Here is a 57,671-nt window from a genome sequence, read left to right on the forward strand (position 1 = left end):
CCCACTGTTCGTCCACCTGGCCGTCGTCGCCATTCCGGTGGCGGCCATTGTCTTCATCGTCTCCATCTTCCGTCCGGCCACGATGACCTGGTGGTGGACCAATGTCAGCCTCGCGGTAGTTTCCTTCTTTGCTCTCATCCTCGCCCGCTCTACCGGTGAGGGGCTGTTGTCCGCCCAGGGATTTAGTGAGGAGGACCCGGGTCCCATCGCCGACCACGCCATGTATGCGAACTACATGACTGGAGCCGTCATTGTCCTGGTTGCCTGTGTTCTGGTGGCAGCATTCCTGCCGCGTTTCTGGAAGAACGAGTCGGGCGCCGCCACCGTCGTTCGTGTGCTTCATGTCGTAGGTGCCATCGCCGCGGTGGCTGTGGTGATTACTGCCGTCATGACCGGCCACGAAGGAGCAGTTCAAGTCTGGAGCAACTAGCTTGACCTAGCGTAGTCCCAGCCTTCCGGCCGCCCTCACCGAGGAGGGAGGCTGGAATTCTGCCTTTTGGGAGGGAAAGGGCAGTGCCGTGGAGCGGAGCGGGGTGCAAAAGAGGACGGTTCAGTCTCCCAGGGGAGCGCATACTATCGCGACCCGTGGAAAGAGGGGCTGACTGCCACCCTAAATGGTGTGATAGTGGTGGGTGGATGTGGTTTTCCCCCTCCACTCGCCGTTGGTGTTCTAAGTTTTAAACATGCGCTAAAGTGACCTGCGCGACACATTGAAAAAGGCGACAGGCGTGGTCTCCGGGAACGTCTCGCGGCTGACCATGAGCAAAGAAATGACACCACTTCACACAGCAAAGGGGCTATGACGGTGAGCAATGCAGATCAGGTTCGGGAAGACATTCGTCTATTGGGCCGGGTGCTGGGCAAGGTCATCGCCCAGCAAGAAGGCGAAGATGTCTTTGACCTGGTGGAGTCCACCCGTCGAATGGCCTTCGACATCGCCCACGGCGACGCCCGCCCGCAGGACCTCATGGACATCTTCCGCGACCTTGATATCACCAAGACCAACCTGGTCGCACGTTCCTTTTGCTACTTCGCGCTGATCGCCAATCTCGCCGAGGACCTCGATGATGAATCGGTAGAGGCGCCGGTGAGCCTGCGCAAGACCTTCGCCAAGCTCAAGGATGCCGGGGTGACCGGTGCCCAGGCCGCGGCGGTGATCCGAGGCGCCCAGGTGGCGCCGGTGTTGACCGCGCACCCCACCGAAACCCGGCGTCGCACGGTGTTCGACACCCAAAACCGCATCAAGGAGTTGTTGAAGGAGGCGCACCGCGGCGGGGACATGGAGCGCATCGAAAAGGAGATGTACCTGCGCATTACCTTGCTGTGGCAGACCGCGCTCATCCGCATCGCCCGCCCCACCTTGGAAGACGAGGTCGACGTGGGACTGCGCTACTACAAGCTCTCCCTTCTCGACCAGGTGCCAGCCTTAAACCGGGCGATCCGCCACAATATGCGCGACACCTTCGGCATGCAGCTTGCCGACGTCCCCGTGGTGCGCCCCGGCTCGTGGATCGGCGGTGACCATGACGGTAACCCCTACGTCAACGCCGATACCGTCACCTACGCCACCCGCAAGGCGGCAAAGACCGTCCTGCGCTTCTACGAGGATGAGCTTGGCGAGCTCGAGCGGGAGCTGAGCCTGTCCGATCGCTACTCCTCCTGCTCCAAGGAGCTGTTGGAGCTGGCCGAGGCCGCCCACAACGACTGGGAATCGCGGGTGGACGAGCCCTATCGCCGCGCGATCTACGGCATCCGGAATCGCATCCGGGCCACCCTGGCGCAGCTGGAGAAAAGCCCCTCGCGCAAGCTGCCTAAGCATGCGGTTTCTGCCTATGATTCGCCGAAGGAGTTTCGCCATGATCTCGACATCATCGACCGCTCCCTGCGCCAGTTCAATGACGACGTCATCGCCGACGATCGCTTGGCGCGCATCCGCTCGGCGGTGACCACCTTCGGCTTCCACCTCTACACCCTCGATCTGCGCCAGAACTCCGAGTCCTTCGAAAATGTGCTCACCGAGATCTTCGCCGTTGCCGGCAAGGTCGACGATTACCGCGGCTTGGGCGAGGACGCCAAGGTGTCCTTGCTTGTCGACGAGCTGCGCACCCCACGCCCCCTGCTATTCCCGGACGCGGAACCGATGAGCGCGGATACGGAAAAGGAGCTCGGCATCTTCCGTGCGGCGGCGCGCGCCGTGAAGCTATTCGGCCCGCAGTCGGTGTCCCACTGCATTATCTCGATGACCGGCACGGTCTCCGACATCTTGGAGCCGATGGTGTTGCTCAAGGAGGTAGGCCTAGGCAAGGTCGATGTGGTGCCGCTGTTTGAGACCATCGATGATCTCAAGGCGGGCGCCGGAATCCTCGAGAAGCTGTGGGCGGTGCCCTTCTACCGCGAGCATCTGCGCCGACGCGGGGATGTCCAAGAGGTCATGCTCGGCTACTCCGACTCCAACAAGGACGGTGGCTACCTGCAGGCAAACTGGGCGCTCTACGACGCCGAGCTGGCCCTAGTGGAGGTGTGCAAGAAGCACGGCATCGAGCTGCGGCTGGCACATGGCCGCGGTGGCGCCGTCGGCCGCGGCGGCGGTCCCACCTATGACGCCATCCTGGCCCAGCCCAAGGGGGCGGTATCGGGTTCGGTGCGCATCACCGAGCAAGGCGAGGTCATCTCCGCCAAGTATGGCGCCCCGGAGACCGCCCGTCGGCACCTAGAAGCCTTCGTCTCCGGCGCGCTGGTGGCATCGCTAACAGACACCGAGCCGATCGCCGACCCGGATGCCGCCTACGCCATCATGCGTGAGCTGTCCGATCTTTCCGGGGCGAAGTATAAGCAGCTCATCGGCGACCCCGGCTTCATTGAATACTTCACCCAGTCCACCCCGCTGCACGAGATCGGGGAGCTCAACCTTGGCTCGCGCCCAGCGGCGCGCAAGCAGACGACCGCGATCTCGGACCTGCGCGCCATCCCGTGGGTGCTGTCCTGGTCGCAGTCGCGCACCAACGTCCCCGGATGGTTCGGGGTGGGATCGGCCGTTACTGCCTGGGCCGGCGATGACGAGGAACGCTTAGAGCAGCTGCGTGGCCTATATAAGACGTGGCCGTTTTTCCGCTCGGTGATCTCCAACATGGCCCAGGTGATGGCTAAGGCGGAGATCGGGCTCGCGCGCCTGTACGCGAACCTGGTCGATGACAAGGAGATCGCCGATCGCATCTACACCCTCATCGCCGAAGAGTTCGAACTGACCCAGAAGGTGTACACGCTGATCACCGGAAACGAGGAGCTCACTGCGGAAAACCAGCGTCAGGCCCGCTCGCTCAAGCGTCGTTACCCCTACCTCCTGCCGTTGAATGCCATCCAGCTGGAGCTGCTGCGCCGCTACCGCGCGGGTGATGATTCCTTCCTCGTGTCCAAGACGATCCAGGTCACCATGAACGGTCTTGCCACCGCGTTGCGCAACGCGGGCTAATCATCCGGTTATAATGACGTGTTTTGATTTGACCGATCCGGCGTGGGCAGGGCAGTATGTCCGCCCCGCGCCTTCTTACGGGAGGCACGCTCTCATGGCACCACGCAGCGAAAGACTCGCCCGGCTTTTCCTTCTTCTCGGCGACGACGGGCTAGACCGGCTCGCCGATTCCACAGTCATGGTGATTGGCCTGGGCGGGGTGGGCTCAGCGTGCGCGGAGGCACTCGCACGCGGCGGCGTGGGTTCGCTGATCCTGCTGGACGGCGACGTCGTCGAGGAATCCAACATGAATCGCCAGGCGCTGGCCTTTACCGCCACCCTCGGCATGAAAAAGACCGAGGCCATGACCACGATGGTCCACGAGATCAACCCGGATTGCACGGTCACCGCCCGCTTCGGCTTCCTGACCCCGGACAACGTCGAGGAGGTCTTGAAGTCCTTCCCGCAGCCCGACTACGTCCTCGACTGCATCGACACCGTCACCCAGAAGCTGGCGATCGCGAAGTGGTGTGCTGACAATGGGGTACGCCACCTCAGCTCCATGGGGGCTGCCAATCGCCTCGATCCGACCCAGCTTGAGTTTGCCAACATCCGCAAGACCAAGATCTGCCCGATGGCCAGGGTCGTGCGCCTGGAATGCAAGGCCCAACGGATCAAGGGCGTGGAGGTCTTATACTCCACCGAGATCCCGCAGAAGCCGGGCAAGCCGGGCGCGCGCACGAAAGGGGAGTCCTTGGGGTCGATGAGCTACATGCCGCCGATAATGGGCCAAATGCTGGCTGGGAAGGTTATCCGCCGCCTGTCCGGCCTGGAGCCGCTGCCGCGCCCGCCGCGCCGCTTCCGCACCCGCGAGCAGGCACTCGCGCTTGAGGCGAGCAATGCGCAGCTTGCTTGATACCCATTTTCACCTCGACTTCGTCGACGATCCCGCGCGTTTGATTGCCTTGCTTTCCGACGCCAAGGTGGCGATCATCGCGCAAACACTGCTGCCCTCGGCCTACCAAGCGCAAAGGGACGGGTATGACGATCGGAACGACACCCGCCTTGCGCTGGGTTTTCACCCGTGGGAAATCGTCGATGACGATCAGGTGGCCCGCGAGCTTGAGGTCTTCGACACGCAGGTAGCTACCACCTCATTCATCGGGGAGGTAGGCCTTGATTTCGCCCCCAGACACCTCGAAAACAAGAAGCGACAGGTCCAGGTCTTTACCCATATCCTTGGCCGTGCCACAGCAGGCCACGTACTGTCCATCCACGCCGTACGATCCGCAGGGGCCGTGGTGGATCTCATCGAAGAAACCGCGACGCAGGCCACCGCCGTTATCCACTGGTTTTCCGGCACGAGCGACGAGCTTACCCGCCTCATGCGCGCCGGGGGATACATCTCCGTGAACCCGCGCATGCTGGAGACCAAGCGGGGGCGCGCCTTCATCCGCCAGGTGCCTGCCGAACGGCTCCTGCTGGAGACGGATTTCCCCGCCACCCGGGGCGCGGATGCCGCAGACACCGCCGCCGCTACCATCGGGGCGCTTAATGGGCTCTACCAGGCCATTACGCAGCTGCGTGGCGAGGACATCGGGGAGATCCTCACCGCTACCCAGCACAGGCTTTTCGGGATCTAGGCGGGACTACGTTTTCCGGCCACGTGCCTTCGCAGTCCCGACCCCTCGCCACGTAGCTGTATCCCGGTAAAGCATCCGCGCCATTTTCGACGTCTGTGTCCACGTCCTGGATCACCGCCGCCTCATCACACGTTCTCGCGGGTTACCGGGTCAGACGAGGACCCCTCCAAACCCGCAGCGCCAAAAGCGGTGGCTTCCTCGGCCGTGCGGAAGCGGGTGAGTACTTCCTTCGCTAGGGCGTGGATGTTGGAGACGTAGTTGTCGCGCTGGTTGAGCTGGGTGCCGCGCACCCCGTCGGCGGAGGTAAGCGCTGCGATGGGGGAGTGGACGTCTTGTGCGGTGGCGGGCATGGAGTGCATCTGCGGGACGAAGCCGATGAGGTAATCATCGAGCTCGTAGCCCAGGCTGCGCCCGATTCGGGCGGCCTCATCCGCAAACCGCCCCCGGAAGCGTTCGAAGGCGCCGATGAGCTGCTCTTGGCCGTTGGCCTTGCGCTTGACGTACTCCAGGTTGGTATACCCCAGGTAGCGCAGCGCCCGCCCATCGCGTCCCGGCAGGCGCAGCGGCGCGAGCTTGCTTTCCATATCGAAGGCGTGGGCGCTCCACGCGGCGATGCAGCGCTCGGCTATCTCGCTGTACTCGGTCACCCACGCATCAAACCAGCGCGAGAGGTTGCCGAAGGCGTGGAAGGAAAACAGGTCCGTCGCCGTCGGGGTGACGAAGGCGTCACAGCCCAACAACACCGTGCGGTTAAAGGGGCCGAGGCTGGGGCCGACGTCGAAGAAGATGACGTCGTAAAGGTCGCGCTGCTCGACGGCGTGCGCGAGCTGCCCGGCCCAATGGATGCGCCGGAAGTCGCCGGTCTTGCCGCCCTTGGCCGCCGACCACGCATCGCTCATCACGTCTTCGATCTGGGACAAAGCCGGGTGCCCGGGCACCACGTCGAGCTGGAAGCGCTCCGAGCGCACCGGGTAAAAGTCGGCGTCGATACTCGGTTCGCCCTCCATGAGCGGCAGGAAAAGCGACACCACGGTCTGACGCAGGGAACGTCGGAAAGCACTGTCGTCGGAAACCGAATCCTGCTCGTGGTAGCCATAAATGTTGGCTGTCTGCTCCTCGCTGAGCATGAGCTGGGTGGCGTTGCACTGCGGATCGCAATCGACGTACAACACGCGCAGGCCCGACAGTGCAAAGTAGTGCGCAACGTTGGTAGACAGTGTGGTCTTGCCGACACCGCCCTTGTTATTAAAGAAGCTGATGGTATGAACGCGATGAGTCATGGAGGGTTCTTTTTCTTCTGTTCAGGAATCGTTGAAGGACAAGTCGAGGACTGACCTAAAACTCGTCGAGGGAAACTTGTAACAACATACTGTCGAAAGCATCCATCGCGCACGAGGCGGGTGGGGACCGGGTGGGGGAGAACAGGAGAAGAAGAAAGTGAAGACGAAAAGGAATAGCGACAAGGAAGAATCCTAGGCTCCTAGGTCGCCGACTGCTTGAGGACATGCCCCATGGCAACCGCCTCGACTCCGCGAATATCGAAGCCGGACAAGCTGTCGTAGAAGGCAGGCAAGTCGCTTGCATCGCTTAAGACTACGTTGGCATAGATCTGGGTGCTGCCGCTGGTAGCCGCGACAAACTTCGTCGCGTTAAGCGCACGCAGATGCTCGCCCAGTGCCACGACATGCCCCGGGGACACGCATAACCAGAGGCTGAAATCCCCGGTGCTTCCTAGTGCGGTGGGGGCGTAGACCGCCTCGTAGTACACAATGCCGGATCGAAGAAGCCGATTGCGATGCCGGGAGATGGTGGCTGCATCCACGCCGAGCCGCCGTGCGGCATCCACCGCGCTGATGCGTCCATCGTGAGCCAGGAGGGCGATGAGCCCCTCGTCGATGGCATCCAGAAACTCCGCGCCCTCGGTGGCACTTCCCGGCTGGCCCCACACCGACACCAACTGAGATACCTGGACGTCGCGCGCCGGGATTTGGGAATAGAGAAGGCCTAACACCTCGTGGTATTCCTCTGCGGCGGCCACCAGGCCGCAGTAGATCTCGGCGCGGTCGCGGGAAAGACGCACCCAGCGCGCGGAAGGTAGCTCAGCAAGCCTCACCCCGAGCGGGCCGAGCCTGGCCGGTGCGCCGACGGCGCGGGCGATGAAGGCGGTGCGGCCGCCGAAGCCGGGCTGGGTGCGCCCGACCACCCTCACGATTCCCGCCTGCGTGAGGGTTGCGTACCGTCGGGCGATGGTGCGTGGGCTTTGCCCGGTCATCGCCGCCCACTGGGCAAAGGTGGCGCCCGGATCCTTGACGATGGCATCGATGAGCGCGCGGTCGGCCGCCTCCAAGGGTCGTGCCTGATGCGAGCGAGGATTCCTGGGATTCATGCTTCTATCCTCCCAAAAGGCGCTGCAATTTTGCCGGTTTCATGCAACTTGGTATCTTTCCGTGCACTCGCCTGCCTAAGGTGGCTGTCATTCACGCCACCCGCGCAGTGCACGAGAGCACAGATGAGTGCGGGGAAAAAGGACCATGGATGAGGAGAAACCAGCTTATGAGCACCGGTGAAACCACACGACAACACGCTCCTATCGACCCACCGGCCACGGCCGAAACGACCGGGCCGAGCGCCAACCCGCACGACACCTTGATGATCGCCACCGCGGCGTTTTCCTTCCTAGTGGTCACACTCTTGCAGTCCCTGGTGGTCCCGGCGATTCCGCTTTTCCCGCTGATTCTTGCCACCAGCCCGACCGCGGTGTCCTAGCTTGTCACCACCACGCCGGTCTTTGGTCGCCTCGGTGACCTTCTGCCGCGGCGTCGGATGATGATGGCGGGCGACAATGGGACTCGTCTTTGTAAGCTCGGTCATCGCGCCGCTGGGCGGGATTACCACCGTTATCGTAAGCCGCGGGCTTCAGGGGATGGGCACCGCCTTGATTCCTATCGCCATGGCGCAGATGCGCCACAGCCTGCCCCACCGGCGCCTGCCGGGGGCTCTGGCGTTGCTGAGCGCCATGCTGGGCATCGGCGGGGGATTGGGCATCCCCGTCGGCGGAGTGCTTTTGTCCTGGCTTGGGTGGGAATCGATGTTCTGGTTCGCGGCCGTCATGTCCTTGATGGCGATCGCGGCGATCTGGGCTTCTATCCCGGCCGCGCCCGCGTCCGCACGCGGGCAGTTTGACGTCCCTGGGGCGCTGTTGCTCTCCTTGGGTCTCACAGCGTTGCTCACGGCGATCTCTCAAGGTGGCGCGTGGGGATGGGCGAGCCCTCTGACGCTGGGTTGCCTTGTTGCCGGGCTGACCGTGTTCGTGGCCTGGGTGAAGGTGGAGGCCACCTGCGCATCGCCGCTGGTGAACCTGCGCACCTCGGCCACGCGCCCGATCCTATTGACCAATCTGGCATCGATTCTTTTGGGTTTGTTGATGTTTAGCAACCTGCTGTTGACCACCCTTGAGCTGCAGAATCCGATCGTGCAAGGTGGCTTTGCGTGGGCTTCGCGCGATGCCGGACTTGCCGTGCTGCCGTCGGCGGCGTCGATGTTTGCGGTTGCCCCGATAAGCGCCCGCCTGGCCTCGCGTTATGGTGCCCGCACGGTGGTGGCCACAGGTGCCGCGATTACCACGGCTGGTTACGTCGGGCGGTTGCTCGCGGCCGGCAACGGCGGGTTGGTCATCTTCTGGGCGACGGTCGTGGCCATAGGCGTGGGCATCGGCTACGCCGGTTTGCCGATGATGATCGTGGCGCATTCCCCCGCGGCCGAAACAGGCTCCGCCAATGTCGTCAATGCGTTGATGCGCTCGATCGGCATGGCCGCTTCCTCGGCGATGGTCGCTGCGATCACCGGCTCGTTAGCGGTGTCGGTGGGGGACAAAACCGTTCCGTCTGCGACGGCGCTGATCGTCGTCGCGGTGATCGGGGTGGTACTCGGGCTCGTCGCAACACTGCTTTCGCTGGCAGCGCGTTCCTCCAAGCGGCCAGGAGTCATCGCTCAATCTCAGGGCTAGCCAGGTCAAACCCAAGGCAACCTAGCCCAGGCGCGAGACTCGCTGCCCAATGCCCATTCACGTAAGTCTTATCGCAGAGATAAGGAAGCACGTATGATGACCCAGCCTGACACACAACGGACACAGACACTAGGCGCCCCGGCCATTGACACCCACGCCCATTTCTTCCCGGAGACTTACCTGGACTTCCTGCGCGATCATGGCCGCCCGGAGTCGGAGATCGCCATCGCGCGCGGGCTCGGCGCGGGAACGAGTAGGAGCGAGATCGCCGCGCGCCTGGAGTGGATGGATCGCGCGGGCGTGGCCTCCCAGGTCATCGCCGCAACCCCGCAGGTACCCAGCTTGCCGGATCCCACGCATGCGCTTCACGCATCGCGTTTGGTCAACGACGAATACGCGCGCATCATCGACACCTACCCAGGCCGGTTCAATGGCTATGGTGCGTTGCCGTCGCCGCACGTGGACGAAGCGCTGAAGGAGATCCCACGCATCTTCGACGAACTGGGCTTTGTTGGTGTTTCTCTCCCGACGATGACGATAGCGAGTAAGCAGGCCGGGCCGCAGTTTCTCGACGAGCCCGCGCTCGACCCCGTTTGGGAGGCACTCAATGACTATCACGCGATCGTGAATATCCACCCCACCGGGTACGCGGCCTGCTCGCCGATGCTATCCGGCTCTGGTCTGACCTGGGTCAATGGTGCCCCGGTCGAGGATGCCACGGCCGTCTTGCAGCTGCTGAAGGCCGATGTTGTACGGCGCTTCCCGCAGGTGCGATTCCATGTGGCTCATTTGGGTGGTGACGTGCCCTTTATCGCGCAGCGCATAGAGGACAACTTCGAGGATTGGCAGGCATTCGCGCACTCACCGCTGGAGCAATTGCGCACGATGTATTTCGGTGCGGCCAACTTTCACGAGCCCTCACTCATCCTCGCGGCGAAGACCTTCGGCGCCACGCAGCTGCTTGCGGGTTCTGATTTCCCCTATTTTCAGCGCGAGAAATACCTCCGCGCCTTCGATTACATTCGTGGCTCGCGCCTGTCCCCGGAAGACATAGAGGTGGTGCTTTCGGGCAATGCCGCACGCTTGTACGGGTACTAGGTTTTTGCTTTCCGACGTCCCCAGTCCGCACGAAAAACCCTACTCCGGGCGTTGCGGCACCTGCGACCCCGCGTTGTTTTCCAGCTTTGATCGCAGGTGTGGCCACGGGAATTTCCCGCCAGTGCCCGGAGCTGGTGTTGAATTTTGGGGTCTTACCAGAGTAGTTTCAACAGCACCCAGGGAACAGAGAAAATAAGAAAACAGGCCAGCGGTACTCGTTCAAAAAGTACCTCTGACCTGCCCTTTTGTGGAGCCGCCGGGAATTGAACCCGGGTCCTACGTCACCTTGCCAGGGCTTCTCCGTGCGCAGTTCGCGCGGAATCTCTGCTCGACCCTCCGGATGGGGCAAACACCTCCGGATGATGGGCCCAGTCAGCAGTGAAAGTCCCCTTTGACCCTGATGACTCAATCAAAGAGCAAGTTCCTTAGTCGATGCCAGGATCTAGGCCAGGAACGAAGCCTAGGCTGACAGACACGCGTCGCTGAAATTAGGCAGCGAGGGCGTAGTCACGCTGAGAGTTGTTCTCTGCGTTTATTAGTTGCTGCGACGCTCATACGGTGGTCTCTAGCCTGCACCGGCACGCTTCCCCTGGCTTAATGCACGCAGTCGAAACCACATCGACCCCATGCTCACACGAAGGCGGGAAAGTGCATCTGACTTCGTGCAGTAGCCCTACACTACTCTCTCCTCACCCAGGATTGCAAGAAGCGATGAAGAGTCCTCGGACGTGGGGACCTTTTAGGAATGTTTCTTGTAATAGGCGGCAAAGTCGCTAAGGATTTGTTTCCAGGCGGCCTTGAAGGCGTCGGATTGTTCGGTGGACTCCAGCCCGCGCATCTCCACTGCGAGTGCTACCTTCGGGGTGCCTTCTTTGGCCGGGGCTTTGTTCGTGATGTTCACGCTGACGGGAACGCCGTTGTCGAGTTCGGTGCGCCAGTAGCGCCACTTGTCGGTTGCGGTGCGGCGGGGTTCGTCGGCAAGCGCGACGCCAGCGACCTCGTAGAGGTTGCCGGCAAACGCCGCCCACGCGTCGGCGACCTGGTCCATGGTGCCGTTGAGAGTCTTGGATGCGCTCGCGCCGAAGGTGCCGTCGCAGCGCTGGGCCCTGGCACGGCGGCCAATGTGGTACTCGAAGGCCACGGCGATTCCCTGAGCCCACCAATGTAGGTTTTTGTCCGCGAGCGCGGGATGGGTGGCCGCGTGATCATAGAGGCGCTGGTAGGCGAGCTTGGCGAGCTCATCATGCGGGGTGTCGTGGTGATCGGCGAAGTAGTCCAACCATTGGGCCTCGGTGATGCCGGTGGCGCGCACGGAAGCAGTCCACAGGTCGGGGCGGGTGGATTCAGACAAGGGGTACTCCTAGCTGGTGGTTCTAGCTTGCGGTGGGGCAGGTTGGGAAGCCTCGGCGCGATGGGAAAGAAGCCGTATGCCCCAGGTAATAAGGAAGCAGGCAAAGATAGCCCACAGGATGGCGCAGACGGCGGCAAGCACATAGATGCTGGTCACGCCCAATGCCAGCGAGGTGGCGGCCAGACCAATGGGGCCAGCGACCTGGCCGATGGCGGTGAAGATGGAAAAGGTGCGCCCGCGGATCTGTTCCGGGACAGACTCGGTGATCAGCACCATCTGCAAGGGGTTGAGCACGCCGCCGCCGAGGCCGGAAATCGCCATGCCCGCGATTACTAGCCACGCCGAGTCGAGGAAGCCCATGCAGGCGAAGCCGATGATGTAGAGCACCATTCCCAGCGTCCACGCGAATCTTTCATGGCGAGCGATCTTGGTGGCGACGATGCTGGCGACCATCATGCCCACCGCATAGGCCGACATGGAAAGCCCTAGCAGTTCCGGCTGGTTGCGCTCCTGGAACCGGGCGGGCAACAGCACCATCAAATACGGCATGACCAGTGCCATCGCCAAAAGGGAGTCGAGCGCGAGCAGGCGCACGAGAGGATAGCTCAAAGCCAGCTTCCAGCCCTGCCAACCGGGGTAGGTGTCGGTTGCATCAGGTTCGCTGGCGGTGCTTGCCGACGCCGCCGGGACCGCATCCGGTGCGGGAATCGCGCCGTTGCTGTCGGCAGCAGCGGGGGAGGTGACACCCAGGCGCAGGAAGAAGGTCAGCAGTGCGGCGAGCAGCGAGCATGCGGCGGTGATCCACAAGACCTGCTGGATGGGCAGGGTCGACATGAGCACGCCCGCCACGGCGGGACCGAGCAGGAAGCTGAAGCCGGAAAGCCCCTGGTTGATACCGGAGAGGAAGGCCAGGTCCTTACCGGAGGCGGCGGCCACGTCGCCGATGAGCGCAGCCCGCGCGGACATGCCGGGGATATCGCCGACGGCGCCGATGATGCCGATGACGATAAACAGCGTGAGGTTTAAGGTGGTGGTCTGGTCGACGATGATCAAAGCGATGATGGAGGCGCCAGAGATGATGTCGGAGACCACGGACATGGGCTTGCGCCCGACAGAGTCGATGAGGTTGCCGCCGAAGTAGGCGAAAATGAGCGAGGGGATGGCGATCGCCGCGGCGACGACGCTAGCGGCCTGCGGGCTGCCGGTGCGCTCTAGAACCAGCCACGGCCATACGATGCCGGCCACGGCGTTGCCGAACATCGACAACGCCGCAGAGCCCAGATATAGCCAGGCGGTAGAGGGATGGGGCATAGTTTTCCTTTCTCAGACCTGCATGAATGACGCACACTCCTGGCAGGTTGCATCCCCTATGATAAGGGGAATTATCAATTGTCTATGCATACAGAAATGGGGCCTGTCATGGCGCGACCGTTAATTGTTACCGCCTTCATTTCCGCCGATGGCGTCATGGAAGCCCCTGGCGGCGAGCCGGGCTACCGGAATTCGGGCTGGACCTTCACAGACATCGATTTCGTGCCCGAGGCCTACGAGATCAAGGGCACCGAGCAGGCGGAGGCGGGTGCGTTGCTATTGGGGCGCACCTCCTATGAGGCCTTCGCCCCGGTGTGGCCGAAGATGGAGGAGTTCGCCGAATACAACGCCATGCCCCGCTACGTGGTGAGCACCACGTTGATCAAGGCCGACCCCGGCTGGGACGCCACCATCCTGCGCGGCGTCGATGAGGTCGCAGCGCTTAAGGAGCAAGACGGCGGCCCCATCCTCGTCCACGGCTCGGCCACCCTCGGCGCCGCGCTTGCCGACGCGGGTCTGGTCGATCGCTATCACCTGTTGGTCTTCCCCGTCCTGCTGGGCGCGGGCAAGCGCCTGTTTAGCGAGGCCGACAAGGACAAGCAGCGCCTGAAGCTGGTGGAGTCGCAGGCCTACTCCAACGGCATCATCAAGGTCGTCTACGACGTGCTCAGCAGTGAGGCAATCGCCCCGCATCCGCAACGCTTGCGGGAGTAAGGTCTGCGGGCAAAAGCCCTGTGACCCCATCATTCGACGTCGACGTTCGGCCTTGCTTTTCTTGGTGCGACGAAAGCGGGGGACTCCCAAAGGAGGGGAGGGGCTATTGCAACCCATTATACTAAGTAGGTCGCAGTGATCGGGAATGCCGGTTGGAATCCGGCAGCGGACCCCGCCACTGTATTTGGCTGACAAGATTTCGGCAGGAAGGCCACAGCGCCTTCCCACCTTGGGCGTATATCAAGGACCCCACTGACCATCGGTTGGGAAGGGGAAGCCCGAAGATCGAGGCCATAAGCCAGGAGACCGGCTGCGACTACTGTTCGTTTCCACCTGCGGGGACCCGGGTGTTGCTGAAAGTTGGAGAATAATGCATATCGCAGAGGGATTCCTTCCCGTTTCCCACGCCGTGGCGTGGACCTGTGTTGCCGCGCCTTTCGTCATCCACGGCGCGACCCAGGTACACAAACAGATCAAGGACAAACCGGAATCGGGACTGCTGTTAGGCGCCGCCGGTGCTTTTACCTTCGTGCTATCCGCCCTCAAGATCCCGTCTGTGACCGGGTCCTCCTCCCATCCCACAGGCACCGGGCTGGGAGCGGTGTTGTTCAAACCGCCGGTCATGGCCTTTTTGGGTACGATCGTCCTGCTATTCCAGGCGTTGTTGCTAGCCCACGGCGGCATCACCACACTCGGGGCCAATGTTTTCTCGATGGCGATCGTTGGCCCCTGGGTGGGCTACGGCTTCTGGCTGCTTGCCCGCAGACTGGGTGCGAGCCTAGAGGTAGGGGTGTTCTTCGCCGCCTTTGCCGCCGATCTTTCCACCTACGTGGTCACCGCCTTGCAGCTTGCGCTCGCGCACAACAACGGCGAGATTGGCCAGGCGGCGATGTCCTTCCTCGCGCTGTATGCGCCCACCCAGCTCCCGCTGGCGGTGGTCGAGGCGATCGTGACCGTCTTGGTCATGCGTTCGCTGCGCGCGCTGGCACCGGCCGAGCTCACCGGGCTGGGCGTGGCCAAGGAAAAAGAATTGGTCAAGGCCTAAAGGGCTGAACGAGGACCTGGGGAGATAAGGAATGAATACGCAGAAGTTTTCGCGCAAGGGGAATTGGGTCACCATCGGTCTCATCGTCCTGGTGCTGGTCATCGCCGCTTTTCCGATGTTTTTCAACCTCGGCGATCCGGCGGTGGAGGAGGCCTTCGGCGGCACCGACGCCGCCGCGGAGTCGATCATTGTCGAACAAGACCCGGACTATGAGCCGTGGTTCGATCCGATCGTGGGCGAGCTGCCCGGGGAGGTGGAGTCCGGCCTCTTCGCGCTCCAGGCCGCCCTCGGCGCGGGCGCGTTGGGGTATGTGCTGGGCGTGTACCGTGGCCGTCGGAAAGCAGAACAACGCCAAGCGCAGGCAGCCGAAACCCGGGAAGAAGACGCTTTCTAGGTTATGAACCCGCTGGAACGGGCGGCTGCGGCCTCGCCGTGGGCACACATCAACGTAGGAGAGAAGCTGCTGCTTTTTATCGGGCTCATCTTCGCCGTGCTGCTCCTGCCCGCAGCCGTCGGGGTGCCGCTGGTCGCAGCGATCGTGCTGGCGCTGGCCGCACGAGCGAAGGTGCCCTGGCGCCTCTACGCCACGCTGGTCGCGGCGCCGGCGGTATTTATCGCCCTAGGCATCATTCCGCTGATGGTACGGCTTGATACGAGCGGACTGCATCTGGTCGATAATGGCGTCGCCAATGCGCTGGTACTCATGACGCGCAGCTTCGTGGCCACCGCGGCGATGATGGTGCTCGCGCTGACCACGCCGATCGCGGAGCTTATCGCCTGGTTCGGCCGAGTCGGGGTGCCGGAAACTTTGACCTATGTGGTGGTCGTGATGTATCGCATGATCTCCACGCTCATCGTCACCTCGCGGACGATGTGGGAGGCCCAGGCCATGCGGCTGGGACATTCGAGCAGGCGGCGCTGGATTTCCTCGATCGCCTCCCAAGCGGCCACGCTTTTCGTGCTCAGCCTCGAGCGCGCGCGCCGGCTTGGCCAGGGACTTGAGCTTCGTGCAGACCCCACGGCGATGGCCGTGCTCGCACCCACCCGCGAGGTGAACCCAGCGCGGTTGGCGTGCATCGTGTGCCTGCTTGTGGCACTTGGGGCCATCGGTTTCGTGGTCTAGGGCTCTAGTCCATTGGCCTGCTCCTTTGGCTGTGCCCCGTGGCGAGTCGCGGGTGTGCAATCTGCGGGAGTCGCGGGGAGCGCGGCGCGTGCAGGGATGAGCGGAGTGGGTTCCGAGAGTTGAAGAACGTTGATTTACACAGTGAACACAGTGATAGTGAGGAGCAACTAAAAGTGGCACCTTCACCCATACTTGCGGCCAACGGGCTAAAGTTCTCCCACGATGGGCAATCGGTGCTGCGTGGGGTCGATGTTGTCATCCGGCCGGGGGAGGTCACGGCGCTGTTGGGGCGCAATGGGGCGGGAAAGTCCACGCTGCTGCGGTTGTTGGCTGCCAGCTGGAAACCCCATCAGGGCGAGGTGCTCCTGGACGGACAGCAGGTCTTATATGACCGTACGGGCCGCGATCGGGTGCGGCGCCGGGTCCAGCTGGTGCTCCAGGAACCAGACGATCAGATCTTTGCCACTACGGTCCGCGCGGACGTGTCCTTCGGCCCTGTCAACCAGGGGCTTAGTACCCAAGAGGTGGAGCAGCGGGTGGCGGAAGCCCTGGTGGCCACGGGTATAAGCGAGCTCGCCGAGCGCGTCCCGCATCACCTGTCCTTCGGACAGCGCAAACGGGTGGTCTTGGCCGGTGCGTTGGCCATGCGTCCGGCCGTGTTGCTTCTCGACGAACCTACGGCCGGTCTGGATCCGCGCGGAAAACGCGAAATGGCGCGAGTCATTGCGCGCCTTGCCGCTCAGGGCACGGGGATCGTGGTGTGCACCCACGACGTCAACTTTGCCTATGAAGTAGCCAGCGAGGCCGCCATCTTGGTCGACGGGCTCCTGGAGTCGGGCCCAGCCGAGCAGGTACTTTCCGATGCCGCGCTCATGCAGCGCGCGCAACTTGAGCTTCCCTGGGCACCGGCGGTGTCCAGGTTGATCAACAAGCCTGTCACCGAGGTCGGTGACATCTACAAGCTTCTAGGCGATGCCTAGGAGAAAGATCCAGGGATACATCACCTTCACGTCACGCAAGTGCTGTGGAGATCCCCGGGAACATGATTCACATGCGGGCCCCGGCGTGAGCAACCTCTCCTCGCGCCGGGGTCTTTCGTATCGATCACGTGTCGGGTGTCCCTTTGTTGCGGTGTGCCCGCTTCCGGGGGTAACCCAAAAGTGGTGCCCCGAGCTGCTGCTTTTGGCTAGGTGGGGGAGCGGCCCTGGGCAAGAATTCAAGTGTGGCTTGCCTAAGTTAGGCAAAGCTATGTAGGTTTCTGGTTGTAGGTAAACATAGCCTTACTAAGGCAAGGCTATAGAAATTAGCCGACTGATTATGCGGACCACTCAATACGTCGCGGGCTCTCAGCTATCGGCGTCGCGGGCGCGCATGATCGTCCGCTGTGGCCTGCCGGGCAGCGGCCCCTGGAACTGCCCGGCAAGCTAGCCGACCACCCAGTGAAACGACGAACTTAAAGGGAACCATGTCTGTAAAGCTTCCAAAGCTCATCGCTGTCTTGACCGCCTCCGCCATCGCCTTGACCGCCTGCTCCAGCGCCGGCGGCGAGTCCGGATCCTCTAGCGCGAGCTCCGATTCCTCGGCTTCGGCCACCGCTGCCTTTTCGGGAACCATCGAGATCGAGGACAACCACGGCACCGTCGAGGTTCCTGCAGGCGCTTCTCGCATCGCGGTCACCGACAACCGCAGCTTCGAGATCCTTAACCAGTGGGGCATTACTCCGGTGGCCGTGCCGAAGCAGCTGGTTCCCAAGACGGTTCCGGATTACAAGAACAACGATGACATCGTCGACCTAGGCAACCACCGCGAGCCCGACCTCGAGGCCCTCGTTGCCGCCGAGCCGGACCTCATTATCAACGGCCAGCGCTTCACCCAGTACTACGAGGACATCAAGAACCTCAACCCGGACACCCCGATCATCGAGCTCGAGCCGCGCGACGGCGAGCCGCTGGATTCCGAGCTCAAGCGCCAGGTCACCGCCCTCGGCGAGGCGCTCGGCAAGCAGTCCGAAGCCGATGCTCTCATCGCCGACTTCGATGCGGCGCTGGAGCGCGCAAAGAACGCGTACAACGGCACGGATACCGTCATGGGCGTCAACGTCTCCGGCGGTGAGATCGGCTACGTCGCGCCGAGCATTGGTCGCGTGTGGGGCCCGATCTTCGACCTGCTTGGTCTCAAGCCCGCGCTTGAGGTCTCGGAGGCCTCCTCGAACCACGAGGGTGACGACATCTCCGTCGAGGCCATCGCGGAGTCCAACCCGACCTGGATCTTCGTTCTCGACCGCGATGCCTCCCTGTCCACTGCCGACGAGGAAGGCTACACCCCCGCACTCGACGTGATCACCAACAACGCTGCTTTGGGCAACGTCACAGCAGTCAAGGATGGCAAAACCATCCTGGCGCCGGCCGACACCTACACCAACGAGTCCATCATCACCTACACGGAGATCCTCAACTCCATCGCCGACGCTTTCGAAGGCAAGTAGGAACCCGATGGGTCAGTCATCCCCGGCACCTGTAGCCACCTAAACCCCAGCGTAAGCCAAACGCGACACCCCACATGGTGAGGAAGATATCCTCCCGGTGTCGCGTTTGGCCTCTCGCGTTTCTCGAAGTAGTAGAGGTCACGATGACCGTAACCAGCCCCTTTTCTAGCCCCAAGCCACAGCCGGCACCACCCACCGGTACCGAGGCTAACCACCACGGCCGCACAGCTAGGCCTAGCGAAACCATGACCGCCCCATTGAATACCCAAGACACCGGCGCCGACCATGCCACGGCCGCAACTCCTGAAACCCCCAAGGCGGCCCGACGCCTGGATTGGAAGATTATTGCCGCTGTGATCGTGGTCGTGGGGTTGTTGTTCGCCTCCCTGATGACCGGCGAATATGACATCTTCTCCGGCGGCGATGGTCGCGTCATGTTTATGAACGTCCGCATCCCGCGCACCATCGCCCTGGTCTTAGCCGGTGCCGCGATGGCCATGAGCGGGCTTGTCATGCAGCTTCTGACCCAGAACCGCTTCGTGGAACCCACGACCACGGGCACCACCGAGTGGGCGGGCCTAGGCCTACTGTTTGCCATGATCGTCTTCCCCACGGCAAGCGTGGCGGCCCGCATGGTTTCCGCCGTGGCCTTTGCCTTCGTGGGCACGATGGTCTTTTTCCTATTCCTGCGCAGGGTCTCGCTGCGCTCCTCGCTGGTCGTGCCCATCATCGGCATCATGCTCGGCGCGGTGATCAGCTCCCTGTCGAGCTTCATCGCGTTGAAGACCGACACCCTCCAGACCCTGGGCGTGTGGTTCCAGGGCAGCTTCACCTCCGTCTACAAGGGGCAGTACGAGGTGCTGTGGGTCGTGCTCATCGTGGTGGTCGCCGTGTTCTTCTACGCCGACCGACTCACCGTGGCCGGCCTGGGTGAGGACTTCGCTACTAATGTGGGAGTGAATTATCAGCGCATGGTGCTGCTGGGCACCGCCCTGATCGCCGTGGCCACCGGCGTGGTGACAGTGGTGGTGGGCAACCTTCCGTTCGTGGGATTGATCGTGCCTAACCTGGTGAGCATGTGGCGCGGCGATGACCTGCGCTCGAACCTGCCTTGGGTCTGCCTGCTAGGTATCGGCATCGTGACCGCCTCCGACCTGCTCGCGCGCGTGGTCATCTCCCCGTTTGAGATCCCGGTGTCGGTGATCTTGGGCGTGGTCGGCGCCGTCGTCTTCGTTGGCCTGATCCTCAAGGGGGTGCGCCGTGGTTAACGCTGTGCACTCCGCTGCGGCGGGCACTATAGACGTCGGCAGGCGTGCAACGCGCGTATTCATGCACGGCCCGCGCCGATACTGGATCCTGTTTTCTATCATTACCGCGCTGGGCCTGCTGTGTGCCTTCGGGCTGCTGGCCTACGGCAACCCGCTCGAGGTGGGCACGCGCGGGTGGTGGCTGATCGCGCAGCGCCGCGCGAGCGCGGTGACCGCGATGGCGGTGGTCGCGTGGTGCCAGGCGATCGCGACGGTGGCGTTCCAAACGGTCACCAACAACAGGATTCTGACCCCGTCGATCATGGGATTTGAGTCGCTGTATCGCTTGATCCACACCTCCACCATCTTCTTCCTGGGTACCTACGGCTTCTTCAGCGCCGACAACCTGCGCATGTTCGTGGTGCAGCTTGTGCTTATGGTCGGGCTCTCGCTGGTGCTGTACTCCTGGCTGTTGACCTCGAAGAACTCCAACATGCACGCCATGCTGCTCATCGGCATTGTCATCGGTGGTGGGCTGGGGTCGCTGACCACCTTTATGCAGCGCCTTTTGACCCCAAGCGAGTTCGATGTGCTGACCGCACGTATGTTCGGTTCGGTCAATAACGCCGACCCGTCTTACTATCCGCTGGCCATCCCGCTCGTGCTGGCCGCGGGCATGACGGTGTTGGCGCTCTCGCGTAAGCTCAACGTCTTGTCCCTGGGCAGGGAAGCGGCCGCCAACCTGGGTGTGAACCACAAGACCTACTCGGTGCTCATCCTGGTGATGGTCTCCATCCTTATCGCCACCTCCACCGCATTGGTCGGTCCGATGACCTTCCTCGGGTTCCTCGTGGCAACCCTTGCCTATCAGGCGGCGGGCACCTATGACCACCGCTACATCTTCCCGATGGCGCTGTCGCTGGGGTTTTTCGTCCTCACCTGCGCTTACTTCGTGATGAACCACATCTTCTACGCCCAGGGTGCCGTGTCCATCATCATTGAGCTAGTGGGCGGTTCCGTATTCCTGCTCGTACTCCTTAAGAAGGGCCGACTGTGATCAAGCTAGACCGGGTCACCAAGACCTACACCTCCGACAATCAACAGGTCCGCATCGGTCCGATCGACCTGGAACTTCCCGCCGGCGGCATCACCGCCCTCGTGGGCCCCAACGGCGCGGGCAAGTCCACGCTGTTGACCATGATCGGGCGACTGCTGGGCATGGATGATGGCCAGATCTTCGTCGCCGGAATGGATGTGGCAGCCACCAAGTCCCAAGACCTAGCCAAGGTGCTGTCTATCCTGCGGCAGGAAAACCACTTTGTCACCCGGCTCACGGTGCGTCAGCTCGTAGGCTTTGGCCGCTTCCCTTATTCCAAAGGACGGCTGACCCCCGAGGATGAGGAAATCATCTCCCGCTACATCGACTTCCTCAACCTTCGTGAGCTCGAGGATCGCTTCCTCGATCAGCTCTCCGGCGGGCAGCGCCAGCGCGCCTACGTGGCAATGGTGTTGTGTCAAGAAACCGACTACGTGTTGCTCGATGAGCCTTTGAATAATCTCGACATCGCCCACGCAGTGGAGATGATGAAGCACATCGAACGCGCCGCCCGCGAGTTCGGCCGCACCATCATCGTGGTGTTGCACGACATTAACTTTGCCGCTCGCTATGCGGATGCGATCTGCGCGGTCAAAGACGGCGCTATAGCAGCCTTCGGTACGCCAGACGAGCTCATGCGCGATGACGTGCTCACCGAGATCTTCAATACGCCGATCCAAGTCATCGACGGCCCCTTCGGCCCGCTTGCTTGCTACTAAGAGCGCTTGCCGACGCTCACGCGCGCCGCGCCCCGTGCGGTTGGCTTCACATTCCTCCTCCCCAGCACTCAAACAACCTGTTGTGTGCTGGGGATTTGTGTTGTTGTTGGTGGGTGTGTAACTTTATGTGAGTCGCCGCGACCGACAGCGCCCTCTTACAGTGCCTTTTGATGAAGGTGGTTGTGAGTTTGAGGCGGGAGGAAAACAAGCGGGACGAAATCACTTTCTTCCTTTAGTTCTGCGCATGGTTTTGTTTGTGTGTGGGGCTGGGTGGTCATGTTGTTTGAGAACTCAATAGTGTACCAATGCACTGGTGAATCGCATTTTTTTGTGGTTTGCTTTGTTTGGGGAGCAGGGATTGTTTCTTGTGGTGTGTGTTGTTGGTTGGTGTTGGTGTGGCCGGCGAGTAGTTGCTTGCTTGTGAAATATTAATGCTGGTTGATGATGCATGTTGGGGAATGGTTTTTGTTTCTTTGACGTGTTTGTGTGTCGTGTTTTTCCTCGTCGGATGGCGGCACACATGTTTTTTCATCTATTTTTTTGGACAATCATTTTTGCGATGCAACTGTTTGTTGTGTTGTGGGCTGGTTGTTTGTTTTTTGTCTGGTTTCAGGCTTTCCTGACCTTTTTGATTCAAGATGTTTTTTCTTGTTTTTTTGTGGAGAGTTTGATCCTGGCTCAGGACGAACGCTGGCGGCGTGCTTAACACATGCAAGTCGAACGGAAAGGCCCAGCTTGCTGGGTGCTCGAGTGGCGAACGGGTGAGTAACACGTGGGTGATCTGCCCCTAACTTCGGGATAAGCTTGGGAAACTGGGTCTAATACCGGATAGGACAATCGTTTAGTGTCGGTTGTGGAAAGTTTTTTCGGTTAGGGATGAGCCCGCGGCCTATCAGCTTGTTGGTGGGGTAATGGCCTACCAAGGCGTCGACGGGTAGCCGGCCTGAGAGGGTGGACGGCCACATTGGGACTGAGATACGGCCCAGACTCCTACGGGAGGCAGCAGTGGGGAATATTGCACAATGGGCGCAAGCCTGATGCAGCGACGCCGCGTGGGGGATGACGGCCTTCGGGTTGTAAACCTCTTTCGACAGGGACGAAGCTTTGGTGACGGTACCTGTATAAGAAGCACCGGCTAACTACGTGCCAGCAGCCGCGGTAATACGTAGGGTGCGAGCGTTGTCCGGAATTACTGGGCGTAAAGAGCTCGTAGGTGGTTTGTCGCGTCGTCTGTGAAATTCCGGGGCTTAACTTCGGGCGTGCAGGCGATACGGGCATAACTTGAGTGCTGTAGGGGAGACTGGAATTCCTGGTGTAGCGGTGGAATGCGCAGATATCAGGAGGAACACCGATGGCGAAGGCAGGTCTCTGGGCAGTAACTGACGCTGAGGAGCGAAAGCATGGGGAGCGAACAGGATTAGATACCCTGGTAGTCCATGCCGTAAACGGTGGGCGCTAGGTGTAGGGGTCTTCCACGACTTCTGTGCCGTAGCTAACGCATTAAGCGCCCCGCCTGGGGAGTACGGCCGCAAGGCTAAAACTCAAAGGAATTGACGGGGGCCCGCACAAGCGGCGGAGCATGTGGATTAATTCGATGCAACGCGAAGAACCTTACCTGGGCTTGACATATACAGGACTGGGCCAGAGATGGTCTTTCCCTTTGTGGCTTGTATACAGGTGGTGCATGGTTGTCGTCAGCTCGTGTCGTGAGATGTTGGGTTAAGTCCCGCAACGAGCGCAACCCTTGTCTTATGTTGCCAGCGGTTCGGCCGGGGACTCATGAGAGACTGCCGGGGTTAACTCGGAGGAAGGTGGGGATGACGTCAAATCATCATGCCCCTTATGTCCAGGGCTTCACACATGCTACAATGGTCGGTACAACGCGCTGCGAGCCTGTGAGGGTGAGCGAATCGCTGAAAGCCGGCCTCAGTTCGGATTGGGGTCTGCAACTCGACCCCATGAAGTCGGAGTCGCTAGTAATCGCAGATCAGCAACGCTGCGGTGAATACGTTCCCGGGCCTTGTACACACCGCCCGTCACGTCATGAAAGTTGGTAACACCCGAAGCCCATGGCCTAACCCCTTTGTGGGGAGGGAGTGGTCGAAGGTGGGATCGGCGATTGGGACGAAGTCGTAACAAGGTAGCCGTACCGGAAGGTGCGGCTGGATCACCTCCTTTCTAAGGAGCATATATTTTTTTTGTGTTGGTGACTGGTTAGTCACCATTTGTTTTTTCTAATCCGGGTGGAGCATGCCACCCCGACACGAATGTGTGCCACACGGTGGGTGTGGCTGGTGTTGGGGTTTGTGGCATCGACTGGATGATGCGCACCACGTTGTGTGTTGCGATTTGTGTTTCTCAAACTGTGTGTGTTGGTGTGCTGTTGGGTGTCTGGAACATGCATGTGTGTGTTTCTGGTGGCCTTGCTGCTACTGCTGCCTTTTTTTGTGCCTCTTTTTTTGTGGGGTGTGGGTGGTTGGTGGTGGTGGGGTGTGTTGTGTGAGAACTGTATAGTGGACGCGATGTAATTTCATTGTGCCTGCATGACTGTGTGTTGTGTGGGTGGGGTGAGAATTAATTTTTTTTTCTTGTTCTTTGTTTTTAGTATTTTTTGTCTTTGGCAATTTTTTGTGTGTGTGTTGTTTGGTTAAGGGCACACGGTGGATGCCTTGGCAGCTTGAGCTGATGAAGGACGTGTAAGGCTGCGTTAAGCCTCGGGGAGTTGCCAATAAAGCGTTGATCCGAGGATGTCCGAATGGGGAAACCTGGCCGTGGTTATGTGCGGTTACCCACTGGTGAATTCATAGCTGGTGTGGGGGTTACGCGGGGAAGTGAAACATCTCAGTACCCGTAGGAGAAGAAAACAATTGTGATTCTGCTAGTAGTGGCGAGCGAACGTGGATGAGGCTAAACCATGTGCATGTGATACCTGGCAGGGGTTGTGTGTGTGGTGTTGTGGGGTTCAACTGTTCCTGGTCTGCCAGCTGGGTGCGCAATGTCAATGCTGTTAGCGGAAGTGGTTTGGGATGACCTGCCGTAGAGGGTGAGAGTCCCGTACGTGAAGGTGGTGTTGGTTGTGTTGTTGGTGTCCCCGAGTAGCAGCGGGCTCGTGGAATCTGCTGTGAATCTGCCGGGACCACCCGGTAAGCCTAAATACTCAAGTTGACCGATAGCGGAATAGTACCGTGAGGGAATGGTGAAAAGTACCCCGGGAGGGGAGTGAAATAGTACCTGAAACCGTGTGCTTACAATCCGTCAGAGCCTCTTTTGTGGGGTGATGGCGTGCCTTTTGAAGAATGAGCCTGCGAGTCAGCGGCATGTCGCGAGGTTAACCCGTGTGGGGTAGTCGTAGCGAAAGCGAATCCTAACGAGGGTGTTTTTAGTGGCATGTTCTGGACCCGAAGCGGGGTGATCTACCCATGGCCAGTGTGAAGCAGCAGTAAGATGCTGTGGAGGCGCGAACCCACTTAGGTTGAAAACTGAGGGGATGAGCTGTGGGTAGGGGTGAAAGGCCAATCAAACTCCGTGATAGCTGGTTCTCCCCGAAATGCATTTAGGTGCAGCGTCGTGTGTTTCTTCCTGGAGGTAGAGCTACTGGTTGGTTGAGCGGGACCACAATCTTAGCAATGTCAGCCAAACTCCGAATGCCAGTGAAGTCAGAATACGGCAGTGAGACTGCGGGGGATAAGCTCCGTTGGTCGAGAGGGAAACAGCCCAGATCGCCGGTTAAGGCCCCTAAGCGTGTACTAAGTGGGAAAGGATGTGGGATCGCGAAGACAGCCAGGAGGTTGGCTTAGAAGCAGCCATCCTTGAAAGAGTGCGTAATAGCTCACTGGTCGAGTGGTTCTGCGCCGACAATGTAGTGGGGCTCAAGTACACCGCCGAAACCGCGGCAATCAACATTTGTTTGTTGGTTGGGTAGGGGAGCGTCGTGCACGACGATGAAGCACCTGGGTAACTTGATGGTGTGGAGTGTGTGCGAGTGAGAATGCAGGCATGAGTAACGAATGATATGTGGAAAACATATCCGCCGGATGACTAAGGGTTCCTGGGTTAAGCTAATCTTCCCAGGGTGAGTCGGGACCTAAGGCGAGGCCGACAGGCGTAGTCGATGGACAACCAGTTGATATTCTGGTACCCGTGTATACGCGCCCAATGGTGAATCGGGGATACTAACCACCCACAAGCATCACAATATGCAACTTGTTGTATCTGTGGTGGGCGTGCGTGGGACCTGATCTGGTAGTAGCCAAGTGATGGGGTGACACAGGTTGGTAGCCAAGCCACTTATTGGATTGTGGTGTAAGCGTGTGGCCCGTGATATAGGTAAATCCGTATCACATATAAGGGTAAGGCGTGATGCGTACCCATTGTTGGGGATGTTGGTGATCCTATACTGTCGAGAAAAGCCTCTAGCGAGTGTGTACATGGCCCGTACCCATAACCGACACAGGTGGTCAGGTAGAGAATACTAAGGCGTTCGGGTGAACTGTGGTTAAGGAACTCGGCAAAATGCCCCCGTAACTTCGGGAGAAGGGGGACCACTGCTGGTGACAGACTGATTGAGCTGGTGGTGGTCGCAGAGAATAGAGGGAAGCGACTGTTTATTAAAAACACAGGTCCGTGCGAAAACGTGGAAGTTGATGTATACGGACTGACGCCTGCCCGGTGCTGGAAGGTTAAGAGGACCTGTTAGCACACCCTTGCGGTGCGCGAAGCGGAGAATTTAAGCCCCAGTAAACGGCGGTGGTAACTATAACCATCCTAAGGTAGCGAAATTCCTTGTCGGGTAAGTTCCGACCTGCACGAATGGCGTAACGACTTCCCTGCTGTCTCAACCACAGGCCCGGTGAAATTGCAGTACGAGTAAAGATGCTCGTTACGCGCGGCAGGACGAAAAGACCCCGGGACCTTCACTATAGCTTGGTATTGGTGTTTGGTTCGGTTTGTGTAGGATAGGTGGGAGACGTTGATGCATCATCGCTAGGTGGTGTGGAGTCGCAAGTTGAAATACCACTCTGATCGGATTGAGCACCTCAACCTTGGCCCATGATCTGGGTTGGGGACAGTGCCTGGTGGGTAGTTTAACTGGGGCGGTTGCCTCCTAAAATGTAACGGAGGCGCCCAAAGGTTCCCTCAGCCTGGTTGGCAATCAGGTGTTGAGTGTAAGTGCACAAGGGAGCTTGACTGTGAGAGTGACAACTCAAGCAGGTACGAAAGTAGGGACTAGTGATCCGGCACCTACGTGTGGAAGTGGTGTCGCTCAACGGATAAAAGGTACCCCGGGGATAACAGGCTGATCTTCCCCAAGAGTCCATATCGACGGGATGGTTTGGCACCTCGATGTCGGCTCGTCGCATCCTGGGGCTGGAGTAGGTCCCAAGGGTTGGGCTGTTCGCCCATTAAAGCGGCACGCGAGCTGGGTTTAGAACGTCGTGAGACAGTTCGGTCTCTATCCGCCGCGCGCGTTGAAACTTGAAGAAGGCTGTCCCTAGTACGAGAGGACCGGGACGGACGTACCTCTAGTGTGCCAGTTGTTACGCCAGTAGCAGCGCTGGTTGGCTACGTACGGAAGGGATAACCGCTGAAAGCATCTAAGCGGGAAGCCTGTTTTAAGATGAGGTTTCACTCGAGGTACCCCACAGACTATGGGGTTGATAGGCCAGAGTTGGAAGCATCGCAAGATGTGCAGACGACTGGTACTAATTTACCAACAAACAACAAACATCCTGCTAAAAACAAAACAACAACAATATCATCGCGTCCACTATGCAGTATCTAACACAACACCAACACCAACAAACAACCTATTGTTCCAATAACACGTGTCGGTGGTCATAGCATTGGGGACACGCCCGGTCCCATTCCGAACCCGGAAGCTAAGCCCAATCACGCTGATGGTACTGCACCCGGGAGGGTGTGGGAGAGTAAGTCACCGCCGACGCTAAAAACTTCAAAAACAAAACGGTGAGCACCAAGGAAAAACCCCCTTCCCCGGTGCCCATCGTTTTTTTCGCATCACAGACACCCCGTGTACATGGTGGCCGGTGACTTGAACCGCCGGAAAGCAAAAACCCCACTACCAAACATCCCCCGCACAAAACTCAACTCGCTCGTCTGAATAAGGATCGATGAACGTCAAGGAACGCGCATGCAGATGCATACGCTTGGTGAAATCGTCGGGAAGGAACAGGCCTAAGAAGGCCCAGGCCTGCGCTGGCTGATCCTCATTTTGCGCACCGGTTTAGCCGGAGTCCTTTTTATACTGGAAAGTCACCGGAGGCTTATCGCTGGTATTGCCAGCATGACCGGGTTATCCGCCTCCAAGACTTTCTAAGGCAGGTGCGCGAGATGGCGGGACAATCCCAGCACATTAAAAACAAGCGCCAGCAATTTAACAGTGGCCGTGAACTTATTAACGCGGTCAAAACTCGTCGCGAAGAAGCCCAAGCCTTTAAAGCACTTGCTGACGACGTCGAAAACGAAATGAGCGCAGAACTTGATCAATACGACCCGGAACTAATCGGCGGCGTGCGCGTGCGCTGGATTAGCCAGGGCGTTGCAGCGCGCGACGAAACTGCGTTTAGCCACGCACTAAAAATTGGTTACCGACTACGCAAAGCAGGACAACGACTCACAGACGCAGCCATAATCGATGCCTACGAGCATGCCTATAACGTTGCACAACAACAAGGTGGAGCAGGCCGAGACAGCGAAATACCGCCCATGCGTGACCGTCAGACCATGGCACGGCGCGTACGCGGTTATGTCACCCAATCTAAAACCAGCACAAGCCTAGGAGCTAGCGCTCCCGGACGCGTTACCAGCAGCGAACGCAAAGCACTGGCCACCATGGGACGAAAAGGCGGACAGAAAGCAGCACAACGCTGGAAAACCGAAATATGCGCAAGAGCGGAGAAAGGCACTGGAAGCAGCCAATAAGAGGAGGACAGCTGGAGGTAAGAGTATTGCTTTCCGGATTGCAGCCTTCTTCGCAGATGCTTTTAGCCAAACAGGAAAATACCCAGGGATCGAGGATGCAATGGATGAGTTTGGGGTTTCTAGAGCGACAGTTAAACGCGGTCTGAGTTCGGCTGGAATTGTACTTCCGCGTGGACGCAAGATGTCAGATGCGGGTTTTTGGTACCGGTGTTCCGGAGACCCGGTACTGCCGGGTTCCGGGTAGTTGGTACCGGGGCCGGGCCGACCGAGTCGGCCTGGTTGTTTGCTTTATTCGTCCGGTTCTATTGGGGCGGTGGCCTTGCGCATGTCGAAGTCTCCGATACGGATTCGGTGGCCGTTGTTGAGGCGGCTAACGAGTGAATCGGCTCCGACTCTGTCTGGCAGTGTTTCAACCCAGTAGGCGGCGGCCGATTGGGAGGAGATAAGTGTCGGGAGCCGACCGTCGCGGTCGAATATGATCTTGGTTAGGTCTTCTTGCCCGCGCTGGTTGATGCTCATGGTCATAAAATCGTCGATGATAAGGACATCGACGTTGATCAGTTTCCGCATCTTATCGAGGTAGTTTTGGTCAGTCGGTGAGAAGACCGCGAGCATATCTACAAGTTGATCCAGCCGGTAATACGCCACGGAATATCCAGCCTTGCATGCGGCGATGCCGATGGCGCAGGCAATGTATGTCTTGCCTGTTCCCGTCGGTGCGAGGATGTGAATGTTGGTCGGGTTTTCCCGCCAGTTGGTCGCTGCGATCCGTTTCAGCTGGCGCATGTTGATGCCGCGTTGTTCTGCCCGGGTGACTTCAGCAAGGCTCGCATCCGGGTATCGGAATTTAGCCTGGGTGATAGCCTTGGCAATGTTGCGCTGTTGGCGTTGTGTGTAGGCTTCTTCGACTGCGGCGAGGAAGATATCTTCTGGTAGCGCATCCGCATAGGCCTCGTCGTTGACAACCTCGTAGAAGATGTCAGCGAAGGTTGATACGCGAAGCTTGCGCATTTTCGCCCGCACAATCTCGTCATCGATGCTGCTCATGATTTTTACACTCCTTCTAGTTTTCGTAGTGATCAGCAGGCCGGATAAAGACGGCATCGGCCACCTCGCCGGTAAGCGGGGTACTTGGGCGTGGTTGGCGCTTGGCCACAGGCTGTGTTTTTAGCCCTGGTGACCCGGGATGTTGTTGGACGTGGGCAATGTCAGTCTGGATGCGTTTGATCACTGCCATCGTGGGGGCCAGTTTCTTGTCTAAGACCTGCTGGCATGCAGGTTCCAGGGTGGCTTTGTTGTGCTTTTTGCCCAGGTTGGCCAGCACGTTGCGTGCCTGGATGAGTCCGCGGGGTACGGCGGCACTATTGCGGTCGAGGATCATCGCTATGACTGCGTGCGTTGCTGCCCCAAACGACGAGGCCCAGGCCAAAAGCTCATCACGGGTAAGCGCCTTGTGGCCTTCATCATCGCCACGCGGTGCATGCTGAGGGTTTGTGGAATACCGGTATTTAAATCCGTGAAGGCGCGTGTGTTCAGCAACAAGCTGCTCCCCGCTGAAGATGCTCACCAGTTGCGGGGTGAGCCTGACTGTTACCGATTCTCCTACCAGCTGAAATGGCACAGAGTAGTACTGATAGTCACAGGTGATGTGCCAATTACGATCGACTTTAAGCCGCTTATAAGACACTTCCGTAAACGGCGTCGGCGGAAGATCGCGCATCACTGGTGCCTCTTCTTTATCAAAGCGCATGCGCCGTGTTGAGCCATCAGGCCGCGTCATTGCGCTGTTGATATCGGCAAGCCGATCAGCGATCGCCTCATTAAGCTCATCAAGGCTATAGAAGACCTCGTCGTTGAAGTAACCCAGGATTTTGGTGTAGGCGATTTTCACGGCACGTTCTACTGCCGCTTTGTCGCGTGGCCTGCCGGGCCGAGTCGGCACGATCGTGACCCCGTAATAGTCAGCAAACGCTGCGTAGCGGTCAGTGACCATCCGATATGTAGAGGTCTTTTTCGGCCGATAAGTCGCCGTAGAAGCATTATCCGGCACGATGACCGCCGGTAATTTGCCAAGATAGTTCAACGCCTTAACATGGCACTCAATCCAAGCCGGCATCTTCTCATTCGCAGCAGCAGTAACGTACATCAGTCCTGAGTACGGGCTGACCGCGACAAACAATGACGCCTTGAATGCGGTATCACCACTGGCCTGATCCACCACTGGCACTTTGTCACCGGCCCAGTCGACATAAAGCTCTTGCCCGGGCTCATGGGTGACGACTTCGACAAGATCATTAGCACGCAGAAATTCATTGAGCCCACTGCAAAACTGGGAGTACTGGTACTTTGCCTTATCCGTCGGACAAGGCTGCGACAAGTAGTCCATCCACAGCTTGTGCCTGGTCACGTGCTTCGTACTTTTCAGCTTGCGTGCAAGAGCATGAAAATCAGGCTGGTCGTAGGACATCGTCCGCTTACTCCGGCCATCACTGAATCGATCATCAAACCATCCCGGTGGGAGCTGACGGAAACGCTCTGGAGTTAGTACCTCATCGTTGATGACTTTCTTTGCGCGGGATACTTCTCGTCGTGAACATCCCAATGCGTGTGTGATCTGCGCGTAGCTAGCACCATCAAGGCACATCGCGATGATCTGTTTGAAGTTAGCCACAAGGACCGGCTCCTTCCAAGTAAAAGTTGACGCGACACCACCGGATTGCGGTGTCGCCAGCATCAACTATGAAAGAAAACCCCTTGCAGTACCAGATACGTGGAACACCGGTACCAACTACGCGGACTCGCGGTACCAACTACCCCGAATCGACAGCAAGAAACGCTCAAATTAAATGGCTCAAGCCATAGGCAATATACGGTTCCCCTGCCGGTAGGCAGTGAGTAATAACCTCTTTGAAGAAAACCTTGTAGAGCAAGGCTACTTATGCTTTGAGGTTAGGCGTTCTTCTATTGCGGTGATGAGGTCTAGCCCTTTTTCTAAGTCCTGGGGCTGCTGTTGTCGGGCGAGGCTTTGCTGCACGGCGTGAATAATTGAGCGCAGCTGTCGCATGTTGGGGAATAGTGGGGAAGTGGGGGAGAGGAGTCTGGCTAGTTCGGTGAGGCATCGGGCGGCGTTGTCTGCCCCAGTCCTTGGCTTCTGCGTAGTCTCGGGTGCGTGCGCAGGCGATGATAAGTACGTAGTGCAGGTGCGTGTTTTCGATTGCTTGCTGGGCGGGGTAGTCATCGTTTTTCCTCTTTGTGCAGGGGTTATTCTTTTTCTGCCGGGAATGTGCACACCCCGTTTGCTTTCAAAGCGGCTAAAACGATAATCACTATCTGGATCAAAAAGCCAAGATAGGGAAAACATAGATTACGCCAAGCGATGTGGGGCTGTCGTTGCCGAAAAGAATTGGCACGGAGCTAGATGTAGCAATCCCCACTGCTCCACAGACTGTCGTGGCTTGCAAATAGGGTATGGCCCAGTCAATCCCACCGGTACCTCTTAGTAGACGCGAATATATAGGTTTACTAGCCCATATCCATCATATTTTTATATCCACAAGACGCGCACTGGACATAACCGTAGGAGTTTCCGCCATCCTCCCATGGTGCAGTGAAGTCACCGCGAAGCTCCTGCTGACAGCTCTCGCACGTACGCCCGGTAGAGCGACGGCTATCGCCAAAGGGGCTGATGAGTTCCCCGTTCTCCAAGTAGAAGCGCTCGCTACAGCCAGTACAGTTGAACCAATAAGTGGCATCGGGCGCACCCCCTTGAACCATGTTTCCGCAAGTGGGGCACGGGGGTATCCCCATGACCTCCTGGTAGTGCTCATGGCTGTCGTAGAGGTTGGCGCTTGTTACGTCATTATCACGGCCGCATTCTGCGCATTCCCACGTTGGACAATCAGTCGTGAAGCCTGGCTGGTCGTTTAACTTGGTGTTGCAGCCATCGCAATACCATTCATCGTCAGATCCTCCCAGGGATGACAGAAATCCGCCAACAATATTTCCGAATTAACCCATGGTAGAAATCACTTTCTTGACAGTTTTTGTTGGTTATGAGCTTAAACTACGTGCTAGCGATAGAAAACTTGATCGGTAAGCTATCGCCGTATATCTGCACTTAATTCTTTATTAGGAATGAACGCGGCGATAGCTTCATTCGTATAAAGGTCTCTACCGGTTATAGCAACATTCCAACACACCGGGGTTCCTTGTTCTTGTCGGGGATCCACACGTAGGTGGCGATTCCTGTGTTGTAGAACATCGCGGTCTGCAGCGCAATGCTCGCGTCGATGAGGTTGCCGTTGATCAGCCAGTTACGGATCTGGTCCGGGCCGGACTGGGGCTGGCTGGTAAACAGGGGTGAGTCGTTGGTGACTACGTGGACCCTGCGCTAAAGGAGGGTGTTGATCTTCTCCCACAGGATCTTTTCGAGTTCCCCCTCAATGGCGATGAGCTCTTTGTGAAGTGACTTAAGGCTATCGCCTTTCCAGATAAGAGTTTTAAAAGAGGCGGCGCCCTTCTTGGGATTCCTTTTCAAGGTAATGCGATCGCCGGACTGTATGGCATCCACAGGCAGCCCAAGTCGTTCATATGCTTCCGTATCCGTTATCTCGACCTGGAAACTATGTGCTACTTCATTGCGGAGATCAATTGCGGTTTTCAGCCGATCTAAGAGGGCCTCGGGAACATGGGGCTTCAGGCTCTCCTGCAGTTGAGTTCCTGAGCGTGTCCATGCTTTATTAATTGGCGGATCGAATGGGCCAGACTCTGAGACTGCAATGATCTGCCCCGCGGCGTGTTCTGTCGCAGCTGCCTGAGAGATCACCAGGCCAATTTGGCGTAAATTCTGGTCGCTCAGCATTTCTGAGCTGCCCCGGAATTTTTCTAAGTCTGTTTGATGGATGATTTTTTCGGATATCGCTTTTAGTATCTGATTTACTTGATTGCGCTTGTTTAGGTCGTGGCCGAACTGGTCAGCGTATGAGTAGAAAAGCGCTTTTAACGTATCTGTATCATCAGGCAAGTTTTGGGAAAATTCGTTTTCGATCATGGAATGCGCCCTCCTGTTATCAACGATGGAAAATATGTCAAAATCTTGTCTAATTAGTTAACTTCATTGTCTAGCTGTTCGCGATATAAATACTCATTCGGCCCCTAGCTGGTTTCGGCTCACTTAATGTGGCAGACAGAGGTCCCGTTCCTCGAGTGCACATATATTTTATGGAGTATGCCTTGGGCAACAATTTTTCGGGTGACCCGTTCCTATTACCATGTTTGATATTTCACGATGGAGTAGAAGTTCTACTCCATCGTGAAATAGGAGTCGTAAAGGAGTAAAAATTCTCGTCTGAGAAAGGAAACCATCGCCATACGTGCAAGTGTTGTTGTGGCAATTGTGGAAGTCTTAAACTTTGTTTTGGATATCTATTTGACCTATTCGACTCAAGCCTCGAAGCCTACACAGGTTTATGTCGAAGGCAACGAGAATACAGTTGTTCTATGTGAACAAAGCTGCACGACGATTAACCTCACATAGAGCGGAACATAAGTTACGCTCGTCCACTTAGATATCCCAGCCGATGACGACACTCTGCGTCTTCCTGAATCTCGATAAGTTAAGAGGTTGTCTGGATAGGGTACACCCCAAAAGAACGGTTTTTGAATTACAAACCCCCTCGCAAACATCATGTTCACTAGGGTGGGGTTATGGATAATGGAACAGAACCGCCACTACCTCTAGATATTCCTGAACATTCCGAGGTTATTTCCGGACAGAAAGTCGGCTACGCGCGGGTTAGCTCTAAAGACCAAAACTTAGAGCGGCAAACCGCAGCGTTGAAGAAAGAGAAATGCTTTCGCATTTTTACCGATACCGTCAGCGGTTCGTCTACTGACCGTCCTGGGTTGGATGGTGCGTTGAATTATGTGCGCCCTGGTGACCAACTTGTGGTTATGAGTATGGATCGGTTGGCACGCTCGCTTATTGATCTGCACTCGTCTGAATAAGGATCGACGAACGTCAAGGAACACGCATGCAGATGCATCCGCTTGGTGAAATCGTCGGGAAGGAACAGTCCTAAGAAGGCCCAGGCCTGCGCTGGCTGAATGTGCCAGGCGGTGCGTCCTATCGTTGTGGCCTAGGCGAGGTGAAGCCGGTCCTGGATGCGTCGGCAGGCTTCTATGAGCGTTTCGTCCTTCTTGCAGAAGGCGAAACGAACCTTCCTGCGCCAATCGTCCTTGTGATCGCAAAACACGGAGATCGGTATCGCAGCCACACCAACCTCTTCGATGAGATAGGTGCAAAAGGCCATGTCGTCGGCGAATGCCTCGGGTAGTTCGGCAACGAGGTAGTAGGTGCCATGAGAGTCGTAGACCTTGAGCCCAGCGGCGCGCAGCGCGTCGGCAAGCAACTGCTTCTTCTTGGCAAGCCCGGCGGCCATGGCATCCACCCAGGCCAACTCATTGTCCAGCGCATAGGCGACCGCGGGCTGAAAAGGGGCGGCACCTACATAGCTCAAATACTGCTTGACGCGCTGGACCTCTTTGATCAGTGGCTGCGGGCCGACTGCCCAGCCGGTCTTCCAACCGGTGGCGTTGAAGGTCTTAGCGGCGCTGGAAACGCTGACGGTGCGCTCCCACATTCCCGGCAGGCTTGCTAAGTGCGTGTGGGTGGCAGGCGGGAATACAAGGTGTTCGTAGACCTCGTCGGAGACCACGAGGAGGTCATGGGCGACCACTATTCGGGCGAACTCCTCCAACACGGCGCGGTCGAACACTGCGCCGGTGGGATTGTGGGGGCTGTTGCAGATAACCAGCTTTGTTTGCGGCGTGATCGCCTGCTCGAAAGCCTTTGTGTCTAACGTCCAGGTGTCACCAGCCGGTTTCAGGGATACTGCAACGCGCCGCCCGCCGGCTAGCGAAATCGCCGCGGCATAGGAGTCAAAATAGGGTTCAAAGACGATGACGTCCTCGCCGGGTTCGACGAGTGCGGTGACGGCGGCGGTGATGGCCTCCGTCGCGCCGACGGTGATAAGGACCTGCGTCGCGGGATCGATGGTGCGCCCGTAACGCGATTGGTGACAAGCCACGGCTTCCCGCAGCACGGGCATGCCCAGCCCCGGCGGATACTGGTTATTGCCCCGGGCGATCTCTTGCTGGGCGCGCTCGAGCATGGCGTTAGGCCCGTCCGTGTCGGGGAAGCCTTGGCCAAGATTTATGGCGCCTAGCTCGGCGGCGCGGGCGGAGAAGGTGGCAAAGACTGTCTCGCCGAATTCCTGCATGCGGGTGACACCGATGTTTTTCATGGCACAGATGTTAGTCGCATCGCGGCGCCGTCTATGCGCGTGTGGCCTCCCTGGCTTCAGCATCGACCATGTAGGCCTGCGCTTGCCGACGCACACCGCACCGCGTTCGCCCGGCATGCCCTTTCCCCGGCGGGTCCTAGCTGTGATGCCGCAGTCATGGCGGGGGAGGGGTTGTGGTTGTTCTAGCATGAAAGGCTATGAACACCTCTCAACCGACCGAAGGCCTCGGACGTCAGGCATGTGCCACGGATGTGGCGTTCGTGTCTGCGGATACTGACCCGACGGGCGCACCCGGCCCTTGGCAGGTCATCGCGGTCTCGCAGCCTGAAGAAGGGCAGTGGCTTTCGGGGGAAACGGGGGTGCTGCGCGGTGAGGAGGTCTCTGATGTTGTGTTGTCCTATGTGTTTAGCGCAAACCTCGCAACACAAGAGGTCACCGGTGACATCGGTGCCGCCATGAGCGTGGAGGCCGTTGTATATGGTTTACAACCGAGCCCGCAAGGCGCCTGCCTGATGTACGCACTGATTAACGCAGAGCCCGAGTTGGCCGATGGCCACGACGCTAGGGCGCAGCTAGGTGGGTTATGTCCTGTCTAGGGACTTTTTGGACGGGGAGTCCATAGGCTTTTTGGACAGGGAGTCTAGTTGGTTTTTGGACGGGGAGTCCATGGGGTTTGTGGGCGTGATGTCTATAAGCTTTTTGGACGTGGTTCGGGTTGGAATATGCAGATGGCTATTCCAACTCATATCCGTAAGAAGATCGCGGATTTCGATCCCGTCCGTGACGGCAAGACCATCACAAAGTTCTGCAAGGAAATCGGCGTGTCCAGGCAGACATACAACAACATCAAACATCGCATCGCCGAACGCGGCCGAGCAGGAATTATCCCAGATTCAACAGCACCGAAGAATCCTACCCGAAAATTCGGTGTCGAGCTACGCCAACTGGTTGTCCAGGCCCGCCAGGTTCTGAAAGAAACTGGCCGTGACTATGGGCCGTGGTCAATCTACTACTACTTGCTCGATGACCTTCGGATGGAAAATCCTCCGCAGCGCTCGACGATCGCCTTGTGGCTTCACGAAGCTGGTGTTGTTGACGAGAATGCTCGGAAGCGTCCCCGAAGCTCGTACAGGCGGTTTGCGCGTGCGAAGGTCAATGAGCTGTGGCAGATCGATGGCTTTGTCTATCGCCTGTTCGATACAGCGCATACCCAGATCACGATCTACCAGCTCATCGACGATGCGAGTCGTTTTGATGTAGGGTCGCAAGCATTCAGTGCACCCGAGAACGGTGTCGATGCACGCGCCACATTGGCGGCTGCAATGGATTCATATGGCTGTCCTCAGGAGGTGCTATCCGATAACGGTGAGGCCTTCGCTACCTACCACCGAGGGCGACTGTCGGACACCGAACGATGGCTGGCACATCTGGGTGTGTGGTCTATTGCTGGATTCGCTCCACAAACCCAAGGTAAAGACGAACGATCCCACCAAACGATCATCCGGTACCTTGACGCGCGCACCCCCACAACACTCGGGCAAGTCCAACAGCTGCTCGTGGAGTATCGCACCTACTACAACACCAAGCGACGTCACCAAGGCCTCAACCACGGCAAAATGCACATCACTCCGGCACAAGCCCGCGAGATTCTCGACCACGCCACCCCACCTAAACAGCCTCTTGATCCAGATGTGTTGTGGGCCAAAATCGCCTCGTACTACCACAGCATGCACGATGGAGTCCCCGAGGAAAGGAAAAACACCTTGGGAGAAGTTGCAGCTTCACCCAAGGCGTGTGAACACGATAATGAGCCAATCCACCAGGATTCACACCCTATCGATACCCCCAGCGTAACTGCCGCAGGCTCAGCGTCAAGCAACGACTGGGGCATCCCCGACGAACTTTGGATCAACCGAAGTGGTGTCGTGACCATCCTCAAGCACCGTTTGTATGTCGGCACTCGATGGAAAAATAGAATGATCTACAGCCATGTCGGCACCCATCATGCGGAGTTTTTTACCGCGCATGACGGCGAGCTTTTATTCTCCTTCCCCCTACCCATTACCTTGTTGCACCGACCGGCCGGAGGACAGATCAACATCGGACATGTAGAAGGGATGTGGCACCGCCGCCCGCCGGAGATCAAACCGATCCTGTCGCGACCGCGGCCCTCGCGACGCAAAAAGCCGTAGACCGCCCAGCGCCTAAAACTTGCCCACAAACCCCTTAGACTCCCCGTCCAAAAAGTGGCTAGACTCCCTGTCCAACAAGTAACTAGACTCCCTGTCCAAAAGGTCTTTGGACTCCGTGTCCAAAAACCCCATGGACATAACACAGCTAGGTGGGTTAGACGTTTTCGAGGTGCCGGTGCTTGGCGATGAGCGCAACTTCGATTACCTCGGCTTTGTTCTCGTCACCGTGCCCAACGTGAACAATCCATTGCTCGCTGAGGTAGCGATCACCTTCGATGCAGGCATAGCACCTCTGCCCGGGCAGCCGCTCGATACCACCGCGCGCCTCGTGATGGAGAAATTGGTTCGGTTGGGCGAAGAAGTAGCCCGCGTCCATGGCCGCACCATTATCCAGACCGGATTGCTCAGCGTCGATTCCGAGCGTGACCCGAAGGCTAGCCTCCTTCGTGAGCTTGGCTACCGGTTGGCCTACCGGGCAGGGGTGTATGCGGTAGACCTTGACGGGGCGCTCGACAAGGAACAGGCATATCCGTTGCCCGAGGGATGTAGGTTGCGGTATTTCACCGGTGCGATGCCACCTGCGGACATGGTTGAGGATTTGTGCCGTCTGTTAGATATCGCCGACCGCGATGTCCCGCACGGCAGCCTCACCAACGATCCGCAACCGTGGACGCCGCAGCGCCTGCAAGCCATTGCCGCCCGTGAGCAACGACGCGGCAGCTTCATTATGACAGCGGTGGTCGAAGGTCCCGACGATCCTGCAAGCACGGGCTCGGCGGGCAATGATCACGCTCATCGCCGGCTCATCGCGATGTCGAGCCTTAGCCACGACCCGGGTGCCAGTAGGGAAATGGTCGCCCAAGATCTCACCGTGGTTGCGCCGCCGTGGCGCGGGCGCGGCCTAGCCACCGCGACGAAGGCAGGTTTATGGCGCAGGCTTCGTGAGATCGATGGCGGTGTCCGCCGGGTGGGTACCACGCTTGCCGACGACAACAGCGCGATCATCGCTGTCAACAGCCACTTCGGCGCGCGGTTGCTCGCTCACGAGACCGGATGGGAATTAATAACCCCTCTGCACGAAGCCTAGGCGGTGCAAAGGGGAGGCGAAGAAATAAAGCTTTACGATCGGTGAAAGGGGTTTATTGGGCAAGCTCGCTTATGGGGAATCAATAAGGCAGGCTTGGCCGCTTGCGATCGTTAATCCAGCTCCAAAAGGTTAAAGCGGGTGGCGCGAACATCGGCCAGCCGATCGAGGTTGCTTTCCAGCGTGGACCACAGCGTCGCCGGAATCTCCTTTTCCGCGCGTGCGATGGTCTGGGCATCCTGCGTCGCCCAAGCAATCGGCATGGGCGAGATCTCATCCCAGGTGGCCTGCGAGTGGGAGGAGCGGCGCCCGGAGACCGCAACTGCAGGAACTCGCTCGCCAATCTCACGCTTGTGGCCATCCAGCTTGGTGATAGAGCGCATCGCTAGCCCATAGCGCGGCGGCTGCGCGGGGTCGATATTGAGGTTGACCAAGGCCAACAGCTTGAGGCCGTGGGGGTCTACCTGCGCGATCATCGCGGGTGCCAGATCGTACTTGGCATACAAGGAAGTGGCAGACCCGACCTGCTTGGGGATGATCGCGATCATGGCGAAGCTGACCAACGACATCAAGGCGAACACGGCGAGCACGATCCAACCGAGGGTATCGCGGCCGACGTACAAAAAGATGCTGAAGCCGATCGCCAGCTGCACGAGGCCGAAGAGGGCAGCAGAGGCTTGCAGGCGCCGGGTGTCCTTGAGCAGCTCGTTGTTCTTCTTCGCGTACGCTTCATCGACGTTAAAGGAAAAAACTGGCATGGCGTGATTCGTGCTTCCTGCAGATCGTGGCGGTTAAGAGGCTTATGCATGTCCATGAGGTGGCCGCGCATAGCACCGTAGCAGGGTTTCATGCGCGGTCCGTCCTGGCTTACGTCCTAGCTACTTCAAATACCTAAGTATAAGTGATAGGGCCGTCGGGTTTGCTCATCGTTGCTGGCTGTTGCTCGCTTGCCCGGTGATGGTGGGCAAGGAGGGGGCTAAGTCATCGGCGTCGACGATGCGGTAGGCGTAACCTTGTTCAGCCAAGAAACGCTGGCGGTGGGCGGCGTACTCAGAATCGAGGCTGTCGCGGCTGACGATGGTGTAGAAGAAGGCCTCGTTCCCGTCGGCCTTGGGGCGCAATAAACGGCCCAATCGCTGGGCTTCTTCTTGGCGTGATCCGAAGGTGCCGGAGACCTGCACCGCCACGGCAGCCTCCGGGAGGTCGATGGAGAAGTTTGCCACCTTGGATACCACCAGGGTTGTGATTTCGCCTGTACGGAAGGACTCGAAAAGCTTTTCCCGCTTGGCGTTGGAGGTCTTCCCATCAACGACGGGCACGCCCAGTTCCTGGCCGATTCTTTCGAGCTGATCAATGTAGGCGCCGATGACCAGCGTGGGCTGGCCGGCATGGTGATCAAGGATGCGCTGGAGCGGTTGCCACTTCGAGCGCGAACTGGCGGCGATTCGATACCGATCCTTGGCGGCCGCGGTGGCGTAGTCCATGCGCTCAAGCTCCGTCATGACGGTGCGCACTTCCACGCACTCGGCGGTCGCAATGTAGCCTTGTGCCTCCAGCTCCTTCCACGGTGCGTCGTAGCGTTTCGGTCCGATGAGCGAGAACACGTCGCCCTCGCGGCCGTCCTCGCGAACGAGCGTTGCGGTAAGCCCCAGGCGCCGGCGGGACTGCAATCCGGAGGTCAGGCTAAACACCGGCGCAGGCAAGAGGTGAACCTCGTCGTAAATAATGAGTCCCCAGTCGCGGGAATCGAAAAGCTCTAAGGCGCGGTACTCGCCCTTCGTCTTGCGGGTAACAACCTGGTAGGTGGCGATGGTGACGGGTCGGATTTCCTTCTTTTCCCCGGAGTACTCGCCTATCTCCTGTTCAGTCAGGCTCGTGCGCTTGAGTAGCTCGTCGCGCCACTGGCGTCCGGCCACGGTGTTGGTGACCAGTATGAGGGTGGTCGCCTTCGCCTTGGCCATCGCGGCCGCACCCACCATCGTCTTTCCCGAACCGCAGGGCAAGACCACCACGCCGGAACCGCCCTCCCAAAAAGACTCCGCGGCGTACTCCTGGTAGTCGCGCAATGACCAGTCCTCGTGCGCGGTGGACAACTCGATAGGGTGGGCTTCGCCGTCGACGTAGCCGGCGAGATCCTCGGCGGGCCAACCGATCTTCAGCAGCTCCTGCTTGAGCCTTCCGCGCTCAGATGGGTGAACCACGAGGGTCTCGGCATCGATTTGTGGGCCGAACATGGGGGCGATCTTTTTGTGCCGGACTAATTCAGCCAGGATGGCGGGCTCGCGGGATTCCAGAATCAGCCCGTGAGCTGGGTGCTTGTGCAAGCGCACGCGGCCGTAACGGGACATGGTCTCGGCGACGTCGATAAGCAATGCCTGCGGAACCGGAAAACGCGAGTAACGCTCGAGCACGTCGACGACCTGTTCGGCGTCGTGGCCGGCCGCGCGCGCATTCCACAGTGCCAGCGGGGTAATGCGGTAGGTGTGGACGTGCTCCGGGGCGCGCTCGAGCTCGGCAAAAGGTGCCAGCGCGGCGCGGGCCTCGTTGGCGAGCGGATGGTCGGTCTCCAAAAGGACAGTCTTGTCGGACTGTACGATAAGCGGCCCACCGAATTCTGACATACAAAGACTTCCTAACGCGATGCGAAAACAACCATTGTAATACCTGCGTTTGCATGATCCCAGACGTCTTGCAGCATAGGCGCCCAGCCGCGTCATGTGCCGCCGTCGCACCCAATGACAGCCAGCGTGGAGGAAAAACTCCCCACCCACATGCCGCGCCGATGAGGCCTGCGGCGGTATCGGTGCGCCACCTGTGTGCGCTAAGGCAAAAACCACTGCGCCTGTGACCAAGATTTCGCATGTGGGAGGCCAAAAGGAGTGGGCCACAAGAATAAAAACCTATAGAGCTATAGAAAAAGCTTTAGGATGGTAAGGGCCTTATAACGAGGCTCATTACGGTACGAGACATGCATTTTCAAGGAGGGTCCGACATGGCAGAATTGGCGCAGGCCGATGTCATCATCATCGGTGTCGGTGCAATGGGTTCAGCCGCTGCGGATAGGCTCGCGATGGCCGGTAAGAAGGTCATCGGAATTGAGCAGTTTTCCATCGCCCACGATCAGGGATCGAGCCACGGCGGATCGCGGATCATCCGTCAGTCCTACTTCGAGCACCCCGACTATGTGCCGCTTCTGAAGCGGGCCTATGAGCTTTATGACGACCTCGACGCCTATCACCGCCACGGTGGCGGCGATGGCCTGTTCTTTCGCACCGGAGGCATCTACTTCGGACCGGAGGACAGCGTGACCTTTGCGGGTTCGAAGGCGGCCTCCGAGCTGCACCACCTGCCTCATGAAATTCTCAACGCCGAGGAAATCACAGCGCGCTTCCCGCATCTGAGCCCGGCGCCGACTGACAAGGCTGTCTATGAATCCAATGCCGGCTATGTGATCCCCGAAGAAACCGTGGCAACCCAAGTCAAGCGTGCTCGCGAAAATGGTGCCGAAATTCATGAGGGGGAGAAGGTCATTGGGCTGAAGGCGCTGCCCGAAGGTGGCGTCGAGGTGGCCACCGACTCCGGGTGTTACCAGGCAAAGACCGCCGTGGTGACAGCCGGCGCGTGGGCGACAAAGCTACTCGCGGAGCTAAAGATCCCGATGGTGGTTGAGCGTCAGGTCATGCACTGGTTTGACGTGGGGGAGGCCTACGCGGACTTTGCCAACGGTCCGGTCTATATCCATGAAACCGAGAACTTCGAGCAGATTTACGGCTTCCCGGCTATCGATGGCCCGGATGGCGGTGGCAAGGTGGCCTTCTTCCGTGCCGGGCGTCCCTCCGACCCTGATAACCTTGATCGAGTTGTTACCGATGAGGAGCTGGCGACTTTGCAGAAGCGTCTGTCGATCACCCTGCCCCAATTGGGCGAAGGCGCCCCGATTAATGCGCGCGCGTGCATGTACACCACCACCCCCGACGAGCACTTCGTTATCGGTCGCGACCCGCGGCCGGAAAACCGGGACATAGTTTTCGCCTGTGGTTTTTCCGGGCACGGCTTCAAATTCGTGCCGGTCGTGGGCGAGCTGCTCTCGAATATGGTCCTCACCGGCGCTCAGACCTGTGGCGTCCCGCTGTTTGACCCCTTGCGCTTCGACGAAGTCAAGGCCTTGGTTGTGCAAGGCTAATATCACCAGCTGTGGGCAACAGAAGCCGCCGACCGGGTTCAACTTGGTCGGCGGCCTCGTGCGTCGTGGGGGCCAAGGGTCGAGCAGGCTCCCGGCGGGTTGGCATCCAATTTTCGTGGCTAGTGGTTGTTCCAGGATGAGCTTGGCCGGGGGTAACGGGCGTCATTGAGGAGAGGCCGGGCACGCGGGTTGGGGGAGGAAGAGGCCGGGAAGGCGTGAAAGCCGGGCATCGTGGGGCAGGAGCTTGAGTGATCCTGCTGATATCGCAGGCAGACGCTCAAAGCCTGCGCGTGCAATGGGGGTTGGGGTTCACGGCAAGGGAATGGGAAGAAAACAGAGCAAAGCCCTCCGACACCAAGGGGTGGGGCGGAGGGCGGAGGGCTTTGCCAGGAGAAAAGCAGTGGAATGAGAGCAGGAGGTGGGTTAGGCGGTGATGGAGTCCTTAAAAGTTGGCTTCTGCTCCTCGAAAGGAGGCAGGGAGTTGAGGTAAGCGACGATGTCGTCGGTGGCTTCCACGTCGCCGAACTTGGCGTCCATGTCAAACAGGTTCCAGGCGACAACGCCCGCAACGCGGTCGCCGACAGCCTCCTTGGCAATAATCGGGCGGAAGCCCAAGGCGACGGCATCTTCGACGGAGTGGCGTACGCAGCCAGCGGCGGTCACGCCGGTAATGATGACGGTATCAACATGCAAAGCGGTGAGAATTTGTGCGAGGTTGGTGCCGGCGAAGCCGGAGGCGCGCTTCTTGGTGATGACGATCTCACCTTCCTGTGGCGCAATGCGGGAGTCGATCTCCGCGTCCTCGGAGCCGATGGCCAGGGTATCCAGCGGGATCTTGTGAACCCACAGGCCCATGTCGTTTGGCTTGGCGGGATCGGTGACCTCATAGGCCGTGGTCGTGTAAATAACCGGAATTCCCTTGGCGCGGGCGGCGTCGTTGAGCTTCTGGCAGGCCGGGATGATGGTGTCCATGTTCTCGCAGGAAAATACGTGATCTGGGCGGGTCCAAGCGTTCGCCATGTCGATGTGGATGACGGCCGGACGGGTGCCGTAGCCGACGCGACGCTGGAAACCACGCTTCTTGTACTCAGCAGTGTTGGCCTCAAATGCCTCGACGAGGAGGTCGTTGAGTTCTGCAAGTGACTTCTCTGCCATGATGGCGCTCCTTCTACCTTGACTGGATTTTTCGTTGATAAAGGGTCCGCCGTGGTGGCTTCGCCATAAGCTTCCTTCCCTTGGTGGGCAAGGGAAGGCGGGGTGCAACGTCCCCGAGTTGTGTTCGGCGCCTCTACCGGTCTGGTGTTGCGCTGATAGCAACGATAGACCGCATAGAGAAACTTGTGCAAGCATTATTTTCATAATTTTGATTTTCCTATAGAAATTCTAATACGCAGGTTAATAGCGAAAAAGATGAATCCAAAGATAGATTTCTATAGAGAAGTAGGTATTATGGCGGTAGCTCGCATTGAGGAGCTATGTCGAGTTATTTGCAACAACCACGTACGTGGAACGCCACAGGGCGCTCGAACCTTATATGGGCTCAAACGACCTAAGAGCGATACAGATTTTGGCACTACCTGGGAAGGTGTGAGAGCACATGAAGCGTATTGGAATTGATGTTGGCGGAACCTTTACCGACGTCTACCTCGATCAGGACGGCGTCGTCACAGTGGAGAAGGTCCCTTCCACCCCGGACGACCCAGGCAAGGCTGTGGTCAATGGTCTCGTTGCGATCACCAAGAAGGCTGGCATCGAGGTTGCAGACGTCGACGAGATCGTGCATGGAACCACAGTGGCCACCAACATCGCGCTCACTGGTCGCGGCGCGCACGTTGGTCTCATCACCACGGAAGGGTTCCGCGACATCTTGCACATCGCGCGCCACAAGAAGCCTCTGAACTTCTCTCTTCAGCAAGAGCTTCCCTGGCAATCGCGCCCACTGGTCAAGCGCCGCGATCGCCTGACAGTGAAAGAACGCATCACCGCCCCCAACGGCGAAATTGTCATCGCAATCGATGAGGACGAAGTCCGGGAAAAAGTCCGCACCTTAGTCAAGCGCGGGGTAGAGGCTATCGCGGTATGTTTGCTGCACTCCTATCTCAACCCGATCCACGAGCAGATCGTCGCCCGCATCGTGAAGGAGGAAGCACCGGACGTCTTCCTCTCGGTATCTTCTGAGGTTATTCCGCTCTATCGCGAGTACGAGCGATTTTCCACGACCGCGCTCAACGCTTTCGTGGGGCCGTCCGTGGGCCGCTACCTTTCTCGCCTGCGCGAGGTCGTCAAGGCGCTGGGCTTTAGACATGAGATTCAACTCATGCAGTCCTCTGGTGGCATGACCCCGATCAAGGACGCCGCCAAGCACCCCGTTTCTTTGATGATGTCAGGTCCAGTCGGCGGTCTAATCGGTGGCATTTGGTCGGCCAAACACTCCGGTTTCAACAACGTGATCACCCTCGATATCGGCGGCACCTCTGCCGATATCGGCGTGGCCGTCGACGGCCAACTCAAGATGAAGCATCTCCTTGACACGAAGATCGGTGACTATCAGGCGATGGTGCCCATGGTTGACGTAGACACCATCGGTGCCGGCGGCGGCTCGATCGCCTACAAAGACGATGGTGGCGTGTTCCGCGTTGGCCCGCAATCGGCTGGCGCGCGCCCTGGCCCTGCTTGCTATGGACACGGCGGCACCGAACCAACCTCCACCGACGCCCAGGCCATTCTTGGACGCCTGCGTCCCGAGCGTGGACTCGCCTCCGGCGACTGGGCCTTGGATGCCAACCTCTCCAAGGCCGCTTTCGAGCCTCTGGCGCGCTCCCTGGACATGACCGTCATCGAGGCCGCCGAGGGCGCCCTCCAGCTTCAGCGCTTTGACATGGCTCAGGCTATCGAGCGCAACTCCACCTCTCGCGGCTACGACCCACGCGATTTCGCCCTCGTGGCCGCAGGTGGTGCAGGCCCGCTGTTTTCCTGTGAGCTGGCGGCCGAGCTCAACATTCCGCACGTCGTGGTTCCCGCCCATCCGGGTATTGTCGCAGCGACCGGCCTATTGGCAACCGACCGCATCGTCGAGGAGGTCGCCACCGAGCGCCACGTTTTGTCCGGGACCACGCCGCCAGCGGAGGTTGAAAGCAAGTTCCGCGAACTCGAAGCCAAGGCGCTGCAGGATCTGGCAACCACGGCCGATGCGGCAACGCTCATCCGCCTCGCCGACTGCCGCTACGAGGGGCAAGGCTACGAGGTTCGCTTCGAGGTTCCTGCCGGCGTGCTTGCCGACGGTAGTCTGCCCGCTTTCATCGAGGCTTTCCATCAGGCACACGAGCGTACCTATGGTCACCGCTACGAGACCGACACCATCGAGCTGGTCAACATCCGCGTTCGCGGTTCGCTGCCGTGCCCACAGTTGCCCAACACGGCCATCGACCACGCTGGCAGCATCGAGGATGCGCTCATTACCACCGCCGACGTCGTCTTCGGCGGGGAGACTATGCCCACCCCGTTCTACGATCGCGACAAGCTGCCCGTCGGCGCGAGCATCGTCGGCCCAGCCATCATCGAGCAGTACGACACGACCACTGTGGTCCCACCAGCCTTCGTTGTTGACGTGCGTGCCGACGGCAACCTCGTGATCGAGGTCCCCGTGTCCGAACAGGAGCACACCGACGAATTGGCCGCCCCGATCCTCATGCGTGTTATCGGCGGGGCAATCAACTCCACCGCCAAGGAGATGGCATCCGTCATGCTGCGCATGGCCTATAGCTCCATCATCCGCGAATCCGAAGACCTGGGCGCAGGCATCTTCGATGCCCAGGGCAACACCCTAGCCGAGTCGGACACGACACCGATGTTTATGGGGTCGATGCCAAAGATCGTCAAGGGCGTGATCCGCCTGCTGGATGGCGATATCCACGAAGGCGACGTCATCATGCACAACGACCCCTACAACGGCGCCACCCACTCCCCGGACGTCGCGATTGTCACCCCGATCTTCCACGAGGGCGAACTGGTGGCGTGGGCCGGTGCCTCCGGCCAGTTGCTCGATATCGGCGGCGCGCACGCCGGACTCATGGTCGATATCCAAGATGCTCAGGCAGAAGGACAGATCTTCCGCGCGCTCAAGATCGTGGATGCGGGCAAGCGACAGGATGCGCTTGTCAAACACATCCTTTCTAATACCCGCACCCCGAAGCAAAACGCCGGTGACCTCGAGGCCATGATCGCCGCATGCCGCCTGGCAAGCCGACGCTTCCTCGAAATCATTGACACCTACGGACGTGAGGCTGTCGAGGACTCCTGCACGCAGTGGCTCAACTACTCCGAGCGCATGATGCGTGCCCGCATCGCCGCCGTCCCCGACGGTGTCTACACCACCGACACCGGCTGGCTTGACGACGACGGACGCGACATTGGCAAGAAGCTGCCGATCGAAGTCAAGGTCATCATCGAAGGCGATGACATCACCTTCGACCTCACCGGCTCCTCGCCGCAGGTGCCCACCGCCTACAACTGCGCCTTCGAAGGCACCACGGTCTCGGCGTTTTCCTTCATCACCCGCATGATCTTCCTCGACGAGGCAACCAGCGAGGCCCATGTCCCGCAAAACGAAGGCATGCTGCGCCCGGTCCACGTCATCGCGCCTGAAGGAACGATCTTCAACCCGACGTATCCCGCTGCAACCTTCGCTCGCTTCAACCAGGTTCAGCGCGCAGTCGACCTGGCACTCAAGGCGCTGGCCCCAGTGCTACCCGGGCAGATTACGGCCGGTAACTCCGCTCATCTGCACTTCATGTCCTACTCCGGTTGGGATGAGAAGGCCGGAGAGTATTGGGTCTACCTCGAATGCGACGAGGGTGCCTACGGTGGCCGCCCCACCTCGGATGGGCCCGATTCGGTGGCAAACCTCATTGACAACACTCGAAACAACCCGATCGAGGAGCTGGAGTGGCGCTTCCCCATGCTCACCGAGCGATACGAGCTACGCGATGACCCGGCCGCGCCGGGTGAGTTCCGTGGCGGCGTGGGCATTGTTCGTTGCGCGAAGTTCCTCACCGATACCGATGTCACCTGTGAGGCCGACCGTCACGATGGTGACCGCCCCTGGGGAATCTTCGGTGGCCACGAGGGTTTGAACGCCTCCATCGTGCAAAACCCGGGTACGCCGGAGGCCGAGTACTGGCCGTCGAAGGTAACAGCCGCCAAGCTCAAGGCAGGCGATAGCTTGCAGATCACCGTACCTTCCGGCGGCGGCTACGGCGACCCAGTCAAGCGGGACCCGCAGAAGGTGTGCGACGACGTCATGGATGGGTTCACCTCCTTGGAGCAGGCGAGCGAGATCTACAAGGTTGTGCTCATTTCCGATGGCATCGACGGCTACGTAGTCGACGAAACCGCCACGGCAGCCGCACGCCACGCACTGGCTATGGTCTAGCACGGGCGCACCGCGCACTCAGGCGGGATACGAACAGGGTTCGGGGAGGCTTAAACTCCCCGAACCCTGTTCCATTCGCTCGGGCTTACCGAGGATCGCCTGGTCCCGTACGAATGTGCTTCAATAACGTGTTCGCAGGCAGCGGGCACGGGCAAGCCGGTCGACGTCGGCAAGCAAGCAAGAACCACAACGCAGCGGTGAGAAAAACATGGCCACGCAACAAACCAGCAACGCGCCATTAAACGATGTCTTAAGACGACACCGCTTTGGGAAATGCGACTATGTCCCACGAATGCACGGCCCCAACGTAGGGATGTCGAGGCTGGGGAAAATAACAGCTCGCCTTGCGGCTGCCTTCACCGGCACCTGCAAAAGGGAATTATTCGACCTACCCCTGGTAGCCGAGGCGGCGCGAAATTTCCGCAGCGGCATTGACAACTCGGCCTGGTAGGTCGCGGGCGGCGAAATCGGTGATGCGGGCGCGCGGAACTGAAATGAGTGCAGCGCCCACGAGTTGCCCGCGGTGATCGAAGATGGGGGCTGCAACCGACCACTCTTCGGGGTCGGTATCGCCATCGTTGATGGCAAAGCCTTGACCTAATACCCGCTCGCACATGGCGTCTACCTCGGCGCGGCTGATCATGTAATCGGGATAAAACGCGGCGCGTTCCACAGGCGCGGAAAAAGCGGCAAAGACCTGCATGGAGGCCGCGTGCTGTCGATTAATACGCGTACCGATGGGGGTGATGTGCTTGACCAGCTTCGGCGAGGCCGAATGCTCGATAACCACCCCGTCAATCCCCGTGAAGGTCACCAGCGCGGTGGACTCCAACGTCGATCCGGTGACCTCTTTCATGATGGCGCCGCCAACCCGGCGAAGATCCAGATTGGCGAGCATGGGACCGGCCAAAGACGCCAGTCCCACGCCAAGTTGGTACTTGCGAGTCTGATCGTCTTGCTGCACTAAGGAATGCTCCTCCAACGTGGCGAGGATACGCGAGACCGTCGACTTGTGCAGGCCACTGGCCTCAGCAAGCTGGGTGACGCCCAGAGGAGAACCGGAGGCGGCGAGGCGTTCAAGAATGTCGATGCCATTGGATAGTGCCGAAATGCTTTGCTTTTTTGAAGAAACATCCGGGTTGGTCATGTGTGTCACCGCCTGCATAAAAGTCCAGTTCTAGCACCTCATCATAGCCTTTGCCGGGCAGGTGAAAGCCCGACGCGAATAACGGCTAGATGATCGTCGCGGAAATGACATTCTCAAGCTGGAAAACCACCGGGACACCCGTGGCCAGATCAGCTGCCGAAACCTGCCCGCCAGTGACCGCAATCGGCGTCACCCGCACCTTGTGTGTGGTGCCCTCGTTATCGATGAAACTAACTCGCGCGGATTGTCGCTTGCGGATGGCGGCGAGGAAAAAGCTGCGGTAATCGTGCGAGGAATGCGGCGCCGAACCGGTGCCGTCGGCGCGCCGGATAGCGGCAATGGCCGTGTTAATCCTCGTGGGATCGAAAGGAGCGGGTGAGGCGGCAGGCTCCTTATATTTGACCCGCGAGGCCGGCGGGCGAACATCGATGCTTGCCCCGGTGGCGTCTTCCGCGCTGGGGTGGAATCCCTCCTCGCGCAGCAGCTCGATGACCTTTCCCAGTGGCGCCTGGGCAATCGCAACCGTGGGTGCAATGCAGCGCAGTGCCACGGCCTTTGCGGCCTTTGTCGCGCACGCCTGAGCCAGCAGCGCCTGGTCTTCGCAGCGTATATAGCTTAAGGCCGGGCCACCGCGCAGGTTGCCATGCTTGCGCGCAGCATCGGTGATCAGGTAGCTGACGGTATCGGGAAGCTCACCCGGCACGTGGCTGGTGTAGAAATCAATGAGCTCCTGCTCGGTATAACCAGCATCAAAGGCGCGTGCAACGGAGTCTTGCGTGATCCTAAAAACGCTCGCCAAACCTGCCGATTCTACCTCGGCGGATGCGCCCAGCACGACCTGCATATCGCGGGGAACCGGACCGGGGGCAAGGACGGTGTGGTCTGCCTGGATGATGAGTTGCTTCGTGGTAGGTGGGGTCAGCCGGTGGGCAAGCTCCTGGAGATCCGCGCTTGGTTCGGTGCCCCAATGCGCAGCGGAGGTCAGGCTTTCGGAAAGGATCGAGGTCGCGTGGACCCTATCAGCTACTTGCTCCACGGCGCCGACAAACACGGCCTCTTCGAGAACGTTTTCAAAGGTGAGCAAGGCCAACTTGGAGGCCTGCACAGGAGCCGCGTAATTTACACGCTCACGTAATTCAGCTGCGGTGACGGCTCCGCCCTGGGCAAGCTGCCCCAGCAGAAGCTGGCGAACCTTGGGAAACCCATCGCTGAAGGTGGCCGGGTGCAGCAGGTGCAGTGGCTTTCCCTTCTCGTCTGGCTGGCCGATCAGCCAGCTGCGCATGGTCGCTCGAGCTACCCAGTGGTGTAAGACCCAGGCCCATTGGATGTGTAAAGGCGCCGCGGTCCAATCGTCGACCAGCGTGGTTGAGCACAAGTAGTCGCCCAGATCGTCGGCGTCGGGGAGCGGATCGGGAACACCCGTGCCTACCAGTCCCGCCGCCATCGCAAGCGAGATGAGCCGTGCCAGGGTTGGCTCGGAACAACCCAACTCGCCTGCAAGTGAGCTCATGGCGCGAACCCCCACCACACGGTCTTTGAGCAGGGCGACGGGCTGGTGCTCCAAGCGCTCGATCAGGCTGCGCAGCAAACGGATCATTTCCAGGCCGGTTCCCGCCGCGGTTTCGTGTGTGTGAGGGGAGGCGGGATCCTCGACCGTAGGATCCGGCGGCAGCAATGGAATCACGATGGACTCGCGCCCCGACAAGGCGTCCTTGATCCCGCTGGGGAGCCGGACCGCGTTTTCGCTGACGCGGACGAGCACGCCGCTTGCAATGAGCTTCGGGATCGGCCGGTTCGGATCGGCCGTCGGTGAGGCATCCTTCGTGATGCCATGACCGCCAGAGCGCAGGAGCGTGTCAATGATCCGGCGGGAGTGCTCGTCGAGGTTTTCAACGAGCTCGCGGGCCTGCTCGGCGCTGATGAAAGGCTCGTCGGGGAGGACATGCAGCCCCTGGGGAATGACGGCCGTGAGGTCGTCGGCAAGCAACCAACCTGATGCCGTTACTGCAGTGTCCGCGGACGAGGAAGTAGCGACAATGGGGGAGTTATGGGTAGGAACCGGAAACACCAAAGCCAACTCGCGAAGGTGGATCAGGGCGGAATCAACCAAACCCTTGAGCCCGGCGGTGCGGTAGCCCTGATCTTTGGCGATGCGCCTGAGTTGACGAAGAATCTCGGGGGAATCCAATGGTTCTAAGCCACCCCCGGAACCTGCAATAATCTCGATAATTGCCAGTTCTAAGGCGTTGATGTGTTTTATGGCCTCAGCCAAGGAGCCGCGAAGCAGTAAACGCACAGCTAGGGAGCTAATTCCGGGTGGTGTTGGAAGGAGTGTATCCCAGCGATGTGAAAGTACACTTCCCAGCCCGGCATCGTCTAAACCGGCAAGCCACGATCGGAAAAGTTCGTTGCGCGTCTGTGGAGTGAGGGCGTTTGTCATGATGCGCCTAATATTAGTTGTAATTCAGATGACTTTTGCTGCCGAGAAATGAAAGAATGGGGCTTATGTCGAACATCGAGAAACAAGGTTATGTTGATCCGGGCTGGCCGGCCCACGTTCCTGGCGATGGCCACGCCGTCACCGAATTGATTGCCAAGATTGCTGGCGCCAACAGCCCTTACGGCGATGTTGAGTTCCCGGTTCCCGCCGAGGAGCTTGGCTACGTGCACCCGTACACCCGCATCAACAAGTAGTTCCTACTCGTTGATCCCGCCAGGCCACCCGCCGGCGGGTGCGCACTTTCCATTTCGAAACCTTCGCAGGCCCGGCGTCCACGTTGATGGATGCTGGGCCTGTGAAGGTTTTGTGCCCTTCAATCACCACGGCTCAAGAGCTTTGGTTTGGGGGCTGGGTAACCACAACCGATGGATTTCACCCCGCGCCTTGGCCTTGACAAGCAACAAGTCCCAGACATGATGTGTCTGGGACTTGAGCTCACCTTAGCGGGATGCAGCTAGATGAGGGGGTAAAACGCTTTCCTCGTGCGGGATTAGTGCTCGACAGCCTTTTCCACGCCGACGCCGGTCAGGGAGCGAACTTCCATCTCGGCTGCCTTCAGCGGCAGGTTGTCTGGCTTGCCGACGAGGGTGCCGATGATACCCAGGAGGAAGCCGGCCGGGATGGCGATGATCGATGGGTTAGTCAGCGGGAACCAAGCGAAGTCGGCGTTCGGGAACATCGCAGTCTCAGCGCCGGAGACGGCCGGGGAGAAGGCGATGAGAACGATCGAGGTTAACAGACCACCGTAGATGGAGAACAGGGCGCCGGTGGTGTTGAAGCGCTTCCAGTACAGGGAGTACAGGATGGTCGGAAGGTTAGCGGCCGCGGCGATACCGAATGCCAGCGCCACGAGGAAGGCGATGTTCTGGCCCATGGCGCCAATGCCCAAGACGATAGCCAGGATGCCGATGACAACCACGGTGATGCGGGAGACGCGAACCTGCTCCTCCTCGGTGGCCTCACCATTGCGCAGGACCGAGTTGTAGAGGTCGTGGGCAACAGAGGCGGATGCGGTGATAGCAAGGCCGGCGACCACGGCGAGGATGGTGGCGAAGGCGATGGCGGAGATCACGGCCATGAAGACGGAGCCACCAACCTCAGCGGCCAGCAGGAGCACGGCGGAGTTCACGCCACCTGGGGCAGCGGCGATGGTCTCCGGGCCGACGATGGCGGCTGCGCCGTAGCCCATGACGACGGTGAGCAAGAAGAACAACGCCACGATGCCGATAGTCCAGGTCACGGAGCGACGAGCCTCGCGGGCGGTCGGAACGGTGTAGAAGCGCATCAGAACGTGCGGCAAACCGGAGGTACCGAGCACGAGTGCCATGCCGAGGGAGATGAAGTCAAGCTTGGTCAGTGTGCTCTTGCCGTACTTCAGGCCAGGGCCCAAGATGGCGTCACCCTTCGGGTGGTTGGCAACAGCAGCCTCGAGCACGGCGTTGAACCCACCCTTGAGGTAGAAGAAGGTCAGCAGGGCGATGACGATGGAACCACCCACGAGCAGGACGGCCTTGATCATCTGGACGTAGGTGGTGCCCTTCATACCACCGAGCAAAACGTAAACGATCATCAGCACGCCGACGATAGCAACGACGATGTTCTGGGTGGCCTTGCCCTCAATGCCCAGCAGCAGGGCAACGAGGCCACCGGCGCCAGCCATCTGAGCGATGAGGTAGAACAGGGAGATGGTCAGCGTCGAGATAGCTGCAGCGGTGCGCACTGGGCGCTGGTTGAGGCGGAAGGAGAGCACGTCGGCCATCGTGAAGCGGCCGGTGTTGCGCAGCGGCTCCGCGACGAGCACGAGGGCAACCAGCAAGGCGATGAGGAAGCCCACCGAGTAGAGGAAGCCGTCGTAGCCGGAGACCGCGATGGCGCCGGTGACACCGAGGAAGGCCGCGGCGGACAGGTAGTCGCCGGAGATGGCGAGGCCGTTTTGCCAGCCGGAGAAGGAGGCGCCACCGGTGTAGAAGTCGGAGCCCTTCTGGGAGGTCTGGCGGGTGGCGCGCACGACGATGGTCAGTGTTGCCACGATGAATAAGACGAAGATAGCGATGTTGAGGATCGGGTTGCCCGTGTCAACCTTTTCCTGCGCGAGCAATGCGGCGTTCATTAGTGGGTCACCTCCGGAGTGCGGTTCGGGTTTTCCATCTCGGCGCGGATAGCCTCGGTGGCTGGGTCGATCTTGGTGTCAGCGAAGTGGACATAAGCCCACGTGATCAGTCCGGCGGTTGCGAACTGGGCAAGGCCTAGGACCATGCCGACGTTAATCGCGCCGTAGACGCGGGTCTCGACAAAGTCGACCGCGAAGGTCGCGGTGACGATGTAGAAGAGGTACCAGGCCAAAAAGCCGATGGTGACCGGGAATGCGAATCCGCGGAAGGTACGTCGTAGGTTGCCGAATTCCTTCGATTCGCTCATCGCGAGGAATTCTTCTGGGGTAGGAGCGTGCTTGACGCTTTCTTTCTGGGACATGGCTGCCTTTCGGTAGTCGTGTGTTCGCGTGTGAAGCTTAGATTTCGGGAAATTGAGTTTGGTCTAATGATGGCGGCCGATGAGCCACCGCGTGGTCCTGCCTTTGGGTGAGGGGACACGCCTTAATGCATCCTGCGAACTGCATCACTCAATTTTGGTGATGTGGGTTATTACACACTACTAAGTGGCCTCTGTCATAACTTTCCAGCTAAGGGGGCGAAAAAAGTTTGCAACTGACCATTGGCAAACTTGCAAAGTTTTGGAATTATTCGCGAAAGAGGGCGGCCGTCCGTTGTGGGAATTTGTGTTGTTTCTGCAGGTTAAGTGTTTGCAAATGCGCATGACTGTAAAGGGCTTCGCGCATAGATTTGTGAAGATTGTGTCGGTGGTCGAGAAAATAGGATACCCCTATGCGGGGGGGTGAATGTGTGGGATGGTTAGGCTGGATAAGTCGGGTTGGGGTGAGTCTGCGCCGTACTTTGTGTTCGTTACTTAAGGGCGTGAAACGAAGGTCTACAGATCGGCCGGCCACTTTCTCTTTCTTGCCTCTCGGACGCGTTGGCGCGATCGAAGACCATCGGCTGGGGGCGATCGATGACAAGCTGCCAGCTGCGTTGCATTGAGATTTATGCGTGTCGCCTGGATGGAGGTACCTGTCGAGCTATGTATGAATGATGGTGGCGCGCATGACCTGCCGATGGCAGGTTGAGATGGGCGGTGCGAAGCAAAAGCGGGCCGCATTCCCTGGGGTGGGGAATGGGCCCGCTTGAAAGCTGGGAGAGCAAATACTAGCCGAGGATCGAGTCGATAGCCTGGCGGTTTGCGGTGTAGAACGCGTTGAAGTTCTCGCGATGTGCGTGGTAGAAGGCGTCGAGCTGAGCGGGAACGCTCAGGCCGATAGCGGCCAGGCGCTCGCGAATGGCGTTGTAGACGGCGTCAGAGGCGAGTGCAGAGCTATTGCCGGAGGATTCAACGATCTGCTGGACGGCTACAGGAGCGGCAGCGACAATATCACGCGGGGTGGCGGCGGAATTCAGGCCCAGCTTCGCCGAGCAGGACGGCCATGCGCCCCAGCCCTGGCCAGCCAGAACCTTTTCGGCCACAGCGATCTGCTGCTCGCGGGTGGCCCCGTAAGCGTAGACAGCATATTGCTGACCACCGTAGGCATTCCAAGTGGAAGGGCTAAACTGAAGGCCGCCGTGGAAGCCGTTGCCGGTGTTGATTGCCCAGTTGCCACCAGACTCGCACTGAGCGAGGCGATCCCAGTCGGAATCCGGGGCAGCGTTAGCTGCGGGTGCCAGAAGAGCGGTCGCGGTACCGAGAGCGATGGTCGATGCGGCGAACTTGGTGAAAGTGTGTGCCTGACGTGCCATGTGAAAGTTTCCTCTCATTTCTCGCCTTGGGCGACCGGACTGTGGGGCGGAAAACCGCCGCCGCAAGAACGGAAGGCCCCTGTCTGTGAAAGTGAGTTTTAGGTAGTTGATGGATCCTTGCGCAACGCCAAGATTCATCTCGAACGGTAAGTACTCAGGTGCATCATGTGTCCGTCGCAGTCACGCTCAGACAGGGGACCGGCGAAGCGTTCGACTGGAACGGCGGACGATGCTTAGTGTCAAAGCGTAACGGTTTATAACGTTTATGTCACGTTTCGGATCGTAATCTTTTTGTTATATTCACCGCGAAGTTATGAAAACGGCAGGTCATTTATGCTAAAAAATTTTTCCTGAAATTTTCCTGAGCTGTTACTGCTGTGGCAAAAGTGGCGTCTAGGTGCGACGATTTGGTTGCCAAACATGAATCCGGACGTAAAAAACTCTGCGGTAGACAAAATGTGGAAGTGTTGTAAAATGAGACCTTTCGTGTTCGTAGCATTTCAGACTTAGCTGGCTCCCGTCGGGGTCGCGGACTAATTCGAGTCTTCAGCGTATATGGATGATCTGCTTGAATGCCTCGGCGGGAATCCGGGGCATCCAGCATGTATTGGCCAAGGCGAAAGCCTTAGGGGGGAAGACGGACGCTTTCGCGCGCACTTTTCCTCCCCCTCTCTGAGCTGAGGCTGGAGGTCGTTTTACGGCGGTGGTCTTTGCTGCCGTTGCGGTACGTGACAACCTTGGCTAGGTGTTAAGGCTCGAGATAGCTCGCACGCATCCTAAGGGCAATTGGGATGAAATTCTCATGCCTAGGTGTTAAGTGGCGGTGAACGAAGATACGAAAATAGCGAACACTCTAACTGTATTAATGACAGTGAACCTTCGAAAGCTGGTTCATTTCGGCAACGACGAGAAGAAAGGACGTACACGTGCCCATCGGAAAAGTGAAGTGGTTTGATGCGGAGCGTGGATTTGGGTTCGTCTCGAATCCGGGGGATGAGGACTGCTACGTCGGCAAGCAGGTCCTGCCCAAGGGGGTTACGGAACTGCACCCCGGCCAGCGCATCGAATTCGATTTCGTTGCAGGTCGCCGCGGACCGCAGGCCCTGCGGGTCAAGCTCCTCGAGCCACCAAAGCCACGCAAGATCATTCATAAGTACAAGCCAGAAGAGCTGCATTCGATGATCTCCGATCTGGCAACCTTGCTAGAGACCAGAGTCCAGCCCGGGCTGCTCAACGGCCACTACCCTGAGCGCAAGGAAGGCCACCAGATCGCCGAGATCCTGCGCGCCGTAGCCAACGAGCTCGACGCCTAGCGTCCCATCAACCGTCGGTCACGCGAATTGGCCGAAACACAACGAAGCCGCCGTCTTTGTCCACATCCACACGTGGGCAAAGGCGGCGGCTTGCGTGTGCGCGCTGTGTCTTCAGGCCCACTGGCCCACAGGCCTTCCTAGGGGGTTGCCTGAGCGCTGGTTACTGGTGTCTGCTGCATCGACTCCGATGCCGTTTCCGATTCGCTAGCAGAGGCACCAGCCTCGGCGGCTTTGGCTGCCTCCGATTCGGCCTGTTCTTCAGTCGCATCCACCTCGGCGGAAAGATCGGCGGTCTTTGCGTATTCGGTGCTGATTGACCAGGTTACGGAGTAGGGAGTTTCCTCACCGTTGTCGTCGAGGCCGATGAGAACCGAATTGACCTCCACGACTACCAAGCGCGGGCGGGTAGTGGAGTCATCGGATGTGGGATCCACGGAGCCGGGC

General features: G+C 59.1%; 41 protein-coding genes, 3 rRNA genes, 1 other RNA gene, 2 pseudogenes and 1 riboswitch (2 of these 48 only partly in view). Of the genes and pseudogenes, 28 read left to right on the forward strand and 19 right to left on the reverse strand.

Features of this window, described 5'->3' with window-relative positions; translation table 11 throughout:
* From PAB09_RS03945 to PAB09_RS03960, 4 genes are all read left to right on the forward strand, one after another.
* A protein-coding gene (locus tag PAB09_RS03945; protein WP_271034759.1) for a DUF2231 domain-containing protein crosses the window boundary here: on the forward strand, positions 1–430 show its 3' portion. Its footprint begins 32 nt before the window's first position; only the last 430 of its 462 coding nucleotides appear in the window; the start codon falls outside the window, past its left edge; its stop codon occupies positions 428–430.
* 369 nt (positions 431–799) lie between these two features.
* Positions 800–3,469 (forward strand): phosphoenolpyruvate carboxylase, encoded by a 2,670-nt coding sequence (ppc, locus tag PAB09_RS03950; protein ID WP_271034760.1) that lies wholly within the window; start codon positions 800–802, stop codon positions 3,467–3,469.
* Between the two features lie 94 nt (positions 3,470–3,563).
* Positions 3,564–4,364, forward strand: a complete 801-nt coding sequence (locus PAB09_RS03955; protein WP_271034761.1) for a tRNA threonylcarbamoyladenosine dehydratase — start codon at positions 3,564–3,566, stop codon at positions 4,362–4,364.
* On the forward strand, positions 4,348–5,091 hold the full coding sequence (locus tag PAB09_RS03960) for a TatD family hydrolase (RefSeq protein ID WP_271034762.1): 744 nt from the start codon (positions 4,348–4,350) through the stop codon (positions 5,089–5,091). Before PAB09_RS03955 ends, PAB09_RS03960 begins: the two co-directional genes overlap by 17 nt.
* Before the next feature lie 125 nt (positions 5,092–5,216).
* On the opposite strand, the gene PAB09_RS03965 is transcribed toward PAB09_RS03960, so the two are convergent.
* Positions 5,217–6,371 carry a ParA family protein gene (locus PAB09_RS03965; RefSeq protein WP_271034763.1) on the reverse strand — a complete coding sequence of 385 codons (1,155 nt, stop codon included), beginning with the start codon at positions 6,369–6,371 and terminating at the stop codon, positions 5,217–5,219.
* A 200-nt stretch (positions 6,372–6,571) separates the two neighbouring features.
* Positions 6,572–7,477, reverse strand: coding sequence for a winged helix-turn-helix domain-containing protein (locus tag PAB09_RS03970; RefSeq protein WP_271034764.1), 906 nt, complete (start codon positions 7,475–7,477; stop codon positions 6,572–6,574).
* Between the two features lie 167 nt (positions 7,478–7,644).
* Here PAB09_RS03970 and PAB09_RS03975 point away from each other — a divergent pair, with 167 nt between their 5' ends.
* The 3 genes from PAB09_RS03975 to PAB09_RS03985 all read left to right on the forward strand — a co-directional run bounded on the left by PAB09_RS03975 (position 7,645) and on the right by PAB09_RS03985 (position 10,195).
* Positions 7,645–7,857 carry a hypothetical protein gene (locus tag PAB09_RS03975; RefSeq protein WP_271034765.1) on the forward strand — a complete coding sequence of 71 codons (213 nt, stop codon included), beginning with the start codon at positions 7,645–7,647 and terminating at the stop codon, positions 7,855–7,857.
* 76 nt (positions 7,858–7,933) lie between these two features.
* Complete coding sequence (locus PAB09_RS03980) at positions 7,934–9,097, forward strand: MFS transporter (RefSeq protein WP_271034766.1); 1,164 nt, start codon at positions 7,934–7,936, stop codon at positions 9,095–9,097.
* A gap of 93 nt (positions 9,098–9,190) precedes the next feature.
* Positions 9,191–10,195, forward strand: a complete 1,005-nt coding sequence (locus PAB09_RS03985) for an amidohydrolase family protein (RefSeq protein WP_271034767.1) — start codon at positions 9,191–9,193, stop codon at positions 10,193–10,195.
* A gap of 245 nt (positions 10,196–10,440) precedes the next feature.
* Here the strand turns inward: PAB09_RS03985 and ssrA are convergent.
* The 3 genes from ssrA to PAB09_RS04000 form a co-directional block, all read right to left on the reverse strand.
* Positions 10,441–10,821, reverse strand: a transfer-messenger RNA (tmRNA) gene (gene ssrA / locus PAB09_RS03990).
* 113 nt (positions 10,822–10,934) lie between these two features.
* Complete coding sequence (locus PAB09_RS03995) at positions 10,935–11,546, reverse strand: hypothetical protein (RefSeq protein WP_271034768.1); 612 nt, start codon at positions 11,544–11,546, stop codon at positions 10,935–10,937.
* A gap of 9 nt (positions 11,547–11,555) precedes the next feature.
* On the reverse strand, positions 11,556–12,857 hold the full coding sequence (locus tag PAB09_RS04000) for an MFS transporter (protein ID WP_271034769.1): 1,302 nt from the start codon (positions 12,855–12,857) through the stop codon (positions 11,556–11,558).
* Positions 12,858–12,965: 108 nt separating this feature from the next.
* On the opposite strand from PAB09_RS04000, the gene PAB09_RS04005 reads away from it, so the two are divergent.
* The 13 genes from PAB09_RS04005 (at position 12,966) to PAB09_RS04065 (ending at position 28,228) form a co-directional block, all read left to right on the forward strand.
* Positions 12,966–13,571, forward strand: a complete 606-nt coding sequence (locus PAB09_RS04005) for a dihydrofolate reductase family protein (RefSeq protein ID WP_271034770.1) — start codon at positions 12,966–12,968, stop codon at positions 13,569–13,571.
* 116 nt (positions 13,572–13,687) lie between these two features.
* Positions 13,688–13,899: riboswitch (cobalamin riboswitch) on the forward strand.
* A gap of 42 nt (positions 13,900–13,941) precedes the next feature.
* Positions 13,942–14,616 (forward strand): energy-coupling factor ABC transporter permease, encoded by a 675-nt coding sequence (locus PAB09_RS04010; RefSeq protein WP_271034771.1) that lies wholly within the window; start codon positions 13,942–13,944, stop codon positions 14,614–14,616.
* Positions 14,617–14,647: 31 nt separating this feature from the next.
* The gene (locus tag PAB09_RS04015) at positions 14,648–15,010 is read left to right on the forward strand and encodes an energy-coupling factor ABC transporter substrate-binding protein (protein ID WP_271034772.1); all 363 of its coding nucleotides are present in this window, start codon (positions 14,648–14,650) and stop codon (positions 15,008–15,010) included.
* A gap of 3 nt (positions 15,011–15,013) precedes the next feature.
* Positions 15,014–15,739 carry a cobalt ECF transporter T component CbiQ gene (cbiQ, locus tag PAB09_RS04020; protein ID WP_271034773.1) on the forward strand — a complete coding sequence of 242 codons (726 nt, stop codon included), beginning with the start codon at positions 15,014–15,016 and terminating at the stop codon, positions 15,737–15,739.
* 173 nt (positions 15,740–15,912) lie between these two features.
* Positions 15,913–16,719: an energy-coupling factor ABC transporter ATP-binding protein gene (locus PAB09_RS04025; protein ID WP_271034774.1), complete on the forward strand. Its 807-nt coding sequence runs from the start codon at positions 15,913–15,915 to the stop codon at positions 16,717–16,719.
* Between the two features lie 485 nt (positions 16,720–17,204).
* Positions 17,205–18,224, forward strand: a complete 1,020-nt coding sequence (locus PAB09_RS04030; RefSeq protein WP_271034775.1) for a siderophore ABC transporter substrate-binding protein — start codon at positions 17,205–17,207, stop codon at positions 18,222–18,224.
* Positions 18,225–18,613: 389 nt separating this feature from the next.
* The gene (locus PAB09_RS04035) at positions 18,614–19,492 is read left to right on the forward strand and encodes an iron chelate uptake ABC transporter family permease subunit (protein ID WP_442873736.1); all 879 of its coding nucleotides are present in this window, start codon (positions 18,614–18,616) and stop codon (positions 19,490–19,492) included.
* 61 nt (positions 19,493–19,553) lie between these two features.
* Positions 19,554–20,528, forward strand: coding sequence for an iron chelate uptake ABC transporter family permease subunit (locus PAB09_RS04040; protein WP_271035260.1), 975 nt, complete (start codon positions 19,554–19,556; stop codon positions 20,526–20,528).
* Positions 20,525–21,286: an iron ABC transporter ATP-binding protein gene (locus tag PAB09_RS04045; RefSeq protein WP_271034777.1), complete on the forward strand. Its 762-nt coding sequence runs from the start codon at positions 20,525–20,527 to the stop codon at positions 21,284–21,286. Before PAB09_RS04040 ends, PAB09_RS04045 begins: the two co-directional genes overlap by 4 nt.
* 655 nt (positions 21,287–21,941) lie before the next feature.
* A 16S ribosomal RNA gene (locus PAB09_RS04050) occupies positions 21,942–23,464 on the forward strand.
* Positions 23,465–23,923: 459 nt separating this feature from the next.
* A 23S ribosomal RNA gene (locus tag PAB09_RS04055) occupies positions 23,924–27,011 on the forward strand.
* A 102-nt stretch (positions 27,012–27,113) separates the two neighbouring features.
* Positions 27,114–27,230: ribosomal RNA gene (rrf, locus tag PAB09_RS04060) — 5S ribosomal RNA — on the forward strand.
* Together the 16S, 23S and 5S rRNA genes form the textbook arrangement of a ribosomal RNA operon.
* A 407-nt stretch (positions 27,231–27,637) precedes the next feature.
* The gene (locus PAB09_RS04065) at positions 27,638–28,228 is read left to right on the forward strand and encodes a hypothetical protein (RefSeq protein ID WP_271034778.1); all 591 of its coding nucleotides are present in this window, start codon (positions 27,638–27,640) and stop codon (positions 28,226–28,228) included.
* Positions 28,229–28,516: 288 nt separating this feature from the next.
* On the opposite strand, the gene PAB09_RS04070 is transcribed toward PAB09_RS04065, so the two are convergent.
* The 4 genes and pseudogenes from PAB09_RS04070 to PAB09_RS04085 form a co-directional block, all read right to left on the reverse strand.
* A complete protein-coding gene (locus PAB09_RS04070) occupies positions 28,517–29,275 on the reverse strand; it encodes an ATP-binding protein (protein WP_271033409.1) in 759 nt (252 codons plus the stop codon).
* Positions 29,276–29,291: 16 nt separating this feature from the next.
* Complete coding sequence (gene istA, locus PAB09_RS04075) at positions 29,292–30,899, reverse strand: IS21 family transposase (RefSeq protein ID WP_271034779.1); 1,608 nt, start codon at positions 30,897–30,899, stop codon at positions 29,292–29,294.
* A 1,512-nt stretch (positions 30,900–32,411) separates the two neighbouring features.
* Positions 32,412–32,615: pseudogene (locus tag PAB09_RS04080) on the reverse strand (N-6 DNA methylase); the annotation flags it as partial.
* Between the two features lie 3 nt (positions 32,616–32,618).
* On the reverse strand, positions 32,619–33,278 hold the full coding sequence (locus PAB09_RS04085) for a hypothetical protein (protein ID WP_271034780.1): 660 nt from the start codon (positions 33,276–33,278) through the stop codon (positions 32,619–32,621).
* Positions 33,279–33,934: 656 nt separating this feature from the next.
* Here PAB09_RS04085 and PAB09_RS04090 point away from each other — a divergent pair.
* Positions 33,935–34,234, forward strand: coding sequence for a recombinase family protein (locus PAB09_RS04090; RefSeq protein WP_271034781.1), 300 nt, complete (start codon positions 33,935–33,937; stop codon positions 34,232–34,234).
* A 131-nt stretch (positions 34,235–34,365) separates the two neighbouring features.
* Here PAB09_RS04090 and PAB09_RS04095 read toward each other — a convergent pair whose 3' ends face one another.
* Positions 34,366–35,532, reverse strand: coding sequence for a pyridoxal phosphate-dependent aminotransferase (locus PAB09_RS04095; protein ID WP_271034782.1), 1,167 nt, complete (start codon positions 35,530–35,532; stop codon positions 34,366–34,368).
* 197 nt (positions 35,533–35,729) lie between these two features.
* Between PAB09_RS04095 and PAB09_RS04100 the strand changes: the two genes are divergently transcribed.
* From PAB09_RS04100 to PAB09_RS04110, 3 genes are all read left to right on the forward strand, one after another.
* On the forward strand, positions 35,730–36,128 hold the full coding sequence (locus tag PAB09_RS04100) for a hypothetical protein (RefSeq protein WP_271034783.1): 399 nt from the start codon (positions 35,730–35,732) through the stop codon (positions 36,126–36,128).
* 132 nt (positions 36,129–36,260) lie between these two features.
* Positions 36,261–37,724 (forward strand): DDE-type integrase/transposase/recombinase, encoded by a 1,464-nt coding sequence (locus tag PAB09_RS04105; protein ID WP_271034466.1) that lies wholly within the window; start codon positions 36,261–36,263, stop codon positions 37,722–37,724.
* Between the two features lie 130 nt (positions 37,725–37,854).
* Positions 37,855–38,811 carry a hypothetical protein gene (locus PAB09_RS04110; protein ID WP_271034784.1) on the forward strand — a complete coding sequence of 319 codons (957 nt, stop codon included), beginning with the start codon at positions 37,855–37,857 and terminating at the stop codon, positions 38,809–38,811.
* Positions 38,812–38,921: 110 nt separating this feature from the next.
* On the opposite strand, the gene PAB09_RS04115 is transcribed toward PAB09_RS04110, so the two are convergent.
* Complete coding sequence (locus tag PAB09_RS04115; RefSeq protein ID WP_271034785.1) at positions 38,922–39,566, reverse strand: DUF3239 domain-containing protein; 645 nt, start codon at positions 39,564–39,566, stop codon at positions 38,922–38,924.
* 165 nt (positions 39,567–39,731) lie between these two features.
* Positions 39,732–41,429 (reverse strand): DNA repair helicase XPB, encoded by a 1,698-nt coding sequence (locus PAB09_RS04120; protein ID WP_271034786.1) that lies wholly within the window; start codon positions 41,427–41,429, stop codon positions 39,732–39,734.
* Between the two features lie 371 nt (positions 41,430–41,800).
* Here PAB09_RS04120 and solA point away from each other — a divergent pair, with 371 nt between their 5' ends.
* Positions 41,801–42,991, forward strand: coding sequence for an N-methyl-L-tryptophan oxidase (gene solA / locus PAB09_RS04125; RefSeq protein ID WP_271034787.1), 1,191 nt, complete (start codon positions 41,801–41,803; stop codon positions 42,989–42,991).
* A 423-nt stretch (positions 42,992–43,414) separates the two neighbouring features.
* Here the strand turns inward: solA and PAB09_RS04130 are convergent, their stop codons facing one another.
* Positions 43,415–44,146: an isochorismatase family protein gene (locus tag PAB09_RS04130; protein WP_271034788.1), complete on the reverse strand. Its 732-nt coding sequence runs from the start codon at positions 44,144–44,146 to the stop codon at positions 43,415–43,417.
* 442 nt (positions 44,147–44,588) lie between these two features.
* On the opposite strand from PAB09_RS04130, the gene PAB09_RS04135 reads away from it, so the two are divergent.
* A complete protein-coding gene (locus PAB09_RS04135; RefSeq protein WP_271034789.1) occupies positions 44,589–48,422 on the forward strand; it encodes a hydantoinase B/oxoprolinase family protein in 3,834 nt (1,277 codons plus the stop codon).
* Positions 48,423–48,810: 388 nt separating this feature from the next.
* Here the strand turns inward: PAB09_RS04135 and PAB09_RS04140 are convergent, their stop codons facing one another.
* Both PAB09_RS04140 and PAB09_RS04145 read right to left on the reverse strand, forming a co-directional pair.
* Positions 48,811–49,569, reverse strand: coding sequence for an IclR family transcriptional regulator (locus PAB09_RS04140; protein WP_271034790.1), 759 nt, complete (start codon positions 49,567–49,569; stop codon positions 48,811–48,813).
* An 85-nt stretch (positions 49,570–49,654) separates the two neighbouring features.
* Positions 49,655–51,865 (reverse strand): helicase-associated domain-containing protein, encoded by a 2,211-nt coding sequence (locus PAB09_RS04145; RefSeq protein ID WP_271034791.1) that lies wholly within the window; start codon positions 51,863–51,865, stop codon positions 49,655–49,657.
* A 209-nt stretch (positions 51,866–52,074) separates the two neighbouring features.
* Between PAB09_RS04145 and PAB09_RS04150 the strand changes: the two genes are divergently transcribed.
* Positions 52,075–52,263: a hypothetical protein gene (locus PAB09_RS04150; protein WP_271034792.1), complete on the forward strand. Its 189-nt coding sequence runs from the start codon at positions 52,075–52,077 to the stop codon at positions 52,261–52,263.
* A 296-nt stretch (positions 52,264–52,559) separates the two neighbouring features.
* Here the strand turns inward: PAB09_RS04150 and PAB09_RS04155 are convergent, their stop codons facing one another.
* The 3 genes from PAB09_RS04155 to PAB09_RS04165 form a co-directional block, all read right to left on the reverse strand.
* Positions 52,560–54,179 carry a solute symporter family protein gene (locus PAB09_RS04155; protein ID WP_271034793.1) on the reverse strand — a complete coding sequence of 540 codons (1,620 nt, stop codon included), beginning with the start codon at positions 54,177–54,179 and terminating at the stop codon, positions 52,560–52,562.
* On the reverse strand, positions 54,179–54,421 hold the full coding sequence (locus PAB09_RS04160; protein WP_442873737.1) for a DUF485 domain-containing protein: 243 nt from the start codon (positions 54,419–54,421) through the stop codon (positions 54,179–54,181). The genes PAB09_RS04155 and PAB09_RS04160 overlap by 1 nt, the downstream gene beginning before the upstream one ends.
* A 908-nt stretch (positions 54,422–55,329) precedes the next feature.
* Positions 55,330–55,932 carry a resuscitation-promoting factor Rpf1 domain-containing protein gene (locus PAB09_RS04165; RefSeq protein WP_442873705.1) on the reverse strand — a complete coding sequence of 201 codons (603 nt, stop codon included), beginning with the start codon at positions 55,930–55,932 and terminating at the stop codon, positions 55,330–55,332.
* Positions 55,933–56,840: 908 nt separating this feature from the next.
* On the opposite strand from PAB09_RS04165, the gene PAB09_RS04170 reads away from it, so the two are divergent.
* Complete coding sequence (locus PAB09_RS04170) at positions 56,841–57,227, forward strand: cold-shock protein (RefSeq protein ID WP_271034796.1); 387 nt, start codon at positions 56,841–56,843, stop codon at positions 57,225–57,227.
* A 302-nt stretch (positions 57,228–57,529) separates the two neighbouring features.
* Here PAB09_RS04170 and PAB09_RS04175 read toward each other — a convergent pair.
* Positions 57,530–57,671, reverse strand: a pseudogene (locus PAB09_RS04175) (DUF2771 domain-containing protein); its annotated part runs 380 nt beyond the window's last position; the annotation flags it as partial.

The organism is Corynebacterium sp. SCR221107, from assembly GCF_027886475.1.
In the GTDB taxonomy this organism is placed as follows: Bacteria; Actinomycetota; Actinomycetes; order Mycobacteriales; family Mycobacteriaceae; genus Corynebacterium.

Coding starts and splice junctions, on each gene's coding strand:
- PAB09_RS04005 (WP_271034770.1), top strand. CDS start 12,966: ATGGCGCGACCGTTAATTGTTACCGCCTTCATTTCCGCCGATGGCGTC.
- solA (WP_271034787.1), top strand. CDS start 41,801: ATGGCAGAATTGGCGCAGGCCGATGTCATCATCATCGGTGTCGGTGCA.
- PAB09_RS04085 (WP_271034780.1), bottom strand. CDS start 33,278: ATGATCGAAAACGAATTTTCCCAAAACTTGCCTGATGATACAGATACG.
- PAB09_RS04155 (WP_271034793.1), bottom strand. CDS start 54,179: ATGAACGCCGCATTGCTCGCGCAGGAAAAGGTTGACACGGGCAACCCG.
- PAB09_RS04105 (WP_271034466.1), top strand. CDS start 36,261: ATGGCTATTCCAACTCATATCCGTAAGAAGATCGCGGATTTCGATCCC.
- PAB09_RS04015 (WP_271034772.1), top strand. CDS start 14,648: ATGAATACGCAGAAGTTTTCGCGCAAGGGGAATTGGGTCACCATCGGT.
- PAB09_RS04065 (WP_271034778.1), top strand. CDS start 27,638: ATGGCGGGACAATCCCAGCACATTAAAAACAAGCGCCAGCAATTTAAC.
- PAB09_RS04150 (WP_271034792.1), top strand. CDS start 52,075: ATGTCGAACATCGAGAAACAAGGTTATGTTGATCCGGGCTGGCCGGCC.
- PAB09_RS04030 (WP_271034775.1), top strand. CDS start 17,205: ATGTCTGTAAAGCTTCCAAAGCTCATCGCTGTCTTGACCGCCTCCGCC.
- PAB09_RS04135 (WP_271034789.1), top strand. CDS start 44,589: ATGAAGCGTATTGGAATTGATGTTGGCGGAACCTTTACCGACGTCTAC.
- PAB09_RS04165 (WP_442873705.1), bottom strand. CDS start 55,932: ATGAGAGGAAACTTTCACATGGCACGTCAGGCACACACTTTCACCAAG.
- ppc (WP_271034760.1), top strand. CDS start 800: ATGACGGTGAGCAATGCAGATCAGGTTCGGGAAGACATTCGTCTATTG.
- PAB09_RS03960 (WP_271034762.1), top strand. CDS start 4,348: ATGCGCAGCTTGCTTGATACCCATTTTCACCTCGACTTCGTCGACGAT.
- PAB09_RS04010 (WP_271034771.1), top strand. CDS start 13,942: ATGCATATCGCAGAGGGATTCCTTCCCGTTTCCCACGCCGTGGCGTGG.
- PAB09_RS03970 (WP_271034764.1), bottom strand. CDS start 7,477: ATGAATCCCAGGAATCCTCGCTCGCATCAGGCACGACCCTTGGAGGCG.
- PAB09_RS03965 (WP_271034763.1), bottom strand. CDS start 6,371: ATGACTCATCGCGTTCATACCATCAGCTTCTTTAATAACAAGGGCGGT.
- PAB09_RS04140 (WP_271034790.1), bottom strand. CDS start 49,569: ATGACCAACCCGGATGTTTCTTCAAAAAAGCAAAGCATTTCGGCACTA.
- PAB09_RS03980 (WP_271034766.1), top strand. CDS start 7,934: ATGGGACTCGTCTTTGTAAGCTCGGTCATCGCGCCGCTGGGCGGGATT.
- PAB09_RS04115 (WP_271034785.1), bottom strand. CDS start 39,566: ATGCCAGTTTTTTCCTTTAACGTCGATGAAGCGTACGCGAAGAAGAAC.
- cbiQ (WP_271034773.1), top strand. CDS start 15,014: ATGAACCCGCTGGAACGGGCGGCTGCGGCCTCGCCGTGGGCACACATC.
- PAB09_RS03985 (WP_271034767.1), top strand. CDS start 9,191: ATGATGACCCAGCCTGACACACAACGGACACAGACACTAGGCGCCCCG.
- PAB09_RS04130 (WP_271034788.1), bottom strand. CDS start 44,146: ATGGCAGAGAAGTCACTTGCAGAACTCAACGACCTCCTCGTCGAGGCA.
- PAB09_RS03975 (WP_271034765.1), top strand. CDS start 7,645: ATGAGCACCGGTGAAACCACACGACAACACGCTCCTATCGACCCACCG.
- PAB09_RS04070 (WP_271033409.1), bottom strand. CDS start 29,275: ATGAGCAGCATCGATGACGAGATTGTGCGGGCGAAAATGCGCAAGCTT.
- PAB09_RS04110 (WP_271034784.1), top strand. CDS start 37,855: ATGGACATAACACAGCTAGGTGGGTTAGACGTTTTCGAGGTGCCGGTG.
- PAB09_RS03955 (WP_271034761.1), top strand. CDS start 3,564: ATGGCACCACGCAGCGAAAGACTCGCCCGGCTTTTCCTTCTTCTCGGC.
- PAB09_RS04035 (WP_442873736.1), top strand. CDS start 18,614: ATGACCGGCGAATATGACATCTTCTCCGGCGGCGATGGTCGCGTCATG.
- PAB09_RS04120 (WP_271034786.1), bottom strand. CDS start 41,429: ATGTCAGAATTCGGTGGGCCGCTTATCGTACAGTCCGACAAGACTGTC.
- PAB09_RS04040 (WP_271035260.1), top strand. CDS start 19,554: ATGCACGGCCCGCGCCGATACTGGATCCTGTTTTCTATCATTACCGCG.
- PAB09_RS04095 (WP_271034782.1), bottom strand. CDS start 35,532: ATGAAAAACATCGGTGTCACCCGCATGCAGGAATTCGGCGAGACAGTC.
- PAB09_RS04100 (WP_271034783.1), top strand. CDS start 35,730: ATGAACACCTCTCAACCGACCGAAGGCCTCGGACGTCAGGCATGTGCC.
- PAB09_RS04000 (WP_271034769.1), bottom strand. CDS start 12,857: ATGCCCCATCCCTCTACCGCCTGGCTATATCTGGGCTCTGCGGCGTTG.
- PAB09_RS04090 (WP_271034781.1), top strand. CDS start 33,935: ATGGATAATGGAACAGAACCGCCACTACCTCTAGATATTCCTGAACAT.